Annotated in this window: 42 protein-coding genes, 1 rRNA gene and 3 pseudogenes (1 of these 46 running past the window's edge); 13 read left to right on the top strand and 33 right to left on the bottom strand. The window is 62.9% G+C overall.

Annotated elements, in window-relative coordinates:
• The 6 genes from pgaC to AC07T0_RS20925 all read right to left on the bottom strand — a co-directional run.
• Positions 1-495 carry the beginning of a poly-beta-1,6-N-acetyl-D-glucosamine synthase gene (gene pgaC / locus AC07T0_RS20950; protein ID WP_495003014.1) on the bottom strand. The gene continues 861 nt to the left of window position 1, outside the view, so only the first 495 of its 1,356 coding nucleotides appear in the window; the start codon lies at positions 493-495; its stop codon lies off the left edge, out of view.
• Between the two features lie 3 nt (positions 496-498).
• Entirely contained in the window at positions 499-2,496 is a 1,998-nt protein-coding gene (gene pgaB / locus AC07T0_RS20945) for a poly-beta-1,6-N-acetyl-D-glucosamine N-deacetylase PgaB (RefSeq protein WP_495003013.1), read from the bottom strand.
• A gap of 12 nt (positions 2,497-2,508) precedes the next feature.
• Positions 2,509-4,989, bottom strand: a complete 2,481-nt coding sequence (gene pgaA / locus AC07T0_RS20940; RefSeq protein ID WP_495003012.1) for a poly-beta-1,6 N-acetyl-D-glucosamine export porin PgaA — start codon at positions 4,987-4,989, stop codon at positions 2,509-2,511.
• A gap of 181 nt (positions 4,990-5,170) precedes the next feature.
• Entirely contained in the window at positions 5,171-7,480 is a 2,310-nt protein-coding gene (locus tag AC07T0_RS20935; RefSeq protein WP_495003011.1) for a CHASE2 domain-containing protein, read from the bottom strand.
• A gap of 18 nt (positions 7,481-7,498) precedes the next feature.
• Positions 7,499-8,497 (bottom strand): FecR family protein, encoded by a 999-nt coding sequence (locus tag AC07T0_RS20930; protein ID WP_495003010.1) that lies wholly within the window; start codon positions 8,495-8,497, stop codon positions 7,499-7,501.
• A 326-nt stretch (positions 8,498-8,823) separates the two neighbouring features.
• Positions 8,824-9,075 (bottom strand): hypothetical protein, encoded by a 252-nt coding sequence (locus tag AC07T0_RS20925; RefSeq protein ID WP_495003009.1) that lies wholly within the window; start codon positions 9,073-9,075, stop codon positions 8,824-8,826.
• Positions 9,076-9,310: 235 nt separating this feature from the next.
• Here AC07T0_RS20925 and AC07T0_RS20920 point away from each other — a divergent pair, with 235 nt between their 5' ends.
• On the top strand, positions 9,311-10,024 hold the full coding sequence (locus AC07T0_RS20920; protein ID WP_495003008.1) for a response regulator transcription factor: 714 nt from the start codon (positions 9,311-9,313) through the stop codon (positions 10,022-10,024).
• Between the two features lie 9 nt (positions 10,025-10,033).
• Here the strand turns inward: AC07T0_RS20920 and AC07T0_RS20915 are convergent, their stop codons facing one another.
• From AC07T0_RS20915 to AC07T0_RS20870, 10 genes and pseudogenes are all read right to left on the bottom strand, one after another.
• Positions 10,034-11,548 carry a YdgA family protein gene (locus AC07T0_RS20915; RefSeq protein ID WP_495003007.1) on the bottom strand — a complete coding sequence of 505 codons (1,515 nt, stop codon included), beginning with the start codon at positions 11,546-11,548 and terminating at the stop codon, positions 10,034-10,036.
• A 276-nt stretch (positions 11,549-11,824) separates the two neighbouring features.
• Complete coding sequence (locus AC07T0_RS20910; RefSeq protein ID WP_495003006.1) at positions 11,825-12,460, bottom strand: NADH:ubiquinone oxidoreductase subunit N; 636 nt, start codon at positions 12,458-12,460, stop codon at positions 11,825-11,827.
• A gap of 102 nt (positions 12,461-12,562) precedes the next feature.
• Positions 12,563-14,011, bottom strand: a complete 1,449-nt coding sequence (locus AC07T0_RS20905) for an efflux transporter outer membrane subunit (RefSeq protein ID WP_495003005.1) — start codon at positions 14,009-14,011, stop codon at positions 12,563-12,565.
• Positions 14,008-14,907, bottom strand: a complete 900-nt coding sequence (locus tag AC07T0_RS20900; RefSeq protein WP_495003004.1) for an efflux RND transporter periplasmic adaptor subunit — start codon at positions 14,905-14,907, stop codon at positions 14,008-14,010. Before AC07T0_RS20900 ends, AC07T0_RS20905 begins: the two co-directional genes overlap by 4 nt.
• Positions 14,904-15,113 (bottom strand): DUF1656 domain-containing protein, encoded by a 210-nt coding sequence (locus AC07T0_RS20895; protein WP_040071952.1) that lies wholly within the window; start codon positions 15,111-15,113, stop codon positions 14,904-14,906. Before AC07T0_RS20895 ends, AC07T0_RS20900 begins: the two co-directional genes overlap by 4 nt.
• Positions 15,110-17,194 (bottom strand): FUSC family protein, encoded by a 2,085-nt coding sequence (locus AC07T0_RS20890; RefSeq protein ID WP_495003003.1) that lies wholly within the window; start codon positions 17,192-17,194, stop codon positions 15,110-15,112. The genes AC07T0_RS20895 and AC07T0_RS20890 overlap by 4 nt, the downstream gene beginning before the upstream one ends.
• The gene (locus tag AC07T0_RS20885; RefSeq protein WP_495003002.1) at positions 17,191-17,649 is read right to left on the bottom strand and encodes a MarR family winged helix-turn-helix transcriptional regulator; all 459 of its coding nucleotides are present in this window, start codon (positions 17,647-17,649) and stop codon (positions 17,191-17,193) included. Before AC07T0_RS20885 ends, AC07T0_RS20890 begins: the two co-directional genes overlap by 4 nt.
• Positions 17,650-17,774: 125 nt before the next feature.
• Positions 17,775-17,999, bottom strand: a pseudogene (locus tag AC07T0_RS20880) (Fic family protein); the annotation flags it as partial.
• A gap of 88 nt (positions 18,000-18,087) precedes the next feature.
• The gene (locus AC07T0_RS20875) at positions 18,088-18,333 is read right to left on the bottom strand and encodes a DUF2789 domain-containing protein (RefSeq protein WP_177091233.1); all 246 of its coding nucleotides are present in this window, start codon (positions 18,331-18,333) and stop codon (positions 18,088-18,090) included.
• 109 nt (positions 18,334-18,442) lie between these two features.
• On the bottom strand, positions 18,443-18,904 hold the full coding sequence (locus tag AC07T0_RS20870) for an aminoacyl-tRNA deacylase (protein WP_495003001.1): 462 nt from the start codon (positions 18,902-18,904) through the stop codon (positions 18,443-18,445).
• A 447-nt stretch (positions 18,905-19,351) separates the two neighbouring features.
• On the opposite strand from AC07T0_RS20870, the gene AC07T0_RS20865 reads away from it, so the two are divergent.
• A complete protein-coding gene (locus AC07T0_RS20865; protein WP_495003000.1) occupies positions 19,352-19,933 on the top strand; it encodes an NfeD family protein in 582 nt (193 codons plus the stop codon).
• A gap of 2 nt (positions 19,934-19,935) precedes the next feature.
• On the top strand, positions 19,936-20,703 hold the full coding sequence (locus tag AC07T0_RS20860; RefSeq protein ID WP_495002999.1) for a slipin family protein: 768 nt from the start codon (positions 19,936-19,938) through the stop codon (positions 20,701-20,703).
• A gap of 162 nt (positions 20,704-20,865) precedes the next feature.
• Here AC07T0_RS20860 and AC07T0_RS20855 read toward each other — a convergent pair whose 3' ends face one another.
• The 6 genes from AC07T0_RS20855 to AC07T0_RS20830 all read right to left on the bottom strand — a co-directional run bounded on the left by AC07T0_RS20855 (position 20,866) and on the right by AC07T0_RS20830 (position 32,996).
• Positions 20,866-21,855, bottom strand: coding sequence for a sulfotransferase family protein (locus AC07T0_RS20855; protein WP_495002998.1), 990 nt, complete (start codon positions 21,853-21,855; stop codon positions 20,866-20,868).
• Positions 21,843-22,634, bottom strand: coding sequence for an aspartyl/asparaginyl beta-hydroxylase domain-containing protein (locus AC07T0_RS20850; RefSeq protein WP_495003069.1), 792 nt, complete (start codon positions 22,632-22,634; stop codon positions 21,843-21,845). Before AC07T0_RS20850 ends, AC07T0_RS20855 begins: the two co-directional genes overlap by 13 nt.
• A 60-nt stretch (positions 22,635-22,694) precedes the next feature.
• A complete protein-coding gene (locus AC07T0_RS20845; protein WP_495002997.1) occupies positions 22,695-24,209 on the bottom strand; it encodes a TolC family protein in 1,515 nt (504 codons plus the stop codon).
• Positions 24,210-24,284: 75 nt separating this feature from the next.
• The gene (locus tag AC07T0_RS20840) at positions 24,285-30,278 is read right to left on the bottom strand and encodes an Ig-like domain-containing protein (RefSeq protein ID WP_495002996.1); all 5,994 of its coding nucleotides are present in this window, start codon (positions 30,276-30,278) and stop codon (positions 24,285-24,287) included.
• A 120-nt stretch (positions 30,279-30,398) separates the two neighbouring features.
• Positions 30,399-31,244 (bottom strand): sulfotransferase family protein, encoded by an 846-nt coding sequence (locus AC07T0_RS20835; RefSeq protein WP_495002995.1) that lies wholly within the window; start codon positions 31,242-31,244, stop codon positions 30,399-30,401.
• A 165-nt stretch (positions 31,245-31,409) separates the two neighbouring features.
• On the bottom strand, positions 31,410-32,996 hold the full coding sequence (locus AC07T0_RS20830) for a glycosyltransferase family 39 protein (protein WP_495002994.1): 1,587 nt from the start codon (positions 32,994-32,996) through the stop codon (positions 31,410-31,412).
• Positions 32,997-33,238: 242 nt separating this feature from the next.
• On the opposite strand from AC07T0_RS20830, the gene AC07T0_RS20825 reads away from it, so the two are divergent.
• Positions 33,239-33,829 carry a phage tail protein gene (locus AC07T0_RS20825; RefSeq protein WP_495002993.1) on the top strand — a complete coding sequence of 197 codons (591 nt, stop codon included), beginning with the start codon at positions 33,239-33,241 and terminating at the stop codon, positions 33,827-33,829.
• 193 nt (positions 33,830-34,022) lie between these two features.
• Entirely contained in the window at positions 34,023-34,334 is a 312-nt protein-coding gene (locus AC07T0_RS20820) for a DUF6916 family protein (RefSeq protein ID WP_495002992.1), read from the top strand.
• Here the strand turns inward: AC07T0_RS20820 and AC07T0_RS20815 are convergent.
• The 4 genes from AC07T0_RS20815 to AC07T0_RS20800 are packed head-to-tail and all read right to left on the bottom strand — an operon-like array spanning position 34,327 to position 39,054.
• Entirely contained in the window at positions 34,327-34,821 is a 495-nt protein-coding gene (locus AC07T0_RS20815; protein ID WP_495002991.1) for a GNAT family N-acetyltransferase, read from the bottom strand. The two genes, AC07T0_RS20820 and AC07T0_RS20815, sit on opposite strands and share 8 nt — an antisense overlap.
• A gap of 29 nt (positions 34,822-34,850) precedes the next feature.
• Complete coding sequence (locus tag AC07T0_RS20810) at positions 34,851-36,947, bottom strand: site-2 protease family protein (protein WP_495002990.1); 2,097 nt, start codon at positions 36,945-36,947, stop codon at positions 34,851-34,853.
• The gene (locus AC07T0_RS20805; RefSeq protein WP_495002989.1) at positions 36,947-38,269 is read right to left on the bottom strand and encodes an efflux RND transporter periplasmic adaptor subunit; all 1,323 of its coding nucleotides are present in this window, start codon (positions 38,267-38,269) and stop codon (positions 36,947-36,949) included. Before AC07T0_RS20805 ends, AC07T0_RS20810 begins: the two co-directional genes overlap by 1 nt.
• Positions 38,266-39,054: an efflux RND transporter periplasmic adaptor subunit gene (locus AC07T0_RS20800; protein WP_495002988.1), complete on the bottom strand. Its 789-nt coding sequence runs from the start codon at positions 39,052-39,054 to the stop codon at positions 38,266-38,268. The genes AC07T0_RS20805 and AC07T0_RS20800 overlap by 4 nt, the downstream gene beginning before the upstream one ends.
• Before the next feature lie 225 nt (positions 39,055-39,279).
• Between AC07T0_RS20800 and AC07T0_RS20795 the strand changes: the two genes are divergently transcribed.
• Positions 39,280-41,454: a PA5441 family protein gene (locus AC07T0_RS20795; protein WP_495002987.1), complete on the top strand. Its 2,175-nt coding sequence runs from the start codon at positions 39,280-39,282 to the stop codon at positions 41,452-41,454.
• A gap of 6 nt (positions 41,455-41,460) precedes the next feature.
• Positions 41,461-42,174 carry a DUF3142 domain-containing protein gene (locus tag AC07T0_RS20790; protein WP_495002986.1) on the top strand — a complete coding sequence of 238 codons (714 nt, stop codon included), beginning with the start codon at positions 41,461-41,463 and terminating at the stop codon, positions 42,172-42,174.
• Here the strand turns inward: AC07T0_RS20790 and AC07T0_RS20785 are convergent.
• Positions 42,171-42,827 (bottom strand): DUF4276 family protein, encoded by a 657-nt coding sequence (locus AC07T0_RS20785; RefSeq protein ID WP_495002985.1) that lies wholly within the window; start codon positions 42,825-42,827, stop codon positions 42,171-42,173. The genes AC07T0_RS20790 and AC07T0_RS20785 overlap by 4 nt on opposite strands.
• Positions 42,824-43,924, bottom strand: coding sequence for an AAA family ATPase (locus tag AC07T0_RS20780; protein ID WP_495002984.1), 1,101 nt, complete (start codon positions 43,922-43,924; stop codon positions 42,824-42,826). The genes AC07T0_RS20785 and AC07T0_RS20780 overlap by 4 nt, the downstream gene beginning before the upstream one ends.
• 308 nt (positions 43,925-44,232) lie before the next feature.
• Between AC07T0_RS20780 and AC07T0_RS20775 the strand changes: the two genes are divergently transcribed.
• Entirely contained in the window at positions 44,233-44,421 is a 189-nt protein-coding gene (locus AC07T0_RS20775; protein WP_495002983.1) for a DUF6124 family protein, read from the top strand.
• Positions 44,422-44,630: 209 nt separating this feature from the next.
• Here AC07T0_RS20775 and AC07T0_RS20770 read toward each other — a convergent pair whose 3' ends face one another.
• The 3 genes and pseudogenes from AC07T0_RS20770 to AC07T0_RS20760 all read right to left on the bottom strand — a co-directional run.
• Positions 44,631-47,177 carry an EAL domain-containing protein gene (locus AC07T0_RS20770; RefSeq protein ID WP_495002982.1) on the bottom strand — a complete coding sequence of 849 codons (2,547 nt, stop codon included), beginning with the start codon at positions 47,175-47,177 and terminating at the stop codon, positions 44,631-44,633.
• 300 nt (positions 47,178-47,477) lie between these two features.
• Positions 47,478-47,567 (bottom strand): annotated as a pseudogene (locus AC07T0_RS20765) (ABC transporter permease); the annotation flags it as partial.
• A pseudogene (locus AC07T0_RS20760) lies at positions 47,558-47,755 on the bottom strand (TauD/TfdA dioxygenase family protein); the annotation flags it as partial. The pseudogenes AC07T0_RS20760 and AC07T0_RS20765, both read right to left, overlap by 10 nt.
• A gap of 329 nt (positions 47,756-48,084) precedes the next feature.
• On the opposite strand from AC07T0_RS20760, the gene AC07T0_RS20755 reads away from it, so the two are divergent.
• From AC07T0_RS20755 to AC07T0_RS20735, 5 genes are all read left to right on the top strand, one after another.
• A complete protein-coding gene (locus tag AC07T0_RS20755) occupies positions 48,085-48,774 on the top strand; it encodes a GntR family transcriptional regulator (protein WP_495002981.1) in 690 nt (229 codons plus the stop codon).
• A gap of 877 nt (positions 48,775-49,651) precedes the next feature.
• A complete protein-coding gene (locus AC07T0_RS20750; RefSeq protein WP_495002980.1) occupies positions 49,652-50,431 on the top strand; it encodes a DUF3050 domain-containing protein in 780 nt (259 codons plus the stop codon).
• Positions 50,428-51,357 (top strand): diiron oxygenase, encoded by a 930-nt coding sequence (locus AC07T0_RS20745; RefSeq protein ID WP_495002979.1) that lies wholly within the window; start codon positions 50,428-50,430, stop codon positions 51,355-51,357. The genes AC07T0_RS20750 and AC07T0_RS20745 overlap by 4 nt, the downstream gene beginning before the upstream one ends.
• A gap of 14 nt (positions 51,358-51,371) precedes the next feature.
• Complete coding sequence (locus AC07T0_RS20740; RefSeq protein WP_495002978.1) at positions 51,372-54,815, top strand: amino acid adenylation domain-containing protein; 3,444 nt, start codon at positions 51,372-51,374, stop codon at positions 54,813-54,815.
• Between the two features lie 28 nt (positions 54,816-54,843).
• The gene (locus tag AC07T0_RS20735; RefSeq protein WP_495002977.1) at positions 54,844-55,311 is read left to right on the top strand and encodes an SRPBCC family protein; all 468 of its coding nucleotides are present in this window, start codon (positions 54,844-54,846) and stop codon (positions 55,309-55,311) included.
• A gap of 179 nt (positions 55,312-55,490) precedes the next feature.
• On the opposite strand, the gene AC07T0_RS20730 is transcribed toward AC07T0_RS20735, so the two are convergent.
• Positions 55,491-57,371, bottom strand: a complete 1,881-nt coding sequence (locus AC07T0_RS20730; RefSeq protein ID WP_495002976.1) for a methyl-accepting chemotaxis protein — start codon at positions 57,369-57,371, stop codon at positions 55,491-55,493.
• 225 nt (positions 57,372-57,596) lie between these two features.
• A 5S ribosomal RNA gene (gene rrf / locus AC07T0_RS20725) occupies positions 57,597-57,671 on the bottom strand; the annotation flags it as partial.

Below are 57,671 nucleotides of genomic sequence, written 5' to 3'. Positions count from 1 at the left end.
GTCGCCGTCAATGCACACCAGATACTCGCTGCGGGCCGCCACGGCCCCCATGCGCAGGGCCACCGCCTTGCCCTGGTTGTGCGCCAGGTGGATCACGCGCAGGCGCGGGTCCAGCAGCGCCAGGTTATCGAGCAAGTGGCCGGTGTCGTCCGTGGAACCGTCATTGATCGCGATCACTTCGATGTTCGGATAATGCTGGGCCAGCGCGGCCTCGATGGTCTCGGCGACATTCTCCCTTTCGTTGAAGCAAGGGATCAGGATCGAGATCAGCGGCTCACCCGCCAGCGGCGGTGGCAGGGTATCGGCTTCCCAGGGCCAATGGCGCTCCCAGTGCAGCCAGAAGTACAAGCCGCCGGCTATCCACAACCCCGACATGAACAACGGGTAGAAAAACACGAAGTCCATCAGAAATTGCCCGGTGACCAGGAAAATCACGCCGAGGGGAAACCCCAGGACGAGTGCCAGGACGATCAGAGCCAGGATTCGATCCATCATGATCTAAGGATTCCATTTGTAGGAAAGTGCCGGGCGCAGGGCCCGCACGGCCGGACGGTCATTCAGGAAATTCTCCGGGTAATAACCAAAACTGCTGACGCCCTGGCGTTTGAGCCGGCCCATCCAGTCCGCCAGCAGCTCGCCATCGAGGTCCAGCGCCGGCTTCTGTCGCCAGTCCCGGGCCTGCAGTTCGAACACCGTGTGATCAAGCGCGCCGGGCCGTTGCTTGACCTTGCCAACCAGCGTCTCCAGCCACTCACCCGCCTGTTTCTCGCTCTTCCCTTCCATCAGCGGCATGGCCATGGGCACGGTCCAGTCGTAGCTGGCAAGGAAGTCGTCGAGGTTCTGGGCGAACCAGGCTTCGCTTTGCGGATCGAGCACCGGCGCGGCGAACAGATTGCGCGCAGTCTGTACTTGCGGCCCACGTATGGCGCGGACCTTGGCGGTCAGCTCGCGGGTGAAATCGATCAGGTAGCGGCTCTTGAACCGCGTCCAGCGTTGCAGCGTCGCCGGATCGCCGCGCAGGGCACTGAGCGTGCCCGGCAGGCCGTTGGCGGCGTAGGTGCGCAGCGCCTGTGGGCTGGCATCCTCGAAGTCGGAGAGCACGGCATCGTCGTGATAGAGAACGCCGTCGACCGAGGTCAGCCGGGCCACGTCTTCGTAGATCTCACCAATGATCCGCCGCACGTTCGGGTCGAACGGTGACAGGCGCTTGTATTGTTTCGGGTCCACCGAGACCTGCCCGCTGGTCGGGTCCCAACGCGTCACCCGCGGCAGTTTTTCATCCAGGGCAAAACTCAGCACCGGCATCCAGGCGAAGACCTTGACGTGGGCCCGGGTGCGCAATTGCCAGGCGACGCGATCGAACAGGTCGGCGCGCATCGGCAGATGGCGGTTGGGGAAGTACAGCGAATGCACCAGGCCGTCCCCCGCCGGATCGGCGAACGCTTGCAGGAACACGGTATTGACCCCCATGTCCGCCATGCGCTGGACCAGCTTGCCGAGGTTGGCTTCCTGCTGGAGCGGGTTCGGGTCGTAGACGTTATCCAGGTCGACATGCGCCACACGCATCGGCAGGCGGTTCTGCACCGCGACAATAGCGCTGGCGTAGTGAGAGCCGTCCGGGTCCGCCGCCACCAACAGACGCGGGCTGCTCAGCAGTTGATCGAGGCTGTCGATGCCATCGTCCAGGGTCAGCGCCAGTTTGTAGCCCTGGCCCTCGATCACTTTCAATGCGGTGCCGTCGGCGGTGCCGTAGGGCCAGACCCAGACCCGTGGCGAATAACCGGTGGCGGCGCGGATCTTGGTCGAGATGGCGACCACATCCGCCCGCAGGCGAGCCTCGAAATCGGCCTCGCTTTCGTAACGACCGGTCGCCGCATCGTAGCGCCGGGCCGCCGCCGCCGGCTGCAGATTACCCTGGGGATTGGCGAGCAAACCCTGGTGGCTGGCATCGGTGTGGGCGACGATTTCCACCTGTCCGGAGGCCGCTATTTCCTTGATCTGCGTCCAGTTCAGAAACTCGGAGCGCGGGCGCAGTTCACCGGCGAAATTTACCGGTTTATTCGCCGGGGTATCGATCCAGACGCCGACCGGGGCCAGCAAGGCCGGCCATTGATAGCTCCTGAGCAGCGGCATCACGCGGGTATAGAAACTCGCATAACCATCGTCGAAGGTCAGCAGGATCGCCCTCGGTGGCAACTCCGGCCCGCCATTGCGCGCCACCAGGATCTGGTCCACGGTCACCGGCCGATAGCCGTTCTCCCGCAACCACGCCAGCTGTTCGAGCAGTCGCTCCGTGCGCACCGCAACCACCGCCTGATCCGGGTCGCTATCCTCGATGTCATGGTAGGTCAGGCTGAGAAAATGATTCTTCGGCCAGGGCGCTTCATTGACCGGCACCGCCCGTTGCGCGGGCGCGACAAACTCGGCCGGCTTCTGCGCACAGGCGCCGACCAGCAAGGCTCCCAGCAACAGAATGCAACGCGTGATCCAAGGCATCATCAATCCCTTCTAGAAACGGTAAGTCAGGTCGACGGTCAGCTGCACGTCGCGTTCGCGGTCACCGTCATAGGGCCGACTGATCCAACTCAGGTTGGCCCCGGCCTCCAGTACATCGTTCCAGCTCACCCGCTGGCCGTAGCCCAGCAGCGCGACCGCGCCCGTCGAATGATCGCGCTGACTGTAGGCCCCGGCGCCGACCTGGAATTGCTGGCTCCACTGGGTTTCGTAGCGGCGATAGAGAACGTGGTTGACGTTCACCGTCGGCAGCACGCTGAAGTCGGTCTTGGGGTTGAAGTACGGCACGTCTTCGCTCTTGCTGTTGTGGCTGGTGCCGACCTCCAGGCCCAGGTCCACCTGCACATGGGCCGTGCTGTAGATGCCTTCGCGGCCGGTGAGCAGGGTTTCGGTGCGATTGTTGCCGTCGCTGAAATGCGAGGGCGTGACCGCCAGCTTCCATTCGCGACTTTCGTCGGCACGCCAACGCAGGAACGCACTCGCCGAGTTGGCGCTGATATCGCTGTTCAAGGCGCGCAACGGTGTCGCCGCCGACAGCCGTTCGAGGCTGCCGCCGTATCGCCAGTGATCATCGATATCGAAGGCCGCCGCCAGGCGCGCGCCGAGCTTGTCGCCATGGCCGTAGGACTGGTTGGAGACCTCGGCTTCGAGGCTCATGTCACGGGAACGATTTTCCACCCCGAGGCGCTGCCAACGGCGCTGGGCGTCGCCTTCGGTAAAGCGACCAAAGGCGTAGCCGGCCCCGGTGAACAGCCGCCAGTCGTCGTTGATCGGCGGGCTGTAGAGCGTGCTTTCAATCCCGTAGTCGCGACTGCCGGTGACCGCACCGGCACCACGAGCGCCACCACCGAAACTCTTGCCGGTATAGGCCTCGACCCGCAGTTCGGCCATGTCATGGACTTCCCGCAGACGCTCCAGGCGCTGGACCTGCAGGCTCTCGGCAAAACGGGCGGCGACGTCATCGGTGAGCACATCGAGCTGGCGCCATTCCTGCAACGCCAGGGCGGTGTTGGCCTGGGCCACTTCCAGCCCCAGGTTGCGCGGTGCCTCGCTTTCGGTTTCCTTGTTCAAGGCCTCGGCACGCCGTGGCCATGCGCGGGCCAGGTACATATCGGCCTGGGCCACCCGTAAGCCCACATCGCCCGGCGCCTGGGCGACCAGCGCGTCCAGACCTTGCTCGCTGGCGGCCAGATCACCGTTGTGCTGTCCCATCTGGATCGCCAGTTGCTGGGCGTCCAGCCAGGCATCGTTGGGAACGCCACCCGGCAGGCCCTTGAGCTGCAATCGCGGCGGTACGGTGATCGCCAGGGCGTCTGCCAACGAGCGGGCTTCTTCCGGCTGGTCGCTTTCGATCAAGGCATAGACCAGTGCCGAGGTGTCACCCGCCTGGTCGACAGGATCCGCGCTGGGCGCCGAGAGGATCTGCCGATACAGCGCGACGGCCTTCTCCGGCTCGCGCACCGCAAGGTAGGCCGAGGCAATCCAGCGCTGGGCATAGGGCGGAATCGTCACCCCTTCATCGATCAGTTTTTGCGCCTCGGTCAACACCTCGGCATTACGCGAACGGGCCTTGAGCGCACCCAGGCGGTCGATGCGCCAATGCACCACATCGTCATGGGCCTGCGGGTCCGCGGACCAGGCCGCGAGCAAGCGGTCGTAGTCGGCCAGGGCACGATCGGCGACGACAAAACGTTCCTGTTCGGTGCGGGTCGGCAACTCGGCCAGGCGGACCCGCTCGGCCGCCAGCTCGCCTTCGAGGCGCCGGGTCGCGGCCGCGTCGATCAGCCCGGGATGCCGCTGGGCCAGGCGCAAGGCCGGTTCCGGCAAACGTGCGCGCTCCAGGGCGAACAGGTATTCGCGTATCACCTCGGGTTTGTCCGAAGCCCGGACAAAGGCCTGGTCGTACTCGAACAAGGCCTCACTGTTAGCGCCCGAACGGGTCAACGCATACCCCAGGGCCATGCGCCGGGAAGGGTCATCGGGCTGCCGGGCAACCTGCTCGCGCGCCCGACGCACCGCGTCCTGGGGATCACCGTCATCGGCCTCGGTAATCGCCAGGCCCAGTTGCAGGTCAGCATTCTGCGGTTCACGCGCCAAGGCCTGGCGATACAGGCGCTCGGCCTCATCCCAGCGTTTCAGGTTGCGATAGGCACGGGCAACGGCGGTCAGCGCCTGGGTCGGCAAGGTCCGCTGGGCACCCTGGGTTTCATAGACGCTGACTACCTCGGCATCCAGCCCGGCCCAACTGGCGATCTGCAAGTGATCGCTGATCTGGCCGACGGATTGTTGCGGAGCAGGCAACTGGCGCAAGAACACCAGCGCTGGCGTGTAACTGCCATCACGGGCCTGCCAGATAAGCTGGTCGTAGGATGCATCGGCCCAGGCGTTGAGGGGCCAGAGCAATTGGCTGTACAAAGCCACCCCCAGCAACGGGTGCAATCTGCCGCCCAGGCAGAGCAGAGCATTACGCGGCATATCGTCCTTTCCCCAGTGACAGCCGGAGCTCAATGCCCCTGCCTGATCCAGAAACACAGGGCGGAGCCTAGCGACAGCGGTCGAACACGCCGCCCGCCTGTCGTTCTCGAAGGGTAGACCAAAAAACAAAAACCAAGATTTATTCAGCCGGCGCCAACGAAAAAGACGGGGCACCGCGGGTTCAGTCCTCCCAGAGTGGCAGGCAAACCCTGAACGTCGTGCCCCCGCCCTCGACACTGTCGCAGTGAATGCGTCCGTCGTGCCGGTCGATCACCGCCTTGACCATCGACAGGCCCAGGCCCAACCCCTCGGTATTATCAGCGCCAGCAAAGCGTTTGTACGGTTCGAAGAGTTGCGGTAACGCCTCAGGGCTGATGCCTCGGCCCTGATCGCCGATGCGGCAGGTCAGTTCGTGCTCCGTCACCGTTACGTCGAGGCTGACACAGGTGCCGGATGGGCTGTATTTGATGGCGTTTTCCAGCAAGTTGAACAACGCCCGGGTCAGCAACGAGGCATCGGCCCGGACCAGGCCTTCATCGACCTCATCGAGCCGGTGGCGCAGTTCGATGCCCTTGAGCTGGGCCAAGGGCGCCACCTGGTCGAAAGCATCCAGCACCAGCATGGCAAACAGCACCGGATGGAACTGGTAAGCCTCCGACTCGGCCTTGGCCAGGTGCACGAACGCCTCGGTCAGGCCCAGGGCCCGGCGCACCTGCTGTTCGATCTGGCGATGGACCGGCGCATCGTCTTGCTGCGCGCGCTGCACTTCCAGCAACGCCAGGATCGCCGAGTGCGGCGCGCGCAAGTCATGGGACAGAAAGCGCAACAAGGTCGCCCGTTGCTGCTCGGCCTCGCGCACAAGGCTCAGGTCCGCCAGGCTGAACAGCCAGCCGACGGCAACTTCATCTGCCGCCGAGCGCAGCGGCGCCAGGTCCAGGTGCAGGGTGCGCTGGCGGCTATCGCGAAATTCCTGGCTCAGCAGTTCGGCCAATGCGGGCCGCGCCGGCCGGTCAATGCCGGGAAAACCGAGCTCCGCCAGGCAATCGAGCCAGTCCTCGCCCAACAGCGCGGATCCCAGCAACTCACGCGCGCTGCGGTTGGCGAGCAACACCTGGCCCTGGATGTCGGTGATCAGCGTAGCGACGGGCAGGCATTCCAGGCCATCGGCCATAAACCGCCGGGTATCGCGGGTGCGCCCGAGGGCCTGCTCCAGCGCGGCGATGCGGCCTTGCAGGACATCGCCCTTGGGCAACATGGGGCGGTGTCGTTCGGGCAGTACCCGAGGCTCGTCGTTCAGACGGGCCAATTCCCAGCCGAAGTAGGCCAGCACCGCACTCAGGCGCCGCCAGTTCCAGATCAGGTAGGCCAACAGCAATCCGCTCAGGCTGGCGGCCGGCGACCACCAATGGCCGAGTCGCAACAGCCCCCAGGCGGCCAGCAGTACCGCGGTCATGCAGCCGAGTGTCAGCCACAACGCATAACGCGCGCGCAGCAACAGCCCGCCCAGCAGCAAAGCCACCGTCAACACCGATAGCAGCAGGCCCGACAGCGGCGCCAGCTCGACAATGTTGCGCTGCTGCAACAGGCCATTGAGCAGGTTCGCCTGGATCTCCACCCCGGCGGTGGTGCCGGCCTGCTCGGAAAGCGGGGTGACATAGCGATCCCCCAGGCCCGGCGCGGTGGCCCCCACCAGGATCAACCGATCACGCAGCAGCGCCGCCGGCACTTCACCGCGCAGTACGCTGATATAAGGCACGCTGGGGAAACCGCCAGCCGCCGCGATGAAGGGCACCAGGATTGCGTTCTGTCGCTGCCATCCCTGAAGCTCGGAGCCGTCCCCGGCACCGGGCATCGGCTGCCGTTCGGCCGCTGGCAGGGCCATCTGGTAGGCGAGCCAGGCCAACTGTTCACGGGGTTGCCGGGCCGGACCTTCGCGCAGATACACCCCACGCACCACGCCATCGTTATCGGCTTCGACGTTGATATGGCCGACCGCCCTGGCACAGCGTCGCAGCGGCTCGATCGGCTCGATTTCCCCCAGCGCCGTGGCAAATCGCGGCACGCCTTCGCGCAGCAGCGGCAAGACGACATTCCCAGCCCGACACAGCGCCTGGGCCAAGTGCTCGTCGCCGCTGCCGGCCGCCTCCGGCTCGCTGAAAACCACATCGAACAGCACACCCCGGGGCTGCGCCGCGCTCAAGCGTTCGAGCAGCTCGGCATGCACACTGCGCGGCCAGGGCCAGCGCCCCAGGGCCTCAAGACTGCGATCGTCGATGCTGACCAGGAGGATCCGTGGATCGACCGGCAAGGGACTCAGGCGACTCAACCGGTCATAGAGAAAATGGCTGAACGCCAGGTTCTGGCTCAGGGAGAGCACAGCCGTCAGCGGCAGCAACAACACAGCCACCCACAACCATTCGCGCAACAAGCCACGAAACAGCCGTTGCGCCTGCGTCGACTCGCGTCCCCCATGCCGCCGCCAGAACCTCATGAATGCCGGGTACCGCCGCTATTGCTCATGAACCGTCCTGGGCCAGTAGTAGATATCGTAGACCCCAGTCTGGCCTTCAAGTCCCTGTTCGTCGAATGCCGACAGCCGCACATGGTAGAACGCCGCCTGCAAACCGCTGAAACGGATATCCGGGGTACTGGAAAAACGCTCCTGCCTGATATTGAGGAACGCCGCATCGGTGGCGACCTGCGCACGGTAGCGCCGGGCGCCGTCCAGGGGCTGGAGCAAGAGTTGCCAGACCGGCTTATCACCCCGCTGGCCGTCCTGCCCGAGCAGGCGCGGGGCCGCGAGCAGATCGACCGGTTTGAGTTCGCCCTGGCCCTGGATCTTCAGGCCTTGCCGGGCGTTGACCTTGACCGCCGGCACGGCCACAACGGGCAGCGTGCCGCGCGCCGGGTTGCCTGACGCCAGCGGCACTTGCGCGCGGCTCACCGCGACCTGGCCGTCGAGCACTTCGACCAGCGCCTGACCGTCTTCGCTGCGGGTGCGAAAATGCGTCCCACGAACCCCGAGCACCCCGACCGAAGTGCGAATCTGGAAGCGATCATGCTCGCTGATGCGTTTGATCACGTAGGACTCGACCTGACCTTGTTCGAGCTGTAGTTGCGGAATCGACTGCGTCTCGTCCAGTTCCAGGCGCACCTGCGAGTTGGACGGCAGCACGATCCGCGAACCATCGCCCAGCCTAAGGCTGACAAAGGCGTCGCCCGAGGTTCTCAGCCCTTCGTGCTCCTCCAGGCTCATCCCCTCTTCCAGGGCCAACTGCTTGCCCTGGGCATCCAGCTTCCAGGCCTCGCCCGCCAGGTGCAGCACCAGCGCCGGAAAAGGTTGCGGGCGACACTGGTGCTCGCGATCAAGGTAAGGCGCACGCAGGGCCGGTGGCGCCGCCAGGGCAGTGTGAGCGAACAGGCAGAAGGCAGCGCCGAGCAGCAGGCGCAGGCCCGGACGAGGCAGGAGAACAGGAAAATGCGGATGCGAAAGTAAGCGTTCGCTCATGGGCTTGGCCGCTCAGACTCCGTAAGGAGCAGGATCGAAGTAAAGGAAGACGGCACACAACCATCCGGGCCCATCATGCCACAGCGCCACCAGTGAGCCTGGCCACACTGTGTTGCTTCGTATGAATGCACACCAGGGTGTGACGGAAAAATGGCCAAGGGCGGACATCCTGACCGTCCCTTGGCGGCGGTCCGTGTGGATCCGAACCGCCACCCGTCCATGGGTCGACTTGCTCCAAAGTGCCCCGTTATTGCTGGAGCTACTCTATGGGTAAAACCCCGCTGCTCGGCGAATCTGTCAGATTTGTTCAGAATTGCCCCGCCCGTTCAGAACACCCAGCGCGGCGGTTCCCGTGGGGCGCTGACCTCGCGGGTGGTCCACAGCGTCGGCGCGGAAAATCGCCCTATCCCGCGGTCCTCGGGAACCACCGGCAAGCGTTCGACGACCAGCGAGGGACGGGCAGCCCCGTAATGGAACAGCCCGATGACAAAACCGAAACCGAAGCACAGGCTCAACCCGGACAACAACCCGAGCACCGCCCAGGACGGCAAACTGCTGAAACGAAGGGGACTGCCCATGGATCCTTCTCCTTGACCGTGCAAATCGTTACCCTGCACCTGCCCCCACAGGGGTCATGGCGCGCCAGGTAAAAGCCATTTGACATCAGCCTAGCCAGCCGCCGCCTGCCCTTGAGGAATTCGTCAGAATTGTTCAGATTTGACGGCCGACTTACAGACTTTCATGTAGGAAATAGTCTGTAGAGTCACCTTTTGAACGACAGAACCGCCGCTAAACGAGGAGAGAGGCCCAGACATGCGTGTCGCCATACTCGACGACGAGCCCGCCGAACTGCGCCGGGTTGAACAGACCCTGGGGCAGATGGCCGGTGTCGGGGACGCCCCCTGGACCCTGCACGGTTTCGAGCGCGGTGAAGACCTGTTGCGCCAGTTGCGCCGGGAAACCTTCGACCTGTTGATTCTCGACTGGCAGGTGCCGGACCTCAGCGGCCTGGCGCTGTTGCGCTGGACCCGCGAGCACATGGAGGTACCGCCGCCGGCCATCATGCTCACCAGCCGCGATGCCGAGAGCGATATCGTCCTGGCCCTGGGCAGTGGCGCCGACGATTACGTGAGCAAACCGTTCCGCGCCAACGAACTCAAGGCGCGGGTCAACGCGGTACTGCGCCGGCACGCCGGACAGCGCGGCAGCGCCAGCGAAATCGCCACCTTCAACGATTTGAGTTTCGACGATGCCGAACTGACCGTGACCCGCTCAGGTCGCCCGCTCAACCTGACCGAGCGGGAGTATCGCCTGGCGCGCTGCCTGTTCAGTAACCTCGGACGGCCGCTGTCGCGCGAGTATCTCTATGAGCGCTTCTGGCCCCATGAAGAAATGCTCTCCTCGCGGCCCCTCGATACCCATATCTATCGCCTGCGCAACAAGCTGGGCCTGACCGCCGAACACGGTTGGCAACTGCTGACGATCTACGGCTATGGGTATCGACTGGAAAGCGTCACCTCTGGCTGAACGTCGGGTTCAAGGCTGTTCGCCGCCGCCCGCACCACCGAACTTGGTCAGCAGCAAAGTGATGAAGTCTTCCACCGGCATTTTCTGCCCGTTGAAGTCCACCTGACCGTTGGTGTAGTGCAGCGTCGAGACGATATCGCTGCCCTGCACCGTCGCCATCTCCGTGGACAAGGCCATGGTGCCGGCCATTTCACTGGCCATCGAGGCTTGGCGGGTGACGGCCGCTGGGTCGGTCTGGCCCTGGATCTGCGCTTGCAGGCCGGCCAGATCGGCGATCATCGGCTTGGACAACAACACCTTGGCATCAAGTTGCGAGACCAGTTGCTTGCCCAGCTCCACCGGTGGCAGTTCGGTGGAAGACGGGTTGGTCAGGTCCACCACCAGGCTGGCACGGCTCTCGCCATTGGCCGTCTTGAGCGAGAAGTTTTCCAGGGCGATCTGCGGCTTGCCGACCAACAATTGCTTGATATCCGCTTCGGCCTGGGTCTGCTGGGCCGGGGTCAGTTCCGGGACCGCCGCCTCAGGGTCTTCAGCCCCTGCCGCCTGGGCCTTTTGCAGCGCCTCCAACTGGACCTGGTAGAGCTTGATCAGCGATTGCATCGCCGGGAAATCCAGGTTCTTCGCCGTCCAGCTCATCTGGGCACTGCCCACCGGCTTGTCGTTGTAGTCGATGGAAGCGATGTTATAGGCCAGACGTCCGGCGAGCACATTGCCCGCCGCCTCCGTCGAGTCTTTCTGCTCGAACCCTTTGATCGTGACCACCGCCGGCTTGACCCCGAAGCCCACCTTGGTCTCGCTCAGTTCTATGACATTCTGCCCCAGGTAGAAACCCAGGTCGCTCTTGGTCAGGTCGCTGGCCAGGGTCAGGCCGTTCAGTTCGACCTGCACCGGGCCCTGCTCCGGGGACACGGCGGAGACCTTGAGATTGTCCATATAGCCGTTGAGTTTGATCTTGGCGGCCTGATCGCTGGCGGTGACCGCCAGGTTCAGCCCGGAGAATTTCAGGCTGGTGGTCGCGTCCGGCGCGAAGTCCAGCGGCACCAGCTCGACATTGCCGTCCACCGAACGGTTGTAGCCCAGGGCAACCTGGCCCTTGAGCGGCGCGGCGCCTTTGGCGGCGTCAAACCACTTGGCGGTGTCGTCGTTCTTTTCCAGCTCGTAGTTGCTGCTGATCATCACCGGTGCCAGCTTCAACGCCTTGAGACGCGACCATGGCAACGGCCCGTGCTCGATATGGTCGACGAACAGCAGCTCGATGTCCTTCTTCTGCGCGCCGGCCTGCGGGTTCTGAAACTTGACGCGGTAGTGCGCGGTGCTGGTGAACAGCTGGCGATCAAGCGAGACCAGCTCGATATTCGCGCTGCCGCCGGTGCTGGCCAGGGCGGTCTTCAACTGTTGGTTGGCGTCCTGGATCGAGGTGTTCAGCACCCCTTCCAGTTGATTGCCGGTGTACCAGGCGCCGACGGTGCTCACCGCACCGACCACCACGACAAAACCTAAAAGCAAGCCTGCTGATTTATTCATGAATTGACCCGATCGATGTCCGTTGTGTGGAGAAATGCTGGTCTTCCTGACCCCTGACCGGAGCCGGCTCGACAATGCCCGAAAGGACGCAGAGTAGCATTTGCCGGAGCCACCCCCAAGGCTTTGCCCGCGGAGCCACTGGCCACTACCTCGTCCTATGGACAATAGCGAAATGACTGACAGCGCAGCACGGGAATCGTGCGCTCGGCAGTGCCCCTCGGCGACCTCCGCGCCTGGGTGGCGAATCGGCAGCCGACGGGCAGGAACAGGGTTTACTCAGGAGTACTGGACTTCCATCTCATCCAGTTGATGGTCGAAGGTCTTCAAGCGCGCGGTCCAGGTGTATACCAGCACCTCGAAGTCGCGGTTGATCACCACGCCGTCCGGCGAGTCGTTGCGTGGGTCGCAGACGTCCAGTTGATGGCGCTCACGGGCCATGGCCGTGGCCACATCGGACAATTCGCGGGCGTTGGTCAGCCAGTGGCGCTCGTCATGGGCCACTTCACGGTCGAGTTTCAGGCATTGGATCTTGAGCAGTTCCAGGCTTTTTTCCAGCGGCGTCCCGGTGAGTTCGCCCATGACCTCCTGGAAGGTCCGACCGGGTTGCCAGTAGCTGCCCCAGAAATACCGGTCAAAGACGGTTTCGACCCGACGCAGGGCGACTTTGGTGTCCCAGACCAGCACCAGGGTCTTGCTCTGGGACAGCTGGCGTTTCTTCACCTGCTGCGTCTGGTAGCTGGCCCAGGCCACCACGGCGATGGACATCACCGCGATCAACGCCGTGGCGCTGTCGAGAAAGACCAACGCCTTGTCGATCTGGTGCGCCAGCATGACGCCATAGAAGTAGGTCGCCGAAAGCAGGACCAGCGCCACCACCGCACACCAGAAACCAGGAGCATAAGGGTTTTTCATTATTAGAATCCCCATCGGGCCACGCTGACCGCGATGGTTAGGATTCACCCAGCGCTCCCCACCAGCGGCGACCAGCCGATAGTTCAAAGCATAGCAACGGACTCAGGGTTTCGCGTGCTCGGCAGGTGGCGTTCGTCCACTTTCCCAACCGCCACCGAGGGCCAGGAACAACTCGATCTGGCTCATTGCGACCTGAGTGTTGGCTGACGCCAGCTGCGCGCGGACGTCGGTGTAGGCGCGGGTCGCCTGCAGGTCGGCGAGGAACGACGCGCGACCGGCGGTAAAGAAGCGATGCGTCTGGTCCGCCGCCTGTTTGGCCGACTGCTCGGCATCGGCCAGGGCATCGCGGCGGTCGAGTTGCGCGGTGTACTGGGCCAGGCTGGTCTGGGTTTCGCGGATGGCGTTGAGCACCACGCCGTCGAAATGCGCCAGGGCCCCCTGGGTACCGGCCTCGGCTTCGCGGATACGGGCGCGGGCGCCGTTGGTCGGCACGGTCCAGCTGATCGCCGGACCGAAGCCCCAGCGATTGGTCGATGGCTCGCCCAGGTCCTGCAGAATACCGACCGTGCCCACCGTGGCACCAATACTGATGTTCGGATACAGCTCGCCGGTGGCCACGCCGATACTGGCCGTTGCCGCGGCCAGCCGACGTTCGGCCTGGCGAATATCCGGACGGCGCTTGAGCAGCTCGGCACCGTCGCCCACCGGCAACAACTGGGCGATATGGGGCAGCGCGGCGCAATCGGCGACACCGGCCGGCAGTTGCTCCAGGGGTTTGGCCAGCAACATCGACAGGCGGTACAGGCCGGCCTGGCGCGCGGCCTGGTAGCGCGGCAGTTCGGCGCGCAGGGATTTGAATTGGGTCTGGGAGCGGGTGACCTGGGTTTCGTCACCGCGCCCGGCATCGCGAAGACGCTTGGTCAGCTCAGTGCTCTGGGATTGCAGTTCGAGGGACTGCTCGGCAATCTTGCGTTCTTCGTTGGCCGCACAGACCTGGGTGTAGGAGCGCACCACATCCGCCACCAGGGTGATGCGGGCCACGTCACCCGCCGCCTGGGTCGCATCGGCATTGGCTTTCGCCGCCTCGATGCCACGCTGCAGGGTGCCCCACAGGTCGAACTGATAGGACGCGGAAAGCGCGATCTCACCGATGTTGGCCACCGGGACCTTTTCCGGCAGCAGGAACGCTTGGCCGGACTCCTGCAAACGCTGGGCACCGGCTTTCACCCCGGCACTGAAACCGCCAGCCGCCTCGGCCTCTTCCACCTGGGCCCGGGCCCGCGACAGGCTTGCCGCCGCCACCCGCAAGTCGGTGTTGGAGGCCAGCGCCTGACGGACCAGCGCATCCAGGCGCGGGTCCTGGTACAAGCGCCACCAATCGGTCGGCACCGGCGCCGACACCACGTTGTCGCCTTCGCCGGCGAGCGTCCCTTGCAGGTCCTTGCGCTGCATCGCCGAATCAGCCGGCAGATGATAATCCGGACCGACCATCGAGCAGGCCGACAGCATCAGGCCCAGCCCCAGGGTCGCGACTTGCGCCAGCGCTTTCATTGCGCGGCCTCTTTCTTCGGCGCGACCTTGGCGTCATCGATGATCGACACCGTGGCCGTGCGTCCGGCGATCATGCGAAAGTCCGCCGGCACGTCGTCGAAGGCAATCCGCACCGGAATCCGCTGGGCCAGGCGCACCCAGCTGAACGCCGGGTTGACGTTGGGCAACAGGTTCGAGCCGCTGCTGCGGTCGCGGTCCTCGATCCCGGCGACGATGCTTTCGACATGCCCACGCAAGCGCGCGTTGTCGCCGATCACCCGGATATCCACGCCCTGGCCGACATGAATACCGTCGAGCTTGGTTTCCTCGAAGTAGCCGTCGATATGGAAGGAACTGCTGTCCACCACCGCCAACACTGGCCGCCCGGCGGTGACGAACTCCCGCTCACGGGGGGCGCGATCGTTGACATAGCCGTCCACCGGGCTGCGGATCACCGAGCGGTCGAGGTTCAATTGCGCGGCGTCCACCGCCACCTGGGCTTCGGTCAGGGCCAGTTCGGCACGGGCGACCCGCGACTGGCTTTCTTCCAGTTGCTCGCCGGCCACCAGGTTCCCCAGGCCACGGTTACGCTTGTTCTCGCGTTGAGCCTGGGCCAGGGTTTCCTGACGGTCGGCCACGGCGGCCTTGGCTTGGCGCAGCGCCAGCTTGAAGCGGTCCTGGTCGATGCTGAACAGCACCTGACCACGGCTCACCGGTTGGTTGTCGCGCACCTGCACCTGCTGGATCAGCCCGGACACGTCCGGGGCGATCTGCACGATATCGGCGCGGATATGCCCGTCCCGGGTCCAGGGCGCGAACATGTAGTACATCACCATGCGCCAGACCACCAGGCAGGCGAAGATCACCACCAGCAAAGTCAGGACTACACGGCCAATGGTCAAAAGAGGTTTTTTCATGTCATCAGGTATCGACTGAACGAATCCACAACGCCCAGCAACAAAGCGTAGAGACCGACGTTGAACAAGGCCCGGTGCCAGACCAGGCGGTAGAAGTGGAGGCGCGTCAACAGCCCGTGCACCACCAGGTACAGCGCATACGTAATGCCCATCAGCACCAGCAGCGTGGGCAGGAACACCCCGCTGATATCCAGGTCACCGATCATAAGGGCACCCCATTGATCCCATATGGAATACTCTCCGACTGATCGCCGCTATCGACGAACTCGACGCCAGGCAACAACGCCAGGCGCAGGCCACTCAAGGCGTGCAACAGATGCAGGCGGGTTTCGCCATCGTCCAGCCCCTGGGAACTCAGGCCCCGGCGCGTGCGGTCCAGAGTCATCAGCAAGGGCGCCGGTGCCGGCAGGCGCTCGCGGGCCTTGAGACAGGCACGAAAATACTCGCCGACCTCCTCCACCACCTGCTTGAGCAACACATTCGCCACGCCCAGTACACGAGGGGTGTAGGCCAGCAGGTCGAGCAGGTTGAGCGCGACCCGCAACTCACGCAGCGCCGCACCGGTGTCCTGGCCGGTCATGGCCAGCCGTGGCAGGTGCTGCATCAGCCGGTCGAGCATCTGTGCGCCCAGGTGCCGGTGCTCGGCCAGGGTCGCCGGCTCGGTCAGCCCGACGATGTCATGCCAACTGAAACGGGTCAGTCGCTTGGCCGCCAGCTCAGCCCCGAAGGGCCGGGCCACCAAGGTCCAGACAAAAGCGAACAGCAGGCCCACGGGACCGGCCAGGTTGGCGTTGGCGAAGTTCAGGAAGTCCGCGTCATAGGCGCCCTGGATGCTGATAAAGGACGAGGTGTTGACGATGGTCAACAAGGTTCCGAGGTAGAAACGCGGCTGCACGGTGAGGGTGCCGACGCAGATAAAGGGCACGGCGAAGGCCAGCACCAGCATCGGGAAATCGTGCAGGTTGGGCAGCACCACGAACAGGTAGAGGCTGGCGAAAATCACCGACATCGCGGTCCAGAAAAAGAATCGGTAGATCTGCGGCGCCGGATCGTCCATCGCCGCGAAAAAGCTGCAGGCGACCGCCGCGAGGATCACCGCGCTGGCACCATCGGTCCAGCCGAGCAGGATCCACAATACCGAGGCGACAATGATCGCCAGCACCGTCGAGCCCACCGAATACAGCATCAGGCCGCGATCGAGGAACGGCGTCAGGCGGCCCAGGCGCCAATGGCGGTAGACCGCATGCCAGCTGTCCTGGCTTTCGCAGCGGATGGCGTATTGCAGGCTGCGCAGGTCCTGCCACAGATCGATCCACTCGCCGAGGCGGTAGAGCGCGTTGGAGAACAGCAACTGGCGCCGGTCATCCAGCTCGACCGGGCCGGGTTGCAGGCTCTCGACCTGGGTCCGCAGGGCTTGCCAGCGTTCGAGCGGTGCGTCTTGCGTGGTGCTTTCCAGCCATTCGCGGGTGGCCACGAGCAAGGGCTCGAAACGCGCCACCAGCTCCGGCGTGCGGCGCGCCATCGCATACAGGGCGTCGTCCAGGGCATCGACCACCGGCAGCAGGTGAATCATCCGCCCGCGCAACTCCTTGGTGTTGCGCACCGTCTGTGGCCGCGCACCTTCGTGGGGTAGCTGGCCGATCATCAATTCAAGGCTGTTGAAGGTCGCCACCATCGCCGAGCGCAAAGTGCTGACTTCATCGGCCTGCACATCACGGGAAAGGAAGCGCAGGCTGTAGGTCGAAGCATCGGCGAACCACTTGCCCGCCGCGTCGATAAACACCGGGGCCAGACGCCGGGGCCAGAACATGCTGCCGACTACCGCCGCCACGACGATCCCGAGAAAGATTTCCTCGGTCCGCGACACCGCCACATCGAACACGCCGAGGGGGTTGTCGACCACCGGCAGGGCGATCATCGGCATGGTGTAGCCGGCGAGCATCAGCGCGTAGCTGTTGGCGGTGCGCAGGTGCAGCGAGAGAAACAGCAGGATGCCGGTCCAGAGCGCGACCGCCACCACCAGCAGAAAGGGGGTCTGCACGAACAGCGGGACGAACAGCACCGCCGCCGAGGCGCCGAGAAAGGTGCCGACCGCGCGGTACAGGGCCTTGGAACTGGTGGGGCCGACGAAGGGGCTGGAGACGATGTAGACGGTGGCCATGGCCCAGTACGGGCGCGGCAACTCCATCAGCATGGCGATATACAGCGCGATCATCGATGCGGCGAAGGTGCGCACGCCGTAGAACCAGTCACGGGCAGGTGGCATGCCGGTCCAGAAACCGTTCACGGGTTCGCCACTCCCAGGCTCTGCCCGGCCGCTTCGAAAGCGCGGATCACTCGCAGCGCGGCCTCCAGATCAGCCGGCGCGATGCCGTCGAGTACTTCGCCGCGCAGGCGAATCAACTGGCTTTCGATGTCATGCATCAGGCGCTCGCCGGCCTCGGTCAGGCTCAGGCATTTGGCGCGGCGGTCACTTGGGTCTTCGCTGCGCAGCACATAGCCGGCATTGCACAACTGGTCGAGCAGGCGCACCAGCGACGGGCTCTCTATACCCGCTTCGTGGGCCACCGTCACCTGGCGCACGCCCGGCCCCATGCGGCCGACCAACAGCAACGGCATGGCGCAGGCTTCGGAGACCCCATAATTGACCAGCGTGGTCTGGCACACCCGGCGCCAATGGCGCGAGGCGACGACGAGGCCGGCACTGATGTGCTTGTGCAGCTGTTCGAGGTGCTTGGACACAGGGAGATTCGCATTGTTAGTTTGCTAACTATCAATATCTCGCATCAGTTGGGGCTCGTCAAGTTTTGAAGCAATTACTTCATTCGGCCGGCTGAACTCAAGCCTGGTTCACGGGTGATGAGCTGCTCGTGGAGGTAAGCCCAGTTGATGGCACGATCCATCATCTCCGGGGGTAAGCTGGCCAAAAAAGCTTTGGCGCGTCCCAGGATATCGAGGCTCAGCAAGTCTTCCAGCTCGGGAGTACGCTCTACCGTAGCGCAATAGTGCAGAGAGCCCAGGCCGTTAAAATCAACTCGCCACCGAGCATTACGCACGCTAGGGCCCGTTAAATAGTGTTTCGGGTCGAAGAGCGGAATAACACTGACTAACGCGATTAAAGCCCAGATTTTTTTACTCTTCCCCAGATTTTTTTACATTTAGGGCATTTTCCACATTTTTTTACACCCCTCTCCCCTTCCTCAACAACACATCCAACTGATCCACCACTTCCGCCCAGTCGGCATCGTCGAGAATCTCGTCACGCAGAAAGTCCGCCTGGCTCTTGCTCCAGAAAAACGCGTCGGCCAGGTGCAACTCCGGCTTGAGCGGCGAATGAGTGGCGATAAAACGATCAATGCTGACGGGGTCGTCGGGCAGGCCCAATTGCTTGAACAGGGACGGCAGGCTGTGGTCAGGTGATTCCATTGGGCTCTCCGGTATAAGGAAAATGGCGGTGCGGGTCAGACAGTTTCGCGAGCAACCGCGTTCCCGCCGTGAAGCACCGCGTGAGTAGCAAACAGGCAGTGCACGGGCCTCAGTGGCAGACCTCGCACACCTCGGCATGGGGCACCAGTTTCAGGTACTGGTCCATCTGCATATGCACCAGGTTGTGGTGATTGCCGGCTTCCAGGTAGATGTCCTGCTGACGGGTCAGCAACGGGTCGACCACCATCCTCAAGCCGTAGGACTCGCCCAGCGCCGGCACGGCACCGCGTTCGCAATCCTGGAACAGATAGGCCAGGGTGCTTTCCCGGGTGATCTGCCAGGTACTGGCGCCACGGACCTTGCTCAGGTCCAGGTGCTGGCTGGCGGGCAGGACCGCCATCAGGTAGTGGCCGTGCTGGTCGTCGAGGACCACCGACTTGGCCATGCGCTCGGCCGGGATCCCCGCCAGGCGGGCAGTTTCCAGGCTGCTGGACGAATGCGGATGAGCGACGATGTCGAATTCGCAACGCGCCTGCTCCAGGCTGCGCTGCACGGTTTTTGCCATACGCATGATGCACCTCCGAGCCCTGTCGAATGCCCCAGGGCGATGGGTTTGCTGTATTCCCTGGGTAAGAGTCTAGGCAGTTCACCGGGGGACGTCGGGTTAACCTCAGTAACCGTTCTCGCTATCACGGGGCCTCGATAGTCGAGTCGGATCTAAAAGCTTCGCGGGCAAGCCCCGCTCCTACATAACAGCGCCATACCCGAATGGTGTGTACGCCTCAAACCTGTAGGAGCTGGCTTGCCGGCGATGAGGCCCGTCAGTCTTGCATCGCCTGGTCGACCACCATCGCCAGCAAGCCGGCTGCCACAAGGACCCTGTTGGCCGGAGTTGCAAGGTCGGGATCGAGGCAGCATCGACGGGTCCAGGAGAGCTGTGAGCCCGTGTTTATCCGGCGGGGCGCCGCCACTCGACTAAGCTTTTAGGTGGGGATGACGAAACTCGCGGAGAATTCAAGTGAGCAGTCGTTGCTGGTGGGCCTGGTTGTTGTTCGGGTGGCTGATCGTCTGGCCCGTGGGGCCCCAACTTGCCGAAGGCGCCGACTCCGTCGTGACCCTGCTCGTGCTGCCCATCGGCGACTCCGGTTCCGGGCTGATCCTGCTGGGCATCGCCCTGATCGTCGCCGAAGCCCTGGTGCCCAGCTACGGTGCGATCGGCGCCAGCGGTCTGGTCGCGGTGGTGGTCGGTATGCTGGTCCTGTTCAACCCACAACTGTTTGACGATAACACCGCCCAGCCGTTGAAAATCAGTCTGATGCTCATCGGCATACTCTTGCTCATCGGCGTGATCGGCGCCGCACTCAAGGCCCATCGACGTCAGGTGGTCAGCGGCGATGCCGGGCTGGAAGGCAGCCTGACGCCCATCACCACCCTGAAAGCCGGTGATGCCTACGCCGGTTGGGTGCGCTTGCAAGGCGAAAACTGGCAGGTCCTGAGCCCCACACCGCTGCATCCCGGCCAACAGGTACGGGTTATTGCGCGCAAGGGCCTGCTGTTGGAAGTGCAAGCCGTTGACGACCCACCTAGGCGAGGAGATTGATTATGGTCCTGCAATTGGGTTCCGGCGCGCTGCTCGCGTTCCTGCTGCTGATGCTGGCGGCCTCGACCTTTCGTATCCTGCGTGAATACGAACGCGGTGTGGTGTTCCAGCTCGGACGCTTCTGGCAGGTCAAGGGACCCGGGCTGATCATATTGATTCCGCTGGTGCAGCAGATGGTCCGGGTGGACCTGCGTACCGTGGTCCACGATGTGCCGCCGCAAGATGTGATCACCCGCGACAACGTCTCGGTGAAGGTCAATGCGGTGCTGTATTTCCGCGTGCTCGATCCGCAGAAGGCGATTATCCAGGTAGAAAACTTTCTCGCCGCCACCAGCCAGCTGGCCCAAACGACGCTGCGCGCGGTACTCGGCAAGCACGAACTGGATGAGCTGCTGGCCGAGCGGGAAAAACTCAATTCCGATGTCCAGCAGGTGCTGGATGCCCAGACCGATGCCTGGGGGATCAAGGTCGCCAACGTCGAGATCAAGCACGTCGACCTCAACGAGTCGATGATCCGCGCCATCGCCAAGCAGGCCGAGGCCGAACGGGAACGGCGGGCCAAGGTGATTCACGCCGAAGGGGAATTGCAGGCTTCCGAGAAGCTGATGCAGGCCGCCGAAATGCTCGGGCGTCAGCCAGGGGCCATGCAGCTGCGTTATATGCAGACGCTGTCGTCGATTGCCGGGGACAAGAGTTCGACCATCGTGTTTCCGCTGCCCATCGAGTTGTTGAAGGGCATGGCCGATCTGTCACCGAAAGATAAAACCTGATGCCGTTCTCTGTGGGCGCTGGCTTGCCGGCTCCCAGCCATGCCACAAATTATCGTCATGCCCAAAACCCTGTAGGAGCTGGCTTGCCGGCGATGAGGCCCTTGAGCCTTACAGCGCCCCTCCGGACGCCATCGCCGGCAAGCCAGCGCCCACAAATCCGCGTCAGCGTTGGCGGCCATTGCGCGCAAGCTGGCGGTGGCCGGCGGCGCCTGGAGGATTGCGTTCCGCGCGCAAGGCTTCCAGTGCCTGATAAGGGGCTCCGGCCCACAACGCCACCCGCTCCTTGAGCCACTCGGAGGCTTCCCGATGCTTGTCCTGGCTGTCCGGCACAAACACTTGGTCCGGCTGCTTGGCGTGCTGTCGGGCGACCGCAAACACCTGGCTGCGCTGCCGGTCGTCGAGCCCGAAGAACTCACCCAGATGCCCCGCCAACGCCCCCGGCAGCTCGTTGTAATTGACCGGTAAACCGCCAAAAGCAAGACAGTGTTCCCAACCCTGCTGGAGAATCCGCCCGAGGCGCGCGGCGATGTAGTCCTCCCGCGAGTCGTCCTGCCCCGGGGTGTCCAACGAGCTGCCGCCAATCATCCCCGGCACCATGTGCAGCCCGGACCGCCGCAAATGGGACACGGCGATTTCCAGCGGATCGCGGTACAGGAACAACCAGGGCGTCTCGGGAAAACACTCGCGCAGCAGGGGCAACTCGCCGATATTCCAGGCGTCCAGCTTGATCACCAATGCCTGTTCGCCACCACACCGCCGCTGCCCATAGGCCGCCAGCAAACCCTGCAGGGCCGCGCGCCGCTCCTGCGGATCGAGCTCGTCGCGCAACAAGCGGTCGAGCGGTGGCGGCTCGCTGATCACGATATGGCTGTCCAGCTGCGCCAGCATCTGGCCGATCAGCGTCGAACCGCACCGCGAGGCGTGATAGATGAACGCGCTCGGCGCCACCGCCGGCACCTGCCATTCACTGAGCACCGCCAGTGGCGTCTCACGTCGGAAGACCTGATTGAACGGCAGTTGCAGGGCCTCCTCCACCGAGTCGCCAAAGAACGGCTGATCCAGCCGGCGCCCGCCGAACCAGCACCAGTCGACGCGCCAATAGACGTCTTCGCGCCAGACGCGAATCGGCAACCAGTCCTTCAGGCCGTCCATGGCGGATTCCAGCTGCGGCGGCCACGGCTCATGGCCGCGCGCAGATCCTCACGGGCGAAATGCAGGCCATGGGCGGCGGCGCGCTCCAGGGTGCGGACGATAAAGGCTTCGCTGTCGGTGTGCGCCTGCAGCTCCCGGCACAGTTGCGGGTCACGCTCCAGCCATTGGCGAAACTGTTCGAGCGCCACGGCGGCCCGACCCAGGCCGGGCGTCGGAGTGCTCGGCAGGCCCGCGGCGATCTGCTCTTCCAGCCAGGCACTCGGACGACAGTCGAGTACCAGGTGGACCCTCTCGTGATCGCCCCAGTTGTCGACACTGTGGGGCCGCGCCAAATCGAGAAACCAGCATTCGCCGGCCTTCATGGGGATGCGCTGCCCATCGAGCATGAACTCCACGTCGGGAGGGCTGAGCAAGGGAATATGCAGGCGCCGATCGGCGTCCGGGGGACTGAGATCGTAATCGCGGTGTTCATGAATCCGCCCGCCCGGCCCCAGCCGCAACAGCCGCGCCGAGCGGATTTCCAACGGCAGCCCCTGCAAGCCATAGGACCAACGCGGGTCTTCCAGCCAAGGCTTGCGCGCAACCGCCTTACCCTTGCCCGGCGCCAGTTCGCCCGGGGCATCGTTGGCGGACACCAGCGCCACCCCGCTCCACTCGCCAGTGAAGTAATCGCGATTGAAATGCGCCACCCAGGCGCTATCGCCCAACTGTGCCAGGGCCTGGCGCAGCAGTGGCAAGTCCACGGCGACCGGCAGGCGGGAAAACGCCGGCCGGCTCAGGGGATCACTCCGCCCGCGCGCACCCCGTCGAGCCACTGCCCGGCACCGGCCGCGCGGCGGTCATTTGGCCTGGGCATGGCTCACAGGCTCATCAATCTTGCCCGCGGCCCATTCGGACTCGCGCGTGGCCAGGGCCCCGGCAATCGACTGGATCTTGGTCGAAGACACTTCCGCCGGCAGCGGATCGAGCCCGGCGCTGGCAAAGATCTGCCCGTAGGCGTTGCGCAGGTCGGCATAGGCCAAGTCGCGCCGCAGGTCGGCCTGCAAGGTGTTGAGCTCGCCCTGGATCAGGTCCAGTTCACCGAGCCCCGCCGCCTTGTAGCGGTTGCGCAGTTGACCGGCGATCTGCCCGTCGATGTTCGACAGTTGCTGGCTGGTCTTGAACTGACGCAGCGCTTCATTGAAGTTGGCATTGGCCACGTAGAGCTGGGCCAGCACCGCGATGGACATGGCCTGACGGCGTGCCGTGGCGACTTCCTCACCAGCCTTGGCCACATCGATGGCCGCCGGCGCGGAAATCACGTTGAACAGGTTCCAGGTGACTTTGACACCGTAGTCGGCCCACTTGTCGTTGACCAGGAAGGAGTTGCTGTCGTAATGGCCGCCGGCGGAGAACTCCAGGCCCGGCAGCAGGCGCAGCATGGCCTTGCGGGTTTCGTTGGCGCTGATGCGGGTCTGGTAGTCCTGCTCGCGCAGTTCCGGACGGTTGGTCAGGGCCTCCTCTTCCAGCTTGCCCATGTCGACCTTGAGTTCCGGGATCTCGTAGTTGTCCGGGGTCGCCAGGGTCAGCTCGGTGCCCATGGGCAGGTTGATCAGGGTCGCCAGTTCGGTCTTGGCCAGGGTCAGGGCCTTGCGCTGCTCTTCCAATTGGCGCGTGGCGACGATCAAAGCGCGCTGGTAACCCAGGGCCTGGATCGGATCGCCAATCCGCTGGTCGCTCATTTTCTCGCTGTTGCCCTGGGCCTGCTCGACCCGCGCCATCAGTGCGTCGATCTGCTTGAGCAGGCGCTCGGCGGCCACGGCGCGCCAGTAGGCCGAACGCACGTCCTGGACGATGGTGTTGACCACCTTGCGCCGGCGCTCCTGGACGATCAAGCGTTGGTCGCCCTGTTGCTTGGCGTTGATGTAGCTTACGCCGAAGTCGAGCACGTTCCAGACCATGGTCAGGTCGCCGACACGACGGTCGCGGTCCTGGGAGGTCGAAGGTACCAGCGACTGCTCACCGGTCTGGACGTTCTGGCTGCTGGAGGCGCTGACGTTATTACGCCCGGCATAGCCGGCGGACAGCGCCATGCGCGGCAACATGTCGAAGCTGGCGAGGTCGAGCTGACGCTTGGCCAGGGCCTCTTCCATGATCTTGAGCCGGCCTTCGAGGTTGTACTTCACCGCGCGGGCCATGGCCTCGTGCAAGGTCAGCGGGCCGCTCAGCGGCTCCTGATCCTTGAACATGGTCTGCATATCGCTCTTGGCGCGTTGTTCGCTGACGCTACGATCGATCGGCTGGCTGGTGACGGCACAACCACTGACTACCAGCGCCAAGACACTGACGCTGAACAACCTATGACTTCTTCTCATCCCTAGCACCGCCCCTGACTAGCACATTCTTTTTTATAGGCGCCGACAACCGCCGACGCAGATTCCCAATCTTGTTCAGGCCGACATTTCGCTGATGCCGACCTGCTCCAACGCCCAGGCTAGTTCATGCAGCTGTTTCTGCTCACCGTCTTTGATCTTCTGCAATTGCTGCCCCAGGGTCGGCGCGCCGAAAATGCCGCGCACGCCCTGGGCCGGATCGCCCAGGCCCTTGCCATTACGGTCGAAGACCTGGCTGGTGGAGCTATCGCTGTTGCCCGACTCGTGGTGGAAAATGCTCGACATAGTACTGCTGCCGAACACCCCGCCATCACCGCCGCCAAAACCGAGAAAACCACTGGTGCTGCCGCTGGCACTGTTATCGGTGCTGAACACCTGGGCGATAAAACTCGGCGCCAGCGCGTTCTGGTTGATGAAGATATTGCCCACTGGCGGCAAACCGTCGCCCGAGGTGCGCTGTTCAAACAACGGCGGGAAGCCCAGCGGCGAGCCGAGGCCGCCGGTCGGCGTGATGCTGATCTGTGGCTGCAACGGCTGGTTCGGCACATCCGGCCGCGCCACCGGCGTGTCGACGCGGAACTGCGGATCGCCACCCAACGCCACGGTGTTGACCGCGAAGTTGTTGGAGTTGGCGAAGCCGGTCCCGGCGTTGCCGGCCAGGTCGGTGACCAGGCTGTTGTCCAGGGTGATGAAGTTGCTCGGGTCGGTGATGTTCGCCGTCGGCGTCAGGGTCGCGGTCCAGGTCTTGCCGCCGTCGGCGCTGGCCAGGTTGGATAGCACGCCATTGGCCACGCTCAGCTCAGCGAGGTTGAAATTGCTGACCTTCTCGCTGAAGGTGAAGGTCACCACGGTGGTCTGGCCGGCGGTCAGGTTCGGGTTGGCGACGCTGATGGTCGCCGTCGGCCGGTCGGCATCGACTGAGTAGTTGTTGGAAATCGCGATGCTCGCTCCGGCATTGCCCGCGGTATCGTTGACCAGGCTGGTGTCCAGCACGATCAGGTTGGTGGCATCGGTGATGGCTGCCGTCGGGGTCAGGGTCGCGGTCCAGGTCTTGCCGCCATCGGCGCTGGCCAGGTTGGACAGCGTGCCGTTGGCGACGCTGAGCTCGGACAGGTTGAAACCGGTCACCACTTCGCTGAAGGCGATGGTTACGGTGGTGGTCTGGCCGATGCCCAGGTTGTTGTTGGCCACGGAGATGGTCGCGGTCGGACGCTGGGTGTCGATGCTGTAGTTGTTGGAGTCGGTGACACCGCTGCCGGCGTTGCCCGAGGCGTTCGCCACGAGAGTGTTGTTCAGCTCGATCAGGTTGCTGCTGTTGGTGATGTTGCTGGTTGGGGTGAAGGTCGCCGTCCAGGTGATGCCGCCATCGCTGGTGGTGACGCCGGTCAAGGTGCCGTTGCTGATCGTCAGGTCGGCGTTGCTGAAGCCGGTCACGGCTTCGCTGAAGGTGATGGTCACCAGCGAGGTGTCACCGACCTTCAGGGCGTTATCCGCTACCACGATGGTTGCGGTCGGACGCACCGTATCGATGGTGAAGTTGCCTGAGTTGGTGATACCGGCGCCGGCGTTGCCCGCCAGGTCCGTATAGCCTGCATTGTTCAGGCTGATCAGGTTGGTGCTGTCGTGGATGTTGGCGGTCGGGGTGAAGGTCGCCGTCCAGGTCACGCCACCGTCGCTGGTGCTCACCGCACTCAGGGTACCGTTGGGCACGCTCAGGTCGCTGTTGTCGAAACCGGTCACCGCCTCGCTGAAGGTGATGGTCACCAGTGAGGTCTGCCCGACGAGCAGGCTCGGGTTGGCCACCACGATGGTCGCGGTCGGCCGCACGCTGTCGATATTATAAGCGTTCGAGCTGATGGTCCCGGTGCCGTTGTTGCCCGCGATGTCGGTCACCGTGCTGTTGTCGAGGACAATGTGATTGTTGTTCTGGGTGATACCCGCCACCGGTGTCAGGGTCGCGGTATAGGTGATGTTGTCGCTGGTGCTCAGGCCGCTCAGGGTGCCGTTGTCGGTGGTCAGGTCGGCCAGGCTGACGCCAGTCACCGCTTCACTGAAAGTGATGGTCACCAGGGACGTACCGCCGATACCCAGGTGGTCGTTCGTCACCACCACGGTGGCGGTCGGCCGCTGAGTATCGATGGCGTAGGTGTTGGACACGCTGCTGCCGCTGCCGACATTGCCCGAAACGGCCGCCTGGACGCCGGTGTTGTCCAGGGTGATCTGGTCACTGGCGTCGGTGATGCCCGCCGTCGGGGTGAAAGTGGCAGTCCAGGTGATACCGCCATCGCTGCTGTGCACCGCGCTCAGGGTGCCGCTGGTGATCGACAGGTCGGCATTGCTGAAACCGCTCACCGCCTCGTTGAAGGTGATGGTCACCAGCGAGGTGTCGCCGATCTTCATTGCCGGGTTCGCCATCACGATGGTCGCGGTCGGCTGCACGGTGTCGATAGTGAAGTTCGCCGAGTTGGTGATGCCCGTGCCGGCGTTGCCGGCCTGGTCAGCGATACCGGCATTGGCCAGGGTGATGATGTTGGTCGCGCTGTTGGTGTTCGTGCCTGGCGTGAAGGTCGCGGTCCAGGTGATACCGCCGTCACTGGTGCTCACCGCGCTCAGGGTGCCATTGGCGATGGTCAGGTCGGTATTGGTGAACCCGGTCACCGCTTCGCTGAAGGTGATGGTTACCAGCGAGGTTTCACCAGCGGTGAGCGTCGGATCGGCGACGACGATGGTCGCGGTCGGGCGCTGGGTGTCGATGGCGTAGTTGTTGGAGTCGGTGGTCCCGGTGCCGATGTTGCCGCTGGTGTCGCTATAGGCGGTATTGTCCAGGGTGATGACATTGGTGGTGCTGGTGATGCTCGCATTCGGGGTGAAGGTCGCGATCCAGGTCACGCCACCGTCGCTGCTGCTCACCGCGCTCAGGGTGCCGTTGGCGATGCTCAGGTCAGCGTTGGTGAAACCGACCACGGCTTCCGAGAAGGTAATGGTCACCTGTGTGGTGTCACCGATTTTCAGGGCGCTGTCCGCCACCACGATAGTCGAGGTCGGGCGCACACCATCGATGGCCACGTTGTTGGACGTGGCGGTGCTGCTGCCGATGTTGCCCGCCGTATCGCTGACCAGACTGGTGTCCAGACTGATGTGGTTGCTCGCGCTGACGATAGCCGCCGCCGGGGTAAAGGTCGCGATCCAGGTCACGCCACCGTCGCTGGTCTGCACCGCGCTCAGGGTGCCGTTGGCGGTGCTCAGGTCCAGGTCGGCGTTGCTGAAACCGGTCACCGCTTCGCTGAAGGTGATGGTCACCGGCGAGGTCTGGCCGATCCCCAGATGGGTGTTACCGAACACGATGGTCGCGGTCGGCCGCTGGGTGTCGACGGCGTAGGTGTTGGAGGTGGTGGTGCTGCTGCCGGTATTGCCCGCGACGTCGCTGATCAGGGTGTTGTTCAGGGTGATGACATCGCCGGTATGGCTGACCCCGGCGGTCGGCGTCAGGGTCGCGGTCCAGGTGGTACCGCCGTCGCTGCTGCCAAAGCCGCTCAAACTGCCGTCGGCGACCGTGAAGGCGCCGGCGATGAGCCCGCTGAGCGCCTCGCTGAAGGTGATGGTCACCAGGGACGTGCCACCGATATTCAGGGCATTGTTGGCCACCACGATGCTCGTCGTAGTCGGCCGCACGGTGTCGACCACATAGGTGTTGGAGGTGGTCGTACCGGTACCGGCATTGGTCGCGGTATCGGTATAGAGGGTGTTGTCCAGGGTAATGACGTTACCGCTGCTGGTATTGCTGGCAGTCGGCGTCAGGGTTGCGGTCCAGTGGATATTGTCGCTGGTGGTCAGGTTGCTCAGGGTACCGTTGGACGCCGTCATGTCGGCCAGGCTGAAACTGCTCACTGCTTCGCTGAAGGTAATGTTCACCGTCGAGTTGACCGTGGTGCTCAGCGTAGGCGCGACGACCGTGACGGTCGCGGTCGGGCGCACGGTATCGATGGCGTAGTTGTTGGACGAGGTGGTGCCAGTCCCCACCGTGCCCGACGATGCGCCGCTGACACCGGTGTTATCCAGGACGATGTGGTTGGTGTTGCTGGTGATGCTCGCACTCGGGGTAAAAGTCGCGTTCCAGGTGGTACCACCGTCGCTGGTACTGACAGCGCTCAGGCTACCGTTGGCAATCGTCAGGTCGGCGTTGGTGAACCCCGTTACCGCCTGGTTGAAGGTAATGGTCACCTGCGAAGTGCTGCCAATATGCTGCGCGGTATTGGCGACCACGATGGTCGCGGTCGGTGGCGGGTTGAGTACTCCGCCATCGTTGAAGATATTGTTCACGGCCGCCGGAGCGCTCCCCGTGACGCCGCTCCCCGCCGGACCGCCGAAACCACTGCCACCGACGTTGCCGGACATGGCCGATAAGTTGGCGCTGGTCATAAACAGCGTGCCTTTGTTCCAGATGGCGCCGACACCTTTACCGGCCGCGCCACCGGGGTCGCTGGAACTGTCCGAGCCAACGTCAGCGCCGCCACCGCCGCCGCCGCCGCCGGCAGCGATGTTGTTGGAGATCACCGAGGTGCCGACAATGGTCAGGGTGCCGGTGCTGGCGTTGTAGATACCGCCGCTGGCCGACGCACCGGCCCCGCCGGTCTTGTCCCAGCCGGAGCCACCACCTCCGCCGCCAATGGAAATGGTGCCGTTGTTCGCCGTGCCGCCGACCCCGCCGTTAGTGTAGCCGCTGCCCCCTATAGCGCCCGCGCCGCCGAGACTGCTGCCACCCTTGCCGCCCATGTAGTTGGGGTTATAGCTGCCACCGGTACCGCCCGTGTTGGCGCTACCGGCGGTACCGGCATAATAAGCCCCCGAACCAGTGCCGGCGATACCACCATGGCCACCATTTTGCCCGCCAAGGGCACCGCCGCCGCCACCGCCGCCACCGACATTACCGCCGACGTAAGGTGCAACGACACCACCGCCACCGCCGCCGCCCGAGGCCGCGTTGGCGGTCACCGTGACATTGTTCAGGGTCAGGTTACCGAAGTTGACGATACCACCGCCCATCGCCGCGGTACCGTCGGTACCCGCCTGGGCGCCGTTGCCAGCCGCCAGGCCCTTGGTAATGATCAGACCGTCCAGGGTCGCGGTGATCCCTGAGTTGACCATGAGCACCTGGGTTTGGTACTGCCCGCTGAGGGTTACATCGGCAACGCCGTCGTGGTTCAAGTCGCCTTCGATGGTGAGGTTCTTGGTGACGGTCAGTTGCGAACTCAGATTGACCGTCATGCTGGCGTTGAAGGTAACGATATCGCCCGCCACCGCATTGCTCAGGGCCGCACGCAGTGAGCCGACGCCACTATCAAGGGTATTGGTCACCGTAATGGTCGACAGGCCGTACTGGTACGCAGCCATGGCATCGGCCGAGAGCACATTGTGGCTTTCGATGACCCCGGTGGAAATTTCCAGGGTCCAGTCGCCGCCCAGGCCGGTGCGGTTGGTCGACGCGGCGATATCGCGCCCGGTGTATTGCGCCAGGGAGTCGACAAAGCCGAGGCCGGTGGCGCCTTCGGCGGTATTACAGGCGTAGATCAGGATATCGCCGCCGACATTCATGTCATTGCCGATGCGCGCCAGCACGTCGGCCCGCGCCGCGACGTTAGTCGACGATAGATAGGTGCTGCCCAGCCACAGGTCGCCCGAATTGCCGTGGGCGATGATTTCCACGGTGCTCACACCCTGGTGGGTGTCCAGGTAATCGGCGATCTGTTGCAGGCCATCCTTGCCGGCCTGCAGCACCACCACCTGGGTGCCGGGGGCGACGCCCTTGAGCAGGGCACTGAAATCCTGTACCCGCGAGTCGACGAAGACCACCGACTGGCCAGGTACGGCGGCCGGCGCCGGGGTCGGCGTGGCATCGGATTGCGGGTGGGCATCGGCGGGCGCGGTCGCATGATCGGTGGTCGGTGCCTTCGCCGCATCGGTGGTGGCGTGGTTGGCCGGCTGCGCGGCCTCGACCACGGTGGCCGCCACGGCGCCGTCGAACAGCATGCGCGGCTCAAGCGGGATGATCATGGGTGAAACCAGGCTTCTCACGCCTTCAGCCGGCGATTTCTGTTTGCTCCACCACATGCTTCACCTGCACTTGAGCGCGTGTACGCTCAAAGGATTTTTTGTCGGAATAAAAAACCGCGATCAACTGACCCCGGTATTGGTTTTCATACGAATGACATTCGCGGCGCTGGCTGAGCCATCGTTCCAGAACGACAATTCCGCATATTTCTCGAACAGATCCGGCGGCAGGATCGTACGCCGTGGCTCCAGCGCCACCTTGGGCTTGACTTTGTGCAGGCCGGCGACCCCGAGGGCCTGGTCGAATGCCGGGGCGTCGTACACCAGGTGGTCGAAATCGTGTTCGAAAAAGGGCTCGCCGATAAAGTCGTAGACCAGCCGCAACACCCGCTCCGGGGCCTGGGACAGCAGGTCATAGTCGACCAGCAGCACGGAGTCGGCATGTTCGCCGTAATAGGCTTCCTTGAGCGCGGTCCAGGCGAACCCCACCAGGCGATTGCGCTGGGCCAGGGTTTCGCAACGGCTGTAGACGGTGTTGCGCTCGACCTCATCGTTGAACAGCTTGGTGTTCTCGAAGGGGTTGGCGCGGTACAGCCGCTCGAGGCTGTCCATGACCCAGGCGACATTGCGCACACAGGCAATGACCTTGGACTGGGGGAACAGGTCCATCAGCGCGGGCAGGCGCGCGGACCACTGGCGATTGGTATCGAAGATGACCGATTGCTCGGTCTTGTCGGCGTAATAGGACTCGAACAGACCGCGTAGCAGGCGGCGGCGCATATCGGTATCGATCACCGCGCCGAACTCGCTGCCGGCGCTGCATTGTTCCAGTACGCTGGTAAACAGGCTGCCGACCGGGCTGCTCATGCCGGCATGAAAACGGGGGTTTTGTAAAAGAATGGCAGACAGCAGGGTCGACCCTGAGCGCGGTAAACCGGAGATAAAGTGAAAACTGCGCAATCCCTTCACCCTAGCGGAAGTCCATTTGTAGGACAAAGCGTAGCGTAAGGAATTGTTCCGGACTAGTAGTATTTTGACATCAATTGTAGGGACTTTACGTCGAAAAAACCCATGAACATTGGCGCTCATGGATCTTTAGCGCGACTTTATCGCTGTATTTCAAGCCCTTACCAGTTAGTTCCCGCTACATGAAGCGCCGCAGACCTCATACAACACCGCTTGGGTGTCACCACCGGCATGCTGGTCAATTTTTCGCCAGTTGTCCGGAATGGACGGGAATTCATCCGGTGCGACCCGGCTCATCACCAGCCAGACCCGGCCGTTACCTGCCGGCAGGTCCTCCAGATGATCGAGGTAGACGCCGCTGTTTTCATCGATCAGGGTGCCGAAACCGTAATTGTTGGGCCGGGTCGACACGCCCTTGGCCGAGGGCGGCGTATACAGCCGCGGCGCGGTGGCGCTCTTGTCGTAGTAGCCCCAGGTGAGTAACCAGAACATGTCGCCCAGCACTACCTGGTCGCCGGCCACCGTGTGCTGGTTCATGTACTCGACCATGTTGTTGAACTGGTCGCCGGTGTCAACGGTGTAGTTGTTCTTCAGGCCCACGCCCTCCACCGCCAGGACCGCCACCAGCAGCAGCACGGCCAGGACCTTGAAGCGCTGTGCCAGACGGTCGATGCTCAGCGCCAGGACAATCGGCAGGCCGAGCGCTGGCACGGTCAGGTAGCGTTCGATGAACACCGGCGAGAGGAACGAAATGGCGAACACCAGCACCAGCGGCAGTGCGCTGTAGATCACTACCATCGTGTCGAAATGATAACGACTGCGGTCAGTCCAGACGAGGAACGTCATCACGGCCGCCATCACCCCCGGCAGGGTCACGAACAGCCACAGCGGCATGCCTTCGCCGTCATCCTGCGCCATCAGTTGCCAGATCATCGACGGCAGCGAGCGCAAGGTGACCGGGGGTTCCCAGCCGACATCACCACCGACCTTCAACTCCTCCATGTGCCGCACCAGGTCGATCAACCCCGGCAACCAGGGCAGGAACAGCAGCACGATCGCCACGTTGGCCAGCCACCACTCGCGGCGGGCGATATAGCGGTGCGCGCTGCCCGGCTGCGGACGGATCACCAGCAGGTAAAGCCAGTGCGACAGCACGCACAACGCCGAGAAATAGTGGGTATAGAACGCGGCCGCCATCAGCAGCGCATAGATCAGCAGATAACGCTTGCGCGCGGGCTCGCGGACCCAATACACCAGTGCAATGGTCGCCCCCAGCAGCCACACGCCCATCAGCGAATACATGCGTATTTCCTGGCTGTAGCGCACGGCCGTGGGCAACAGCGTCAGCAGCAGGCAAGTCAGCATCGTCGCCCGCCGGCTGGCGATCAGGTGCGCCAGCCAGGTGCCGAGCAGCACCGTGAGCACTCCCGGCACCGCGCTCATCATCCGAATCGACAGGATCGAGTCGCCGAACAGGCCCATCCAGACATGCAGCAGCATGAAATACAGCGGCGGATGGACATCGTGAGACGCATGGAACCAGATGCCGGCCAGCGGGAACTGGGCCAGCAGCAGACTGGAGCCTTCATCGCCCCAGATTGCCGCGGCCGTCAGCTCATAAAGACGCAACGCGACGGCCAGTAGCATGAGCGCTATCAGCCAGGGTTCGCGAAGCAGCTGGACCAGCGATTGCGGATGCGTGACAGGCTGACAGTAAAGTCGCTTTGCTGCTTCATCATTACTCGGAACGCCCATCACCATCCTCTAAAAATCGACAACTGCACCCGCCTGGGGGGTATGACGCGGTGATTGTAGGCTAGAACGACATCGCCTTGCCTGACTGTTCCAATCACGACCTTGACCACGCAAAAAACCGGTCCCCCGCAAAGACAGCGTCTACGCTTTCAGACGGTGCACAGCAGACCCGGACCGGCGGCCTATACAACCCGATCAACGGGCAAGGCACTTCACTTAACACAGCTGAAGGATAAGGATCTATGGAAGTATTTCTCGGCAATATCCAGATGTTCGGCTTCAACTACGCCCCTTACGGCTGGGCACTGTGCAATGGGCAGTTGGTACCTCTCTCGCAATATCAGGCGTTGTTCGCGGTGATGGGCACGACTTATGGCGGCAACGGCCAGAGCACCTTCGGCCTGCCCAACCTGCAAAGCCGGATTCCCATCTGCCAGGGCACCGGACCGGGCCTGACGACCCGGGTCATGGGCGAGTTCAACGGCACCGAAAGTGTCTCGGTCCTGGGCAGCAACCTGCCGCCGCAGGTGATCCCGACCGCCAGCCTGACCGTCACCACCACCGTCAACCTGGCGAGCGTCCCCAGCAATCCGGTCAATGCGCCCACCACCACCCACGCCTATATCGGTGCATCCACCCCGGCTGGACCGCCCTCGGCCTCGATCTACTCCGATGCACAAGGCGCGTCGCCGATTGCACTGAAAGGCACGACCAGCACCATTGCTGGCACCCTGAGCACGCCCGGCGGCAGCCTGCCACTGGCGACGATGAATCCATTCCTGGCGGTGAACTTCAGCATTGCCCTGCAAGGACTATTCCCGTCTCGTAACTGACGAGAGGATGGGATCACCGCGAAACCTGTAGGAGCCAGCTTGCTGGCGCTGGCGTCCGAATGGACACCGCAAGGTTCAAGGGCCTCATCGCTGCGATGCGGCGTCCCGACAAGCCCGCGCCTACAGATTTCGCGTTGCACCTTGACCGATCAGGGCCAGACGCCCCATTTACCCTGCATGACGGAGCATATCGATGCTGCAACAGGTTTCAAGTGAACACTTCCAGTTGCTGATGAAACAGCACTGCCTGCTGCACCTGCCCGACGGCAGCCAGCTGCCGATCCAGATCGAAGCGGTCGAGCTGCGCCCGCAATCGCGCCTGCCGGAGAGCCCCCGAATCCCCTTCAACGTGACGTTGCGCAGCCTGGAACCGACGGACTTCATCGACGGCCCGTGCGCCCTGGAGTTACCGCAGCTGGGCCGCGTGGACGCCATGTTCGTCTCGCGCGAGCCGCCCCAGGGCCGCGACCCGACCCTGGGCTATTTCAATATCGTCTTCAACTGAAGCCCGGGTACCAGACCAACCGCTCAGCCGCCGGCGAACTCTCCTCGACCCGAAACCCCAGCGCCAGATAATGCTGGCGCGCCTGGGGATTACTCGCCCAGACCACCGTCGCCACCGGGCAACGCACCTGTTCGGCGGCCCTCTGCACCCCTTGCAGCACACTGCGACCAAAGCCCTTGCCCCGCGCCGCCGGGATAAACGCCAGGTACAGCACGCGGATTTCATTAGGGCCGAAGTCGGCGCTCAGCACGCCGATGGGGGTGTCGAGCTTTTCCACCACATAATGAATCGCATCGGGGAAGTTATCGCCGATCCCCTGCTCCTGCACCTGGAATTGCTGGGCAACCACCTGCTCGACCACTTCGGGGTCGGCGTCGATCCACTGCAACTCGGGCCGGGCCGACTGATAGAGGCTCTGCAGAAAAGGCCCATCGGTAGGCCGTGACGGCCGCATGGACAAGCCGGCGGCAGACGAACTGTTCAACATCGGTTGTACTCCCTGAACCGTTGTAACGACTAGAAACCACTCTCCCGCACGCCCAGGGCGGCCATGCGCCGCCAGGCCGTGCCCAGTAATGACTCACTGCGTCCCTGCAACACCGCCACGCCGCGCAACGGATGGCTCGGCGTCGGCACCTCCTCGAGCACGCGCAGGCGGGCGCCGTATTGCGCCTGCACCGGTTCCGGCCGGCGGTTTTCGTCGCGACGCACGGCAATCGGCCCGTGGTGATCGGAGGTCAGGGCCTCCTGGTCGATGGCCGCCACGCCATTGGCGTCGACGTCCAGCAATTCCACCGGCCAGGCCGGGCGCATTGGGTCGTCGGCGACAAAACGGCCTTTCGCCCCCGGCGCGACCCGCCACAAGTCCTCTTCGGCCAGGTAACCGCGCAGGCGAGTACCGTCCTCGACGACCCGCGCCAGCGGCTCCTTGGTCGAAACCCAGCGCCCGACGCTCAATTGCGGCATCAGGTCGCGCACCTGGCCGGCCTGCGGCGCCTTTAACAACAAGCGCTCACGACGGGCCTGCAAACCCCGGTATTCGGCCACGGCCTCCGCCAGTCGCTGTTCAAGAATGCCGACATCCGCCGCGGTTTCGCTGCGCCCGGCCTGACGGCGCATCTGCAATTGCAGGATATCGATTTCCCGCCGCACGATGATCAACCGCGAGTCGACGTCCGGCGACTCCAGCGCCACCAGCACCGCGCCCGCCTCGACCATCTGCCCATCGCGCACATTGACCTGCTTGACCCGCGCGGCGACCGGCGCATGCAACGCCGTGACCCGCCCGGCCTCGAGCATCACCGGTATTTCCACGCTGCTGCGCCAGGGCACCGCCACCAGCAACAGCAGCGCCAACAGGCCCAGGCCGCTGAGCAGCACCCGTGGGGTGTGCGCCTGTTCGCGCCGCGACCACCATTCGCGGGTTTCCTTGAAAATCGGCAGGAAGATGAACCAGCCCAGCTCGACCATCATCAGGAAAATGCCCAGCAGCTTGAAGAACAGGTGATAGACCGCCAGGGCGATCCCGAAAAACAGCGCCGCGCGCCACAACCAGGAAAGGAACCCCCACCACAGCAGCCGTCGGCGCATGGCCGGCGGCCAGGGTTCGGGGGCCGACTCGTCGTAGCCGAACAAGGCCTCACGCAAGCGCCAGCGACACAGGGCAAAGGCCCGGCCCTGGAGGTTGTCGATTTCCCAGAAATCGCTGAGCAGAAAATAACCGTCGAAACGCATGAACGGGTTGAGGTTGACCGCCAGAGTGGTCAGCCAGGTGGCGCTGGCGAGCATGAACGCCGCCGTGCGCGCCGCCCCGTCCGGCAACAGCGACCAGGCCAGCAGGGCGATACAGGCCAGCAGCATCTCGGCCATGACCCCGCCGGCACCGATCAACAAGCGCGCTTTGCGGTCGTTGATCCGCCAGGCATCGCTGACATCGGTGTAGAACAGCGGCAGCATGACCATGAAGGCCACGCCCATGCTCTGCACCCGACAGCCGGCGCGCTTGGCCATGAAGGCATGGCCGAACTCATGGCAGAGCTTGGCGAAGAACAGCGCGATGCCGAAGGCCATCGCCCCGCCGAGGCTGAACAGGTGCGGAAAGGTCGAGAGAAAGCGCTCCCAGTCCCGCGACACCAGAAACACCCCAAGCCCCAGGGTGGCCGGCAAACCATAGCGCAGCAGGCGCGGGCCAAAGCGTTGCAGCCACGGCCAGGCGCGATTGAGGAACGCATCCGGGCGCCACAGGGGAATGCGGAAAAACAGGTATTGATGCAGGGCCATCTGCCACAGGCTCTGGCGCGACGCGGCGGCTTTCCAGGCATAGCTGGCGCGCTGTTGCGGGTCCAGCGAAGCAATCAGGTCATGGGCGCGCAAAAAGCCCAGCAACTGCTCCAGCTCCGGGTCGCCCAGCGGCAGGCCCGGTTCACGGTTCGCCGCTTGCAGCACGTGCTCCGGATCACCCAGCGACCAATGCCGCAGCAGGCGGATGGCCTGGGCGCCGAGCTTGAAATAACGCCCGCGCACCGGATCGGCCAGGGTCCAACGCGGCGAACCGTCCAATGCCGGCGAGGCCGCGGTGAGTTGCAGGTCCGCGCGCAGGCTGGGCAGGTTCATTACAAGCCGACACTCTGGCGCAGCCCGGCCAATGGCCGGCGCAGCAGGTACAAGGCCAGCGGCGCGCGCTGGCCGAAGAGTTTCGCCGTACCGCGCAAGCCGATACGCGGTACCGGGGTATCGATAAAGCCGGCATCCAGGCGATAGGCCAACTGCCCCGCCGGGGTCGATTGCGCCTCGTAGGCCACCCGCTCCAGCTTGGCCGAATAACGCTGCAAGGGGTCGCTGTCGAGGAACAAGGCGACTTCGGCGTCGGACGCCAGGGCGATGGCATCGCCGACCGCCAGCTCGATACGCAGTTCGGCCTGGCTCGGGTCGGCGATCTCCATCAACCGTTCACCGGTCTGCACCGGCTTGCCGGTCCAGCGCTCGGCGTCGGCGAACACCGCGATACCGTCACGTTCGGCGCGCACTTCGCTGCGTTTGAGCAATTCGGCAGCGTAATCGCGTTCGGCACGTTTCTGTTCGACCCGCGCCGCCAGCAAATCGATCTTCGAGCTCGACTCGGCATCGGCAAAGGCCCGCTGGGCATTGGCCTTCAATTCGGCTTCGGCCACACCGAGGGCGCGCTGAGCCACATCGGCCTGGGCCTTGAGGGTGGTGCTTTCAAAGCGCACCAGCAGGTCGCCGGTTTTCACCGTCTGGTTCGGCTTGACCAGGAACTCGGCAATCACCCCGTCCAGCGGGGCCGCCACCACCCGGCCGGCCAGCGGCACGACTTCCGCCGGCGCCAGCACCGACTGGCGCACCGGAATCAGCAGGCTCAGCAGGGCCAGGACCACCAGCAACGCCTGGCGCTTGCGGGTGAAGCGCAAACGCCACGGCCGCCGTGGCTGCAAGGCGAGCCAGGCATGGCTGTAGGTGTCGCCCAATTGCGCCAGCAGCACCTGTTCGGAAGGACTCCAGGGATTGTCGCGGGCCAGCCACAGGCCGCCAAAGACTTCACCCTTGTGATCGAGCAGCGGTAACCAGAACACCTGGGGCGCCGACAGGCTCTGCCAGTCCTCGCGCACCGAGGCGGTAAACGCCTCCATCGGCACCACGGTCGCGGGCTTGGCCCGTTCCAGCTTGAAAACCTGCGCCACGGCGTGTTCGACAAAGGCGACAAACGGCGCATTTGGTTCCACCGAGCTGACCCCGGTCACCGCCCGCACCTTACCGGCGATCAGCAGAGCGGCATGGCGAAAGCCAAACAGCGCCTGGCCGTCGTTGACCAGGCTATAAGCCAGCTGTTCGGGGGTGCGGGCGGCGCGGGTCAGGCGCTCAAGGTCGAGGAACTGGGCGAATACCCGCTCCACGGCACCCGCTACCGGTGCGTTCACTTCAGCGCCTCGAAACGCGCGGTGCCACTCATGCCCGCCAGCAGGCCGTCGGCCTTGGGCAGGCTGGCCACCAGCAACAGGGTCTGGCTGCCTTCATCGATCCGCGCGCCCAGGCGCTTGATGGTGGCGGTCAGAGGCTGGCCGGTTTCATCCGGGACGAAGCTGAAGGTCTGCCCGGCCTTGAGCTTGCCCATCCAGCGCGACGGCACCAGCAAGTGGATTTCCAGGGTGCGGTTGTCGACGATCTCCAGCATCGGCGACCCGGCCGAGACGCTTTCGTAGCGCTGGACCTTGCGCTGCACGACCTGGCCATCATAGGGCGCGATCACGCTGCAACGCTTGACCTGCACTTGGTAGACCTGGGACTGGGCCTGGGTTTCGGCGAGCTTGGCCTCGGCGCGGGCCACTTCGAAGCGACCGACGGAGTTCAACGAAGCCAACTGTTTATTGTGCGCCAGTTCTTCACTGGCACCACGGCTGGCGGCCTGGGCGGCATTGAGTTGGGCCTGATAGGCCGAGCAGTCGAATCGCGCCAGGGTGTCGCCCTGCTTGAAGGTCTCGCCTTCACTGAACGGCAACTCGACAATGCGCCCCGACAGCTCGCTGGCGAGCATTGCCTGGTCACGGGCGCGCAACACACCACGGGCCTCGCTGGTGGCGACGGCATGCGGCGCGGCGGCATTATTGTCCAACAACGGATCAACCTCGACCGGCGCCTGCGCCTGCGCCTGCGCCAGGCACGCCATGCAGGACAACCCAAACACACCCACCCGCAAACACCACATATAAAGAGACTCCTTGTCGGATAATCGCGAGTCTACGGCAGCCGTATCAAGCGTCAAGCCAATTGCCACTATGTTTATCGAAGAGCCGGGCGACCGCCGATGTGCGGCAGATCACAGGCTGCAACACCGCGCTGGCTACAAGCATAGGTGTTACGGCCCGGCTTCGGTATTATTCGCGCCATTCCCGGCATCGCTGCCGCTCGTTTACCGAATTAGGGACAATTCATGCGTATTGGTCTTCTGACATCTCTGGCCCTGGCGATGAGCGCCAGCTTCTGCTCACTGGCCCAGGCCAGCTCCGACGACACCTGCTACCCGCACTGGTCGCTGCTCAAGTACAGCCTCGACGGTTGCAGCAACCTGACCTTCCTCAGCCCGGGCAACGACAGCCGGGTCAACCTGCGCCTGCTGCTGTCCGACCAGGGCTCCTTGCCCCTGGCGCCCAACCCGCTGAGCGAGGAAGACCTGAACGCCGGTTTCGGCCCGGTGCCATTCGCCAATAGCCGTCTGGACACGGCCCCTGCGCCGACCGTCAGCAGCGCAGCGGGCACGCCCGTCGCGTCTCCCCTCGACGAGGCCTTGGCGAAGCTCGGTATCACCCGCGACCACGGCGAAAACGTCGTCAGCCTGCTGTCTGGCGAGGGCGGACGCTGCCGCAGCAACGATGCCGAGAGCGCCACCACCTTTATCAACCAACTGCTGGCCAGCCCCGAGCTGCCCGACCCCGAGCGCCAGGCCCTGGCCCGCGCTCGCCTGCAGATGCTCGACACCTGCGCCTGGGAGCCGACCCAGCAAGCGAGCCTGGTGCCCGCCGTGCAATCGGCCCAGGGCCAGGCATTTGCCAGCTACTTGAACGGTGCCATCAGCTTCTACAGCGGGCGCTTCGCCGAAGCCTCCCAGGCCTTCGCCAGCCTGAGCGAGAACCCGCAACCCTGGTTGAAGGAAACCGCGCAGTACATGCAGGCGCGCACCGCCCTCAACCTGGCGCAACAGAACACCTTCGACAGCGACGGGATGCCAACCAAGGAAGAGGCCGACAAAGCCCAGTTGAAACTGGCCGAGGAAGGTTTCCAGCGCTACCTCGGCACCTGGCCCCAGGGCCTCTACGCGACCTCCGCCCGAGGCCTGTTGCGGCGCGTCTACTGGTTGGCCGGGAATTCCGAGAAGCAGGCGGCCGAATACCTCTGGCAACTGGGCCAGGCCAAGGCCGACGAACGCAACGTAACGCCTGACGAACTGGTGCAGGAGATCGACAACAAGATGCTGTTCGGCAGCGGCAAGGTCGAGCAGCCCTTGTTCCAGGCCCTCGACGACCTGATGGGCATGCGCCCCGGTTACGGCGAGAACGCCACGCCCAAGCTGACCCTGGAAATCTTGCAGGCGCAGAAGCCGATCTTCGCCGCGCAACCGGCGCTGTACGACTACCTGCAGGCCGCGTTCCAGCTGTATGTCGCGAAAAACCCGGAACTGGCGCTCAAGAGCCTGCCGACCGAGATCCCGGCGAAACTCGACTACCTCGCCTTCAGCCAGCAGATGCTCCGTGGTCTGGCCCTGGAAGCGAAACAGGACGGGAACGGCGCCGAAGCCCTGTGGCTGAAACTGCTGCCGCAAGTCCGCCAGCCGCTGCAACGCGAGCAGGTCGAGCTGGCCCTGGCCAACCACTATGAGCGCAACCAGCAGGTGGCCAAGGTCTTTGCCAGCGACTCGCCGATCAAGACCCCACAAGTGCGCGCCATCCTGCTGCGGCATATCGCCGACGCCGGCCTGCTGCGTCAGGTCGCCCAGGGCGAAGCGTCCACCGAGCGGGATACGGCCTTGTTCGTATTGCTCTACAAGGACCTGCGTCTGGGCCATTACGCCGATTTCGCCGCCGACCTCAAGCAGTTGCCCGCCGAGCCGGCCGACACCAAGTTGGGCACCGCCCTGGGTTACACCTACAGCGGCGGCCAGCCGCTCAAACTGTTCCGCTGGAGCGGTGCCAAGGCCGAATCCGGTTATGCCTGTCCGACCATTGGCGAGACGGCGACGACTTTGCAAGCCGACGCCAAGCAGCCGCAGGCGCTGAACTGCCTGGGCGAATTCATCCTGCGCAACAGCCTGGACGGCATGCCGCTGGACAGCCAGCGCAGCGCGGATGAGCTGGGTGGAACCGCATCCTTATTCAAGGGCACCACCTTCTCCCGTCTCGACGGTTACCAGAGCGTGATCGCCGACGCCAAGGCAACGTCCACCGACAAGGCCTACGCCCTGTTCCGAGCGATCAACTGCTACGCGCCCGCAGGCTACAACAGTTGCGGTGGCAAGGACGTGACGCCGGCGCAACGCAAGGCCTGGTTCAAGCAGCTTAAAACCAGCTATGCCAGCACCCAGTGGGGCAAGTCGCTGCAGTACTACTGGTAAGTGGCCGTGGATCGCTGGCGCTGGCTGTTGCTGGCCGGGCTGCTGGCGTTGGCCGATGCCTGGGCGGCGGTCGAAGCGCGGGACTACGACAGTTTCTGGCTGTGGAGCGGCGTCGCCCCGCAGCCGGTGCTGAGTCAGGCCAAGAGCCTGTACATCCTGCAAGGCCAGGTCAGTGAGTCGCGGCGCTCGCCGCAGCGGACGGTCAACTTTATTGCCCAGGGCATTGCGATTCCGCGTCTGACCCGGGGCGAGGTCTGGGTGGTCTATCGCGCCCACACGCTGCATTGGCCAGAATTGGTTTATCAACAGCTGCTCAGCCAGGTAAAACGCTGGCAACAGGCGGGCAACCCGGTGATCGGCATCCAGATCGACTTCGATGCCCGCACCCGCTATCTCGACGAATATGTCGCCTTTCTGCGCGACCTGCGCCAGCGGCTGCCGACGGAGTTGCACCTGAGTATTACCGGGCTGATGGACTGGAGCAGCAACGCCGACCCGGCGGCCATCGCCCAGCTCAAAGGCGTGGTGGATGAGGTGGTGGTGCAGACGTATCAGGGACGGCACAGCATTCCCGATTACGCCGCGTATCTGCCACGGATGAACCGGCTGGGCGTGCCATTCAAGATCGGTTTGATCCAGGGCGGTGAGTGGCAGGCTCCGGGATATTTGAAGGGAAATGAGTGGTTTCGGGGGTATGTGGTGTTTCTCCAGAATCCCTAGCCCGCCAATGCATCCAATCTGCACAACCATGCGTCGAAATGCGGGCAAGCAGCACGCATAACGTCCAAACCGATATCGCAGGCGATCAAAGGGCCGTGAAACGTCTTCTGGTAATCGGGCATGGCCTTAAGCACCCGCTTTGACGGGGCTGTATTCGGGCTATCATTGATATCTTCCGGCGTTGTGTGCGCTGCGGTAACGGCGCTGAGCGTGGACACAACCGCTGGATCATCAACCCATTGGCCGAACTGCTCGGTCCCGGCGAACAGCAGCGCTTCAAACTCGTGCACCAGCAAATTCGGAATGAAGTTTGGTTCGCTGATATCCAATGCCAACTGCGTCTCCAGAAAGGTTGCTTTCTGTGCGCCAGTGCCTTGAGCCGGGAACCCTGCCGTGTTTTTACCTGGAAAATCGGTGGGCAGTGCATAGAGATCAAAAAGCGTCGAGACATACGCCCTGCCGTCCTGTCGACACAAGCGGATCAGTTGTGGCTTAACCTTGGCATAGCTCACTACACCCCCTTTGTATCCGGGGCTGGTACTGACAATGATCGACGTGATGTAGACACCCAGACGGGCGTAATGCGGCATTAGCAGTTCCCGCACGAAGGCCTCTTCCGTTTGGCCTTCAACCAGCAAAATCAGGCGATTCATCGGGACGGCCTCCCGCCCAGAAGGTTTTTCTTCCAGAGATCGCCCAGGCTGTACTCCTCAAGCCATTCGGCCAACAGGCTTTCATCGGGGCGCTTGAACACAGACCCGCCATCGACCTTGTCCACGACGATGAGGTCGTGCGCATCGAATTCATTCACCAACTCGACCGATTGTGTCGAGATGATCAATTGGTGCTTCTGCGCCGTGGACTTCATCAGCGCACCCAGTGTGGTGATCGCAAAAGGATGCAGACCCAGCTCAGGCTCGTCGATCAGGATCGCGGAAGGCATGAAGCTTTCGGGTTGAAGCAGCACGGTTGCCAGGCAGATAAAACGCAGCGTGCCATCGGATAACGCACTGGCGTTGAAGGGCACATCCTGCCCTTTCTCCGTCCATTCGAGTTGGATCTTTTCTTTGTTATCCACGGTAGGGCGCAGATGAAAATCACCAAAGAAGGGAGCCACCAGTTGGATCGATTTGACGATGCGCTTGTAGTGAGCCTCGTGATGATTTTTCAGACGATAGAGAAAGGCCGCCAGATTGCGCGCATCGTCACGCAGGTACTCGTTGTCGTTGATCCCATGGATCTGTTTGACCCAGGCGCTTTGGCTCGTATCGTGAAAATGGTAGAGGCGCCAGCTACGCATGGCCGGTACCACATGCTCGTAAATCCGTGTCTTGCTATTTTGCGCTTCTGCATAAGACTCAAAGTGTCCAGTCATCGGGCGCCAATCGCCCGACCCATTCCACCAAAGCGCCTCATAGGCAAACATCATTCGATTGTCTTGAGTCGGCTTCAGCATGAATTTATAGCCGTTATTACCAAAATACAGCTCTGCCTCCAGCGTCTCGCTTTTCTTGCGCCCAAAGTGCAGGAGGGCATCCGGACCACCCGCGGCTCCCACAGTGGCTTGCAACTGCTCATCAAGGATTCGGTTGATCAGACGGAAAAAACCGATGAAGTTGGATTTACCGGCACCGTTGGCCCCAATCAGGACGTTGATTTTGCCCAACTCGATATCGCATTCCGCGATCGACTTGTAACCGCGCAAGACCAACCGCGATAGCTGATCCGAGTCATACACTTTCTTGATCATTTGCATATCCCGAATGGCGGTACATGCCGAAATATAGGGCATACCGTGTCAAATACCGGACATTATCGCTAGAATAGGCGAGTGTTGCACCCGCGAATACTCGTCACGGCTGAAGTGAAAACCTCACACGGCCCGCCAATCATTTTCCCGGCGTCACGTCGCGCAAACACCGGAACACCTCACTTCGACGCCGCCGCCGAACGCGCTTTCGCGCACTACGGGCTGCCGTTGAGTGACGACCCGCTCTCAGACCTCACCCAACCTTCTCGCCCTCGCCCTCGCCCACACGTATCCCGGCGTCACTCAGCATGGAAGACAAGTTGGTCAATGCGCTTTCGATTCTGCAATCGGCGGCGGCCACGGCTTATGAATCCGCCGATCAATTCGACGGGGCGAAGCGCAAGTTGGCAATGGGGACGGTGCATCTGATCGAGTTGGCGCAGTCGTGGGTCGACTCGATGATTGATGAAACGTCGACGATGGGGACAGCGGGCTGATCCAGGGCCGGCGGTGTTGCTGAAGACGCCTTCGCGGGCAAGCTCCGCTCCCACAGTCGTTCTAGGTCGCACGCAAACTCCAGGCTCGCCGCGAGATTTACTGTGGGAGCGGAGCTTGCCCGCGAAGGCGGCAGAACAGGCACCACAAAATCAACGGGTGTTCATCACCGCACTAAAGGCTGCGGCCGAGCGCGGTCGACAACAGGAACTCAGGCATTAAGCCGAAAACTCTCCAGCCAAGGCCCCAGTTCGGTCGCCCGCAACGGTTTGGAAATCAGAAACCCCTGCGCCACTTCATAGCCCTGGGCCTGGAGAATCTTTTGCTGGGCCAGGGTTTCCACCCCCTCGGCCACCACCCGCAACTCCAGGCTCTCGCCGATCCGGATCACAGCCTCACTCAAGGCCTGGCTGGTCTCGTCGGTTTCCAGGTCATGGACAAAACTGCGATCGAGCTTGAGTTCCTGGATCGGCAACCGCCGCAGGTAGCTCAAACTCGAATAGCCCGTGCCGAAGTCATCCATGGCCAGACGGACCCCGAGAGCATGAACCTCATCGATCGTGCACAAGGTATCCGGGTTGCTGTCCATCAACACATTCTCGGTGATCTCCACCGTCAGGTCCGCCGCCACCAGGCCGTTCTGCGACAAGGCCCGACTGATAAAGCGCGGCAGATCACGGTTGTGGAAATTGGTCGGCGAGAGATTCACCGAAATGCTCGGCACTTTCAGGTGCTGACGGCGCCAGCTCGCCAACTGCCGACAGGCCTCGCGCAACGTCCATTGGCCGAACTCGCCGATCAAGCCACACTCCTCGGCCATGGGAATGAACGTGTTGGGTGACACCTCGCCGAATTGCGGATGATTCCAACGCGCCAAGGCCTCGACACCACAGAGGTCCTGATGATTGAGACCGACTTGCGGCTGATAGACCAGGTGCAGTTTTTTCTGATCAATGGCCTCTCGCAGGGCTGTTTCCAGGCTCAGTCGGCCCTTGGCCATCTGATCCAACCCGTGACTGAAGAAACTGACGCTGCCCCGTGCACGGGTCTTGGCCTGGTACATGGCAATGTCGGCCCGTTGCAGCAAGACATCCATGCTCCGACCATCCTCGGGAAACATACTGACGCCAATGCTGGCGGACGGCTTGAGGGTCACCCCAGCGATCTGACACGGGGCGCTCAGGCAGCTTTTCAGACCGACGAGAAGATCGGTCACTTGCTCCAGCGAGCATTGCGGCAACACCAGCACAAACTCATCGCCGGACAGCCGACAGACAATATCCTGCTTGCGCCGCCGCTCCTGCAAACGCCGGGCGATCATGCACAGGAACTCATCGCCCGCCGCATGCCCAAGGGAGTCGTTGACCTGCTTGAAGCGGTCCAGGTCAATAAAGACCACGGCCAGGCTGCTCTTGCTGCGCACCGAATCGGCAATCGCCTGATCGGCCTTGGCGTGCAGCATATTGCGATTGGGCAGCCCGGTCAGGTCATCGTAAAACGCCAGCTGACGGATATGCGCGCGCGACTCTTCGCGCTCCAGGGCCAGTGCACAGAGGTGGATCGTGGCATTCACCAGCAGTTGATCCAGTGGACTCGGCTCGCGTGTCTCCCGGTAGTAAAACGCGAACGTCCCCAGCACCCGGCCAGAACTGGACTTGATCGGCGTCGACCAACAGGCCTTGAGCCCCAATGGGATCACCTTGTCGCGAAAGCCTTCCCAGAACGGGTGATGCGCAATGTCCGTCACAACCACCGGCTCACCGCTGAACGCCGCCGTACCGCAAGACCCCACTTGCGGCCCGATGCGCAAGCCATCCAGCGCATTGGAGTAATGCTCGGGCAAGCTGGGGGCGGCCAGGGGATGCAAGGTGCCCGCTTCGTCGACCCGCAGAATCGAGGCAATCACGTCGGGGGCAATCCGCTCGACTTCGCGACAAACCAAGGTCATCAGGGCCGCCAATGATTCCTCTCGAACCATGGCTTCGAGCACTTTGTGCCGCAGGATCTCCGGCATCCGCGTATGGGTCACGTCGATCAGGACACTGACGGTATGGGTCAGGTGGCCGAGGTGATCGAGCACCGGATAGGTGGTGACATTGCACCAGACACGACGACCATCATGCCGATAACCGAACGCCTGTGAGTGATAAGTCTCGCCGCGCATCAACTGAGCATGGAGAGTCGCAATGTCTTCCAATTCGAAATAGGGGGCGATGACACTGATAGGCGTTCGTCCCACCACGACGGCTTCGTCGTAGCCGAACATCAGGGTGAAGCCACCGTTGACGTAAAGAATCTGCCACTGGGCATCGGTGACGATGATCGCGTTTTCGGTGCTGTCGACCACCAGCGACAGCAGCGACAGGCGCTCGCGCTCTTCATGCTGGACCGTGATGTCCTTGATGAAGGCGGTGTACATCACCTGGTCGTCGGTCTTGACCTTGGAGATGGACATTGCGCCCCAACGTCGGGTGCCGTCCTTGCACTCGATCAGCACGTCGCGGCTGGTGCCGACGATCTTGTTGAGCCCCGTGCGACGATTGGCGTCGATGTAGCTGTCGTGATCCGCGCGAATCAGTTGGGGCACCAGGAGACTGACATTTTGCCCGATCACCTCTTCCTGCTCGTACCCCCAGAGTTTTTCCGCGGCGGCGTTGAACAGGATGACCCGGTTCTGGCTATCAATGACCACAACACTGTCGATGCTCTGCTCGAGGGTCTGGATGAAAACTTGGGAAAGATCCTGAATGTCAGGCATGGCGGTAGCCCACTCACGGGAAGGAAGACAAACACAGTGTCGGGCTCCTTCCCGGTGCTTCAGGACTTTGCTGATCGCTGCCCCACTTTTTGCAGAGATCGGAGGGGGTTGAAGGGGACACCCATCTCGGTGTCCAACAGTAGTAAGGTCATCATGTAAACACTGATATCAATATGCCGCTATCCGATCATCGGACTATTGACCTGCATCAAAGGCCCCCAAAGGACAGATGTAATATCTTCGTCGCGGCCTCGCGACGAAGGCGTTCTCAAAAGCATTCTCATTAGCTGTAACGTTGCATCCCCAACGCTTCACCGTCACCCGCTCCAGGGTGTCGAACACCAGGTTCTCCACCAGCAGGCCGATCAGGATCACCACCGCCCGGCCAGCAGGAACTGCTTGAGCACATGGATCTGCAACACGCCGAAACGGCGACTGAAGGCGATCTGTTGCTCGGGGCTGATGCGCTGGTCGCGGAACACCACCACGTGGTGCTCCAGGTGCGCGCGATGAATGCGGGCAAAATCCTCGTCATTGAGCGCTTGGCGCAAATCGAGGCCAAGGATTTCAGCGCCCAGGCGTCGGAGCGGCGAAGGATGAGTACTTTTCCGCGCGACTCAAGGACCTCTCCGACAGGCTTGGATGCCTTGAAAACCCGGGTTCTGGAACCTTGTGCAAAACACTGGGGTCGCGGGAAGCAATACGCATCGCCAAGAGGGCGAGTCCCTACAGCCACTTGGGAATCGATTGATAGTTTCAGGGGGGACTGGTGAAAGAGAATGGCACCATGCAATCATCCGTCATAGCGCGCCTCAGGCGCAGAAAGTGGTCGGTTTGACAAGCACCCGGGCAGCTTCTAGTGTGCCATCGGATCACCCTTCAACCTTGTTCAAAACAGAGTAGTCGCGTGGCGGAAAAACCGAATCCCTTGAACAGCGTTCACGTCAATGGACCCATCCCCGCCCACCTTGCCCGGGCGGTGATAGAGGAGACCTTGCGTAGCGCGATCCTGGACGGGCGCCTTCCCTGTGGCCTGGCCTTGCGCCAACAGGAACTGGCGACGCTGTTCGGCGTCAGCCGCATGCCTGTGCGTGAAGCCCTGCGCCAGCTCGAAGCCCAGGAACTGCTGCATGTGGTGCACCACAAGGGCGCCGTGGTAGCGCCATTGATCGTCGATAACTCCATCGAAGCCTACGACTTGCGGATCCTGCTGGAAACCGAAGCGTTGCGCTTGTCGGTACCCTTGCTCGAGGACAATGACTTCAAACAGATCGAGGCCTATATCGATCTGCTGGAAACCGAAGACGACTATACCCAGGTCGGACGGCTCAACCGTCTGTTCCATATGGGGCTCTACAGCAAGGCGCCTAATCACAAACTGTTGAAACTGATCGAGCAGGGCCTGGTGGAAGAAGAACGCTTCCTGCGTTTCAACCTGTCGGCCATGGGGCTGGGCCAACTCTCCCAGGCTGACCATCGCGCCCTCCTCGCCTCCGCCCGGGCCGGCGAGATCGAGGTGTGCGTGGAGAACCTGCGGCACCACCTGCAACGTGGCATTGAAGTGATCCTGCGCTATCTGGCCCAGACCCGGTCTTGACCCCCTGAGCCGATACGCCCACGGGGGCCCAGGCCCCATGGCCTGCTGTTTTACCCATGTGCACGGCGGCCCGCGGGCCGACGAGACGGGTTGCCTGTGAACGGCAACGGCGGCGCCGACAAGCTGTCATCAGCTGTTTTGCATGATTCGTGAAAGAGAGCTTGGGCGCACGCCCCGCCACGCGGGATGACCCTATCTATTCACCGCTTCGGACAGGTTTCGCCTCTTCAGGCGATAGCAGAACTGCCCGTTTGGGCACAGGCTTGCTCATTGATAATGAATTGACGAGTGACGTACGGCTCTGCGCCTGCAACTTTCGGATTACATCACTCACCCAAGGAGCACTTCCACGCGCCGGAAGTACGGTTTAGCCGTGTCTCGGCCACGCCTATCAAATTATTAATCCATTCCGTTGAGAGCCATATGAATGAGGTATTCAATCATTCATTTAAATTCTGATCATTATTATTCGGAAGGGGCACTCTCACCCCTAAAAACACGGCATCGCCCGTGTTATAGGCAACACTCATCCGTTAAAAAACCCAACTTACAATTGTTCTAAAAATAACTTGATCCACGCTGATTATTTGTATTAATTTTTAATGGCTTTCGGGCAGTCCCTGTCGCAAAGGCCTTAGCCAGCCTAGACATACACGCCCCGCAAGACCAAACAAAATACGCTCAAAACGCTTGCACAATGACGCTTGGGTGCATGTTAAACAGGTGATGGTTCCTCTCGATACTTTCAATTTCTTATTGAGGAACCTGCTCGTCCGCCGGTTAACCAATGCGACATTACCCACCCCTCAGAACGATTAGAAGACCGCTTGTAACCTGTCACAACCCTTTCAACTTTGCAGCCACGTGGTGATTATTAATGAGCGCACTAAAAGCCCTTCTCGACAGCCGAAAAAAACAGTTGACCCAACACCCTGTATTCAGTGAGATTCATTCACTTTCACTACTTCGACGGTTCATGGAAGTCCATGTTTTTGCGGTCTGGGACTTCATGTCGTTGACCAAGCGCTTGCAACAGGAACTGACCTGTACCACCTTGCCCTGGCTCCCGCCCAAGGATCCCCAGGCCGCGCGCCTGATCAATGAAATTGTCCTGGGCGAGGAGTCCGACCAACGCGAAGGCCCTGGTCATTGCAGCCACTTCGAGCTGTACCTGGAGGCGATGCACGAGGTGGGCGCCAGCACGGTCGTCATCGAGCGCTTCATTGAGCTGTTGCGTGAAGGCGTGACGGTCGACACCGCGCTGCGCACGGTGAACGCGCCGTCGATGGTGATCGGCTTTGTCCGCAATACCCTCGAGATCGCCCTCGGCGCTTCGGCTCACCAGGTGGCCGCGGCCTTTCTGCACGGCCGGGAAAGTGTTATCCCGCAGATGTTCCAGCGGATTCTCGATGAATGGGGCATTGATCACGCCCAAGCCCCGACGTTGCGCTACTACCTGCAACGGCATATCGATGTCGATTCCGAGGACCATGGGCCGGCGGCCGAACACCTGCTGGAGCGCCTGGTGGACGGTCAGTCGCAGCGCGAGGTGGAGATCTACGGCGCAGCCCTGGCGGCCGTGGACAGCCGCATGGCGCTATGGGACGGCTTGCAGTTGAGCCTGAGCGAGCATGCGGTCGAGGTGGCCATCTCATGAACGCCGCCGACTACACCTCCTTCGCCGATGCCTGGGAAAGCCGCGCCAGCATCCGCACCCGTCCACGCCGCCTGCTCGAGGACGACGACCGGCTGATCTATCCACTGAGCCGCCAGCCGCTGGTCAGTAGCGAGAGTTTCCTGACCCTGTGTCCCGAACAAAGGGATTTCGTGCTGCTGCAGAGTCTCTACAAATTCATCAATGACGTGGTGATTTTCGAGACCGATATCGTCGACCGCACCGCCCGCCGCATTGCCAAGGGACGCTTCCCGATCCACTTCCCGTTCGCCTGTCGCTACGACGCCATGACCGTGGTAGTGGACGAGGATTACCACGCCCTGGTGGCCATGGACTTCATGCAGCAGACCGTGGCCATGACCGCTATCGAACCCCTCGAACTGCCCGAGGAAATCGAGTTGAGCCGGGCGATACCGGCGGCCATGGGCATGGCCCCCGAGCATCTGCAGGCGGCCATGGAACTGATCTGCGTGGCGATCTCGGAAAACACGGTGACCAACGATGTCGCGGCCTTTGCCAAGGACGACACGATCAAGCCCTCGATCAAGGGCCTGATGGCCGACCACCTGCTCGACGAAGGCCGGCATGCCACGTTCTGGACGCGCCTGGTGCGTCTCTACTGGCAGACCGCGAGCGAAGACGACCGCGACCTGATCGCACAGATCCTGCCGGTGTTCATCGTCCATTACCTGACCAACGACATCCAGAAGGCCTTCGACTTCCGCGTGATCGAGCATCTGCCGGTGAGCGAGGCGATTCGCCGGGCCCTCAGGCGTGAGGCACTGGGGCTGGCGTATCCGATCAATCGCCACCATCCGCTGGTGATCAATATCGTGCGCTTCCTGCGCAACAGCTCGCTGCTCGATTCGCCCTGTGTCCAGGACGCCTTGAGCGACTACCTGATCTAGCCAAGGAGATCATCATGAGACGTCTCACCCTTTTGCTCGTCGGCAGCAGCCAAGCGCTGGATGAATTGCTCCGCGAACTGGAACAGCACGGTCATTCGATTCAACGCCTGAGTCAGGCCCAGGCCATCGAAGCACAACCGCCGGGCGCGGCGGATCTGTTGATCGAAGATGGCAGCCTGGCGTTGCCCACCAGTTGGCGGCGCGACCTCGGCGCTTGCACGCACCTGGCCCTGCGCCTGGAACAAGGACCACCGACACCCCAGGGCCTGCCCGAACTCAACCTGCTCTGCCATCTGGTCGAGGACAGCGGGAGTCGCCTGATCCAGCGTCTGGCCGTTGCCCAGGACGACTCCGGGAACGGCCAGGCGCTACGCCTCGCCGCGGTCCAGGCCCTGGTGGAACAGGTGGCCTTGCAGGTCAGCCGTTACTCCCGTGATGTCGAACACTTTGCCGAGGCCGTCACGCTGCCAACGGCCTCAGACCACCCGGAACAGGACCTGCGGATGCTTGAGGCGCTGGCCTTCGAGCACCGCTTCAACCAGACCGCTCGCCCCGAGTTGCTGGCCCTGGCCCAGGTGTCGGTCATTGAGCATATCGAAGCCAGCCTGCTGCGCTTCGCCGATCGCCCGGCGCTGACCCTCGACGCAGAGTCACTGACCTACCGGGAACTGCATGACCTGAGCCGAACGATCCAGCAAGCCCTGCTGGCCCGGCTCGACGCCTTGGGGCCGCTCTCCGCGCCGCCGGTCATCGGGCTCTGCCAGCACAAGGGGGCCGCGTTGTACGCCAGCATCCTGGCGATTCTCGGTGCCGGGGCGGTGTATCTGCCGCTCGACCCGGGCCACCCGCTGCAGCGCCAACTGTTCGTCCTCAAGGATGCCGGTGCCAGCCTGCTGCTGCACGACGGGCAAGACCCGCTGGCCGGGCATCTGCCGGCCCTGGATGTCCGCGGCCTGACGAACGAAGCGCCAGACCAACCCCTGGTGCGCCAGGCATTGGCCGCCCAGGCGCCCTGTCTGGCGCTCTACACCTCGGGCACCACCGGGCAACCCAAGGGCGTACTGCTCAGCCAGCACAACCTCAGCCACTTCACCGCCTGGTATGCCGACTACGTACAGCTCAGCGAAACCAGCCGGGTCCTGCAGTTTTCCACCCTGAGTTTCGACTCGTCGCTGATCGATATTTTCCCGACCCTGGTCCGGGGCGCGGAGCTGGTGGTGCCCACTGAAGACCAGCGCCGCGACCCCTTGCAGCTGCTGGCGCTGATTCGCGGACAACAACTCAGTCACGCCTTCCTGCCGCCGGCGCTGCTGAGCATCCTGCCGCTGGACACGCCGCTGGGCCTGAGCCACGTGATGACCGGCGGCGACGTCTGCGAACCGGATGTCATCGAGAAGCTCGCGACGCAGTGCCATTTCTACAATCTCTACGGGCCCACCGAGAGCACCGTGCTGGTCACGGCCAGGCAGTTCCAGGCCGGCTCCGGCAATCGCAGCCTGGGCCAACCGATCGCTAACAGTCAGGTGCTGATTCTCGACGAGCAGCGCCAGCCGGTCCCTGAGCAGACCGTCGGCGAGTTGTACATCGTCGGGCCGGGGGTCGGCCTCGGTTATCTGAACAACCCCGACAAGACCGCCGACAGCTACCTGCAACTGACGTTGGGCCAGGGCGTCGGCCTGCGGGCCTACCGCACCGGCGATATGGCCAAGTGGACCGGCGAAGGCATCGAGTTGTGCGGGCGTCGGGACAACCAGGTGAAGATTCGTGGTTTCCGGGTCGAGCCGGAAGAAATCGAACAGTGCCTGCGCGACAGTCGGCTGTATCGCCAGATCGCGGTGGTCATCGATCCCCGGCGGCGGGTGCTGGCGTTCATGAGCCAGCCACAGTCTGCCGCTGGCCAGGACGCCCTCAGGCAACATGCCGAGCGCTATCTACCGGACTATATGCAACCGACCGTCTACACCGAGCTGGCCAGCCTGCCTTCGGCCAGCAACGGCAAGATCGATCGCGCGGCGTTGCTCAAGCTGCCGGTCGAGGCAGCGGAAAACAGCCGTCGCCGGTTACCGGCCACAGAGGACGAAAGCCGCCTGCTGGCGCTCTGGGCCGAGCTGCTGGAACTGCCGGTCGAGGATATTTCCACCGACGAGAGTTTCTTCAACCTGGGCGGTCACTCGATTCTGCTGTCAAAAATGTTGCTGGGCATTCGCGAGCAGTATGGCCGGGGCATTTCCATCAACCGCTTTATCGAGGAGCCGACCCTGTGCCGGCTGGCGCTGCTGGTCGGTGGCGCCGCCACCCACCAGGCCCTGAGCGAACAGATCGAGGTCGACGCCTGCCGTGAACTGGGCCTGAATGTGCTGCCCGCCGATCGGGCCGGCGATGTGAACAAAGTGGTGGTGACCGGCGCCAACAGTTTTGTCGGCGTGCACCTGGTCGAAGCGCTGCTGGCCGGCGGGGCTGTCGAGGTCGCCTGCCTGGTCCGCGACAGCGCCGCGGAACCGGCGAACGAACGCTTTGCCCGAGCCCTGCGGGAAAACCGCCTGGAGCACCTGGACCTGAGCCGGGTGCGGGTCCATGCCGCCGACCTGACCCGTCCGCGGCTGGGACTGGCCCCCGCGGTCTATGAGCGGATCGATCGTGAGTTCGGCGCCCTGGTGCACAACGCGGCCAACGTCAATCACGTACTCGACTACGAGTCGCTGGCCCCGGACAACGTCGATCCGCTGTTCGAATGCCTGCGCCTGTGCGAAGGCCGCAGCAAGAAGATCTTCAATTTCATCTCGACGCTGTCGGCCTCCAGCAGTGTCGATGCCGAAGGCCGGGTGCTCGAACAACCGGCGGCGCAGACACCGCCGATCTATATCAGGAACGGCTACAACCTGAGCAAGTGGGTCGGCGAGCGGATCCTGCAACGGGCCCGCGAGCAAGGCGCCTGGGTCAATCTCTACCGGCCCGGCAACATCAGCTTCAACAGCCGCAGCGGGGTCAGCCAACCGCACAAGAATCGGCTGATGCTGATGCTCAAGGGCTCGTTGCAACTGGGCCAGGTGCCCGCCCTGGAGCTCAATTTCGACCTGATGCCGGTGGACTTCCTCGCCCGCTTCATTGCCCTGCATGGTCGACGCACCAGCGCCCACGGGGTGTTCAACCTGCATAACCCGCAACCCTTGAGCTGGGCCGACTATGTGGCCTCGTTCCGCGAGGCCGGCCGCGACTTCCAACTGGTCAGCGTGGCCGACTGGCAACGCCAGTTGCATCGGGTAGACAGCGCCAATGCGCTGTTCGAAGTCCTGGGTTTCTACCTCAACGGCTTCGAGGAGGACATCGGCGATATCTCGGCCATCGGCCATGCCCATGCCGCCGCCGGCGTGCGCGAGATGGGCGAGCAATACCCGGCCAAGACCCCGGCGCTGCTGCGCAAGGGCTGCGACTACCTCACACAGATCCAGTTCATCTGATTCACCCCCACCCACAAGGAGTTACCTCATGAATAACCTGCAACCTGACAGCCTGATCCGCAACCCACAAGGCAGCCCGGTGATTTCATCGGTGGAGATTGCCCGCGACGCGGCCACGGTTTGGGCCGTGGTCGGCGATTTCGGCGGATTCGCGGCCTTTATCACGGCGCTGGAGCGCATCGAAATAACCGGCGATGGCGTCGGCTCGCTGCGCAAGAAATTCTTCAAGGACGGCAATCTGGTGGTCGAGCAGCTCAACTCGCGGGATGAGCAGGCACGGCGGATGACCTGGACGACGATCTACAACACCCTGGGGGTTGGCCAGCTGTGGGCGGCGATGACCGTGGAGGCACTGGATGCGCGGCGTTGCCGGGCGACCTGGACCATCATTGCCGAACCGGCCAGTGGTGGCGAGGAAGCGCTGCCGGGGTTCCGCAGCTTCGTCCAGGGGTTTGCCGATGATGCGATGAACAATGTGCGGACGTTGTTGGCCTGATCAAGTTCGGCCCCCGCCGCCAGGTTTTGCCTGCGGTCTGGTGAACGACAGATCTCCCCTGTGGGAGCGGTGCTTGCCCGCGAAGCTTTTGGCGTCCTTGAGGCCGCCTTCGCGAGCAAGCTCTGCTCCCACACAAGCCCTGCTTCCGCAAGGGGGGGGTCAACACCGGTATCGCGGGATCAGATCCGGAAACTGTCCACCAACTGCTTCAACCGTCCAGCCTGCTGCGCCAGCGCATCGCAATCCTTCAAGGTCTCATTCAGGTTCGCCACACCCTGCTGGTTCAGCAGGTTGATCTGGTTGATATCAACGTTGAGGGTCTCCACCACCGCGGTCTGTTCCTCGGTCGCAGCGGCCACCGATTGGTTCATCCCGTCGATCTCGGTAATCCGCTGGGTCACGCTGACCAGGCGGGCACCAGCCTGGTTGGCGACTTCAACGCTCTCCTCGCTGGACACCTGGCTGGCGTTCATGGTGGTCACCGCTTCCCGCGAACCGACCTGCAACGAGGTGATCATCTTGTGGATCTCCTCCGCCGATTCCTGGGTCCGGTGGGCCAGGTTGCGCACTTCATCGGCCACCACCGCAAAGCCACGTCCCGCTTCACCCGCCCGCGCCGCTTCAATCGCCGCGTTAAGGGCCAGCAAATTGGTCTGCTGGGAGATGCCCTTGATCACATCGAGAATATGCCCGATATTGTCGGTGCTGGCGTTCAGCGTTTCGATCTGGGTGCAGGACAGGCTGATCTTCTGCGACAGCTCGGTCATCGCCAGGATAGTTTTTTCCACCACCTGACGCCCGTCATCCGCCTGTTCGCTGGCACCGCTGGCGTGTTGCGAAGCATCGGCGGCATTGCGGGCGATTTCCTGGGTGGCCGCCCCCAGTTCGTTGATCGCCGCCGCCACGCTGTTGGTCCGGGCGCTCTGCTCGTCGGAACCGATAATCGAGGCATTCGAGGAGTTCATCACCCGCTGTGACAGGTCATGCACCTGCCGCGTGGCCGAGGACACCTCACTGATGGAGGCGTGGATCCGCTCGACAAACTGGTTGAAGGAGCCGGCGAGTTCGCCGAATTCGTCCTTGTTCTCGATGGTCAGGCGCCGGGTCAGGTCGCCCTCGCCCTGGGCAATGTCCTGCATCGCACGACCCATGGTGGTCAACGGACGCATCAGGAACTGGATCAACAGGGTCAGCAGCACCGCGATCGCGACCACGGCAATCAACATCGCGATCAACGCCGAAGTCCGGAACTTGCTCAGTGGCGCGTAGGCCTTGTCCCTATCGATGGACAGGCCGATATACCAGTCCGCCGAAGGCAAGCCCGCCACCGGGGTGAACGAGATAATCCGCTCCTGGTTGTTCAGGGTAACTTCCTGGATGCCCTTGGTAATCCGCAGCCCGGAGTTCGGGTAGAGGTCCTTGAGGTTTTTCATCACCTGGCCTTTGTCCGGGCTGACGATCACCTGCCCGTCGCCACTGACCAGGAAGGCCTGGCCAATACCGCCGAAGTCCACCGAGTTGATGATCTTCACCAGGGTTTCCAGGCTCAGGTCACCGCCCACCACGCCCAGCAGTTGCCCGCCGCTCTTTACCGGAAGGGCAATAGTCACCACCAACCCACCGACCGAGGCCATGTAAGGCGGGGTGAGCATGGTCTTGTCCGCCACTACCGCGGACTTGTACCAGGGACGCTGACGCGGGTCGTAACCGTCAGGCATCTTCGCGTCAGGGCGCTGGGTGAAGGTGCCGTCAGTCTGACCGACATAGGTGAACTGGAAGTTGGAGGTCAACGCCGGTTGATCGACCAGGCCCGGGTAGTCGGCCTTGCTGCCCTGATGGGCAACGTTCTGTGCCAGGTTCTCCAGTACCAGGATCCGCCCGCCCAACCAGTTCTGCACGCTACTGGCGGTCAGGTCACCGGCTTGCTGGACGGAGGATTCGAGGTTCTGCCGGATGGTGCTGCGCTGTAGATAGTCGTTGTAGAAGGTGAACAGCGCGAAGGCGAGAACCACGACACCAGAGGCGGCCAAAAGGATTTTATGGCTGAATTTAATATTCATTTCATAGACTTCTTATGCCGAAAGTGGGGATGCGTGCGGGTACAACATTCGTTGTGCGCGTAGGCGAGCTTCTATGGCCGCTCTACTTTGGTGCACGCATTGTCACCATGCTGTCGGCACCATGGAGTGAAAACTTAACTCATTTCAGGAGATGTCAGGAGGCTTTTCTACGGGCCAAAAACAAAACCCCCGTCTGCGTGCGCAGACGGGGGTTTCGGAATTCAATCTTGACGATGACCTACTCTCACATGGGGAAACCCCACACTACCATCGGCGATGCATCGTTTCACTGCTGAGTTC

Source organism: Pseudomonas sp. GW821-FHT04D07 (assembly GCF_059420225.1).
The sequence above is the reverse complement of the archived record's forward strand: the minus strand, read 5'-3'. Positions and strand labels throughout refer to the sequence as shown.

Bases quoted from the DNA above. Each gene is read 5' to 3' on its own strand.
- AC07T0_RS20730 (WP_495002976.1), bottom strand. From the start codon at position 57,371: ATGAATATTAAATTCAGCCATAAAATCCTTTTGGCCGCCTCTGGTGTC.
- AC07T0_RS20735 (WP_495002977.1), top strand. From the start codon at position 54,844: ATGAATAACCTGCAACCTGACAGCCTGATCCGCAACCCACAAGGCAGC.
- AC07T0_RS20780 (WP_495002984.1), bottom strand. From the start codon at position 43,924: ATGATCAAGAAAGTGTATGACTCGGATCAGCTATCGCGGTTGGTCTTG.
- AC07T0_RS20930 (WP_495003010.1), bottom strand. From the start codon at position 8,497: ATGAGCGAACGCTTACTTTCGCATCCGCATTTTCCTGTTCTCCTGCCT.
- AC07T0_RS20915 (WP_495003007.1), bottom strand. From the start codon at position 11,548: ATGAATAAATCAGCAGGCTTGCTTTTAGGTTTTGTCGTGGTGGTCGGT.
- pgaB (WP_495003013.1), bottom strand. From the start codon at position 2,496: ATGCCTTGGATCACGCGTTGCATTCTGTTGCTGGGAGCCTTGCTGGTC.
- AC07T0_RS20855 (WP_495002998.1), bottom strand. From the start codon at position 21,855: ATGGACGGCCTGAAGGACTGGTTGCCGATTCGCGTCTGGCGCGAAGAC.
- pgaA (WP_495003012.1), bottom strand. From the start codon at position 4,989: ATGCCGCGTAATGCTCTGCTCTGCCTGGGCGGCAGATTGCACCCGTTG.
- AC07T0_RS20770 (WP_495002982.1), bottom strand. From the start codon at position 47,177: ATGCCTGACATTCAGGATCTTTCCCAAGTTTTCATCCAGACCCTCGAG.
- AC07T0_RS20810 (WP_495002990.1), bottom strand. From the start codon at position 36,947: ATGAACCTGCCCAGCCTGCGCGCGGACCTGCAACTCACCGCGGCCTCG.
- AC07T0_RS20820 (WP_495002992.1), top strand. From the start codon at position 34,023: ATGCTGCAACAGGTTTCAAGTGAACACTTCCAGTTGCTGATGAAACAG.
- AC07T0_RS20875 (WP_177091233.1), bottom strand. From the start codon at position 18,333: ATGGAATCACCTGACCACAGCCTGCCGTCCCTGTTCAAGCAATTGGGC.
- AC07T0_RS20795 (WP_495002987.1), top strand. From the start codon at position 39,280: ATGCGTATTGGTCTTCTGACATCTCTGGCCCTGGCGATGAGCGCCAGC.
- AC07T0_RS20825 (WP_495002993.1), top strand. From the start codon at position 33,239: ATGGAAGTATTTCTCGGCAATATCCAGATGTTCGGCTTCAACTACGCC.
- AC07T0_RS20860 (WP_495002999.1), top strand. From the start codon at position 19,936: ATGGTCCTGCAATTGGGTTCCGGCGCGCTGCTCGCGTTCCTGCTGCTG.
- AC07T0_RS20800 (WP_495002988.1), bottom strand. From the start codon at position 39,054: ATGTGGTGTTTGCGGGTGGGTGTGTTTGGGTTGTCCTGCATGGCGTGC.
- AC07T0_RS20845 (WP_495002997.1), bottom strand. From the start codon at position 24,209: ATGAGAAGAAGTCATAGGTTGTTCAGCGTCAGTGTCTTGGCGCTGGTA.
- AC07T0_RS20745 (WP_495002979.1), top strand. From the start codon at position 50,428: ATGAACGCCGCCGACTACACCTCCTTCGCCGATGCCTGGGAAAGCCGC.
- AC07T0_RS20750 (WP_495002980.1), top strand. From the start codon at position 49,652: ATGAGCGCACTAAAAGCCCTTCTCGACAGCCGAAAAAAACAGTTGACC.
- AC07T0_RS20895 (WP_040071952.1), bottom strand. From the start codon at position 15,113: ATGATCGGTGACCTGGATATCAGCGGGGTGTTCCTGCCCACGCTGCTG.
- AC07T0_RS20920 (WP_495003008.1), top strand. From the start codon at position 9,311: ATGCGTGTCGCCATACTCGACGACGAGCCCGCCGAACTGCGCCGGGTT.
- AC07T0_RS20830 (WP_495002994.1), bottom strand. From the start codon at position 32,996: ATGGGCGTTCCGAGTAATGATGAAGCAGCAAAGCGACTTTACTGTCAG.
- AC07T0_RS20925 (WP_495003009.1), bottom strand. From the start codon at position 9,075: ATGGGCAGTCCCCTTCGTTTCAGCAGTTTGCCGTCCTGGGCGGTGCTC.
- AC07T0_RS20775 (WP_495002983.1), top strand. From the start codon at position 44,233: ATGGAAGACAAGTTGGTCAATGCGCTTTCGATTCTGCAATCGGCGGCG.
- AC07T0_RS20900 (WP_495003004.1), bottom strand. From the start codon at position 14,907: ATGAAAAAACCTCTTTTGACCATTGGCCGTGTAGTCCTGACTTTGCTG.
- AC07T0_RS20815 (WP_495002991.1), bottom strand. From the start codon at position 34,821: ATGTTGAACAGTTCGTCTGCCGCCGGCTTGTCCATGCGGCCGTCACGG.
- AC07T0_RS20840 (WP_495002996.1), bottom strand. From the start codon at position 30,278: ATGATCATCCCGCTTGAGCCGCGCATGCTGTTCGACGGCGCCGTGGCG.
- AC07T0_RS20905 (WP_495003005.1), bottom strand. From the start codon at position 14,011: ATGAAAGCGCTGGCGCAAGTCGCGACCCTGGGGCTGGGCCTGATGCTG.
- AC07T0_RS20935 (WP_495003011.1), bottom strand. From the start codon at position 7,480: ATGAGGTTCTGGCGGCGGCATGGGGGACGCGAGTCGACGCAGGCGCAA.
- AC07T0_RS20870 (WP_495003001.1), bottom strand. From the start codon at position 18,904: ATGCGTATGGCAAAAACCGTGCAGCGCAGCCTGGAGCAGGCGCGTTGC.
- AC07T0_RS20910 (WP_495003006.1), bottom strand. From the start codon at position 12,460: ATGAAAAACCCTTATGCTCCTGGTTTCTGGTGTGCGGTGGTGGCGCTG.
- AC07T0_RS20785 (WP_495002985.1), bottom strand. From the start codon at position 42,827: ATGAATCGCCTGATTTTGCTGGTTGAAGGCCAAACGGAAGAGGCCTTC.
- AC07T0_RS20740 (WP_495002978.1), top strand. From the start codon at position 51,372: ATGAGACGTCTCACCCTTTTGCTCGTCGGCAGCAGCCAAGCGCTGGAT.